Source organism: Sphaerotilus sp., assembly GCF_013299175.1.
Taxonomy (GTDB): domain Bacteria; phylum Pseudomonadota; class Gammaproteobacteria; order Burkholderiales; family Burkholderiaceae_C; genus Sphaerotilus.
On sequence record NZ_JAAFKF010000014.1, the window covers coordinates 1 to 52,238 of the forward strand.

Genomic DNA, 52,238 nt, shown 5'->3' on the forward strand with positions numbered 1-52,238 from the left:
GCACGCCAAAAACAGCCCCAGCCGCAAAGACCACGAGCACCATCAGCACCATCGGGGCGCGGAACTCGAAGCCGAAGAACCATTTGAGTTGCGCTTCGTGCTGGTTGTTCAGCGCGAAGGCAAACAAGATGAAGAAGACAGCGGCTCGGAAGAGCCAGGAGAGGAATCGCATGGCGATGCGATTCTAGTGCTTGGCGCGCTCAGCCTTCGGCACGGTCGGCGCAGGGCTGATCGACCGCTTCGCGCAGGGCCTTGCCCGGCTTGAAATGCGGCACGAGCTTTTCAGGAATGGTGACCGGCTCGCCGGAGCGGGGATTGCGCCCCACCCGCGGCGGCCGGTGGTTGATCGCGAAGCTGCCGAAACCACGGATCTCGATGCGGTGACCTTTTCCGAGCGCGTCCGACATCGCGTCGAGCATCGTCTTGACGGCGAACTCGGCATCGCGGTGCGTGAGCTGGCCAAAGCGATTGGCCAGCAGGGTGACGAGGTCGGAGCGGGTCATGCAGCGAGGACCGTGGGATTCAGCAGGCGTTCATGCGGTCAGTTCAGGCTCAGTTGCCTTGGTCCAGCTTGGCCTTGAGCAGGGCGCCCAGGCTGGTGGTGCCGGCGTTGCCAACGGTCTCGCGGTTGTCCACCGACAGGCGCTGCAGGGCTTCTTGCTGCTCGATGCTGTCCTTGGCCTTGATCGACAACTGGATCGAACGCGTCTTGCGGTCGATGTTGATGATCATGGCGGAGACGTCGTCGCCTTCCTTCAGCAGGTTGCGGGCGTCTTCGACACGCTCGCGGGCCAGCTCGGAAGCACGCAGGTAGCCGGTGACTTCCTCGCTCAACTGGATCTCGGCGCCACGGGCGTCCACCGCCTTCACCTTGCCGACCACGGTCATGCCGCGGTCGTTGATCGAGGTGTAGTTGGTGAACGGGTCGGCGTCGAGCTGCTTGATGCCCAGCGAGATGCGCTCGCGCTCGACATCGATGCCCAGAACGACGGCGTCCACTTCCTGGCCCTTCTTGAAGTTGCGCACGGCAGCTTCGCCAGTCTCGTTCCACGACAGGTCGGACAGGTGTACCAGACCGTCGATGCCGGCGGCCAGACCCACGAACACGCCGAAGTCGGTGATCGACTTGACGGGGCCCTTGACCTTGTCGCCGCGCTTGAAGTTCTGCGCGAACTCGTCCCACGGGTTGGCGCGGCACTGCTTCATGCCCAGCGAGATGCGACGCTTGTCTTCGTCGATCTCCAGGACCATGACTTCCACTTCGTCGCCCAGGGCCACGATCTTGGAAGGTGCGACGTTCTTGTTGGTCCAGTCCATTTCGGAGACGTGGACCAGGCCTTCGATGCCCGGCTCGATTTCCACGAACGCGCCGTAGTCGGCGATGTTCGTGACCTTGCCGAACAGGCGGGTGCTCGACGGGTAGCGACGCGACACGCCGTACCACGGGTCGTCGCCCATCTGCTTCAGGCCCAGCGAGACGCGGTTCTTCTCGGCGTCGAACTTCAGAACCTTGGCGGTCAGTTCCTGACCAACCGTCACCACTTCGCTCGGGTGACGGACACGGCGCCATGCCATGTCGGTGATGTGCAGCAGGCCGTCGATGCCGCCGAGGTCCACGAACGCGCCGTATTCGGTGATGTTCTTGACCACGCCGTTGACGAACGCGCCTTCGCGCAGCGTTTCCAGCAGCTTGGCGCGCTCTTCGCCCATCGAAGCCTCGACCACCGCGCGACGCGACAGCACAACGTTGTTGCGCTTGCGGTCGAGCTTGATGACCTTGAACTCCATCGTCTTGCCCTCGTAGGGGCTCATGTCCTTGACCGGACGCGTGTCGAGCAGCGAGCCCGGCAGGAAGGCGCGGATGCCGTTGACGAGGACCGTCAGGCCGCCCTTGACCTTGCCCGAGACGGTGCCGGTCACGAAGTCGCCGGACTCCAGCGCGGTTTCCAGCGACAGCCACGAGGCCAGGCGCTTGGCCTTGTCGCGCGACAGGATGGTGTCGCCGTAGCCGTTTTCGATGGCGTCGATGGCCACCGACACGAAGTCGCCGATCTGGACTTCGAGTTCGCCCTTGTCGTTCTTGAACTCTTCCAGGGGAACGTAGGCTTCGGACTTCAGGCCGGCGTTGACGACGACGAAGTTGTGCTCGATGCGGACGACTTCGGCCGAGATCACTTCACCAGGGCGCATGTTGGCCTGTTGAAGCGATTCCTCGAACATCGCGGCAAAGGAATCCATGCCGAAATCGGCCATAGCTGCTTGGGACATTGGGGACTGACTTTCTGCACCGGGACACCCCGGCGGCGGGTGCCACTTCCGTGGCGGGGTTAGGTTGCTGAGCCGGTGGCAGCGTCAGTGGGCGGGCGCCGACGTGGCTGCAAACGGTTGTCTCGCGTTCCACCAGACCCCCACTTGCTGCATCGAGGCTTCGATGCCGAGCTGCGAGTTGTCCAGGAGGAGCGCGTCTTCAGCCGGCTTGAGGGGGGCGGTGGCGCGGGTCTTGTCCCGGTCATCGCGTGCTTCCAAGTCGGCTCGAAGGTCTTCGAGACTAGCAGGGATTCCCTTGGAAATCAATTGGTTGAGCCGCCGCTCGGCGCGCGCGGCGGCCGTCGCGGTGAGGAAAACCTTGAGCCGCGCACCGGGGAAGATGACGGTGCCCATGTCGCGTCCGTCGGCCACCAGACCGGGCAATTGCCGGAACCCGACCTGCAGATCGAACAGCGCCACCCGCACCGCCGGCCACACCGAGATCTGTGACGCCATCGTGCCGACCGCCTCCTCGCGCAGCTCGTCGCTCACGTCCTCGCCGGCCAGCAGCACCCGCACGCCCTCGAAGCGCAGGGCCATCGAGCGGGCAATTGCCGCCAGCCCCGCCTCGTCGTTCGCCGACACCCCGGCACGGCTGGCCGCCAGCGCCGTGACGCGGTAGAGCGAGCCGGAATCGAGCGTGTGGTAGCCCAGCCGGTCAGCGACACAGGCGGACAACGTGCCTTTGCCGGAGGCGGTCGGGCCGTCGATGGTCAGCACGGGGATGTCCGCCGGCCGGGCCGCGACCACCGAGAACAGCGCCTCGAAGTAGTCCGGAAAGGTCTTGGCCACGCACTTCGGATCGAGAATGCGCACCGGCACCGCCGCCTCGCCATCGCCCGCCGGATTCAGCCGGTTGAAGGCGGCCAGCGACAGGCACATCGCCATGCGGTGGTCGTCGTAGGTGTGGATCGCGGCCGGCCGGAAGGTCGCCAGCGGCGCGATGCGGATGAAGTCGGCGCCCTCCTCCACCGTGGCGCCCAGCTTGCGCAGCTCGCAGGCCATCGCGGCGATGCGGTCGGTTTCCTTGACGCGCCAGCTCGCGATGTTGCGCAGCGTGCTCGGGCCGTCGGCATAGAGCGCCATCACGGCCAGCGTCATTGCCGCGTCGGGGATGTGGTTGCAGTCGAGGTCGATCGCCTTCAAGGGCCACGCGCCGCGGCGGATCTCCAGCGCGTTCGGCTCGGCCCGGACCACCGCGCCCATTGCCTCGGCGGCCTCGACGAAGCGGATGTCGCCCTGAATCGACGCCGCGCCCACGCCCTCGATCCGCACGGGCGCGTCCACGCCAGCGATGGCGCCCAGCGCAATGAAATACGACGCCGACGACGCATCGCCTTCGACATGCACCTCGCCCGGCGTGACGTAGCGGCTGCCGGCCGGGATGACAAACCGCTCCCAGCCGTGGCGCTCGACGGCGATGCCGAAGCGTTGCAGCAGGTTCAGCGTGATCTCGATGTAGGGCTTGGAGATCAGCTCGCCGACCACCTCGATCGTCACCGCCCGCTCGGTCGCCGCCAGCGGCAGCGCCAGCAGCAGCGCGGTCAGGAACTGGCTCGACACATCGCCCCGCACGCGCACCGGCGTGTCCAGCTTCAGCGCACCACCGGCCACGCGCAGCGGCGGATAGCCTTCAACGCCAAGGCACTCGACCACGCCGCCCAGCCCGCGCAGTGCGTCCACCAGATCGCCGATCGGCCGCTCGTGCATGCGCTTGACGCCACCCAGCGTGAACGCCGTGTCCGCCACCAGCGTCGAGATCACCGACAGCGCAGCGGTCAGCGGGCGCATCGCGGTGCCGGCGTTACCGAGGAACAGCTCGGCCTCGCGCACGACGGGCCGGCCGGAAAAGCCGGTGATGCGGGTGTGGCGGCCATCCTCCTCGATGGTGCAGCCGAGGATGCGCAGCGCGTCCAGCATCACGCGGGTGTCGTCCGAGTCGAGCAGGTCCACCAGCGTCGTTGTGCCCGCGCTCAGGCCGGCCAGCAGCAGCAGGCGGTTGGAGATGCTCTTGGAACCGGGGAGCTGCACGGTGCCGGCAGCGTGACCGAGCGGCGGGAGGTCGAGGAAGGGAATCGAGTACATGGCGCGGAGCGGGAGTCAGCCAGCCGGACAGCAGGCAGGTTCAGCGGGCCGTGGCCGGGCGGGCGTTCATCTGCCAGCCGGCGCGGCCATCGGAGGCGGTGCGGATGAGGTCTTCGAGCGCCTCGGTGTTGCCCGAGCGCATGACGACCTCGAAGGCATCCAGGGCGTGGCGCAGGCGCTGCGACTGCTTGAGGATCTCCTCGCGGTTGCTCAGCAGGATGTCGCGCCAGACGTTCGGGTCACCCGCCGCGATGCGCGTGAAGTCGCGGAAACCGGGGCCGGCCAGCGACAGGAACTCGCGCCCCGCCGGCTGCGACAGCATGGCGTTGAAGTAGGCGAAGGCCAGCAGGTGCGGCAGGTGGCTGACGGCGGCGAACGCGGTGTCGTGGTTCTCCGGCGTCATGCGCAGCACCTGGCAGCCGATCGCGGCCCAGACATCGGTGGCCTTCTGCACCATCACCGGGTCGGTCTGCGGCAGTGGCGTGAGGATGACCTGCTTGCCTTGGTAGAGCTGCACGTCGGCGTGCTCGACCCCAGCGACTTCCTTGCCCGCGATCGGGTGCGCGGGGACGAAGCTGCCGATGCGCTCCTTGAGCACGCGCCGCGCCACATCGACCACGTCGCGCTTGGTGCTGCCCACGTCCATGAACAGCGTGCCCGGCTCGACCATGTGGCGGATCGCCTTGAACGTCGCTTCGCTCGCGGCCACCGGCACGGCGATCAGCACGATGTCCGAGCCGGAGACCGCCAGCAGCGCCGACTCGGCCGCGATGTCGATCACACCCATGCGGCGTGCGCGTTCCACCGTGGACGGCGACTTGCTGTAGCCCACCACGCGCTGCACCAGCCCCGCCCGCTTGAGCGCCAGCGCGAAGCTGCCCCCCATCAGGCCGCAGCCGATCACCCCCAGTTGATTGAACATGGTGTCCGTGCCGTACTCAGTGAACGTCGATCGGGTAGGTGCCGAGCACCTTGAAGAAGGCGCAGGACTCGCGCAGCTCGTGCAGCGCGGTCTGCACCGCCGGCTGGGCGGGGTGGCCCTTCAGGTCGATGAAGAAGTAGTACTCCCACTGCCCGGAGCGCGCCGGGCGCGACTCCAGCCGGCTCATCGACACGCCGTGCTTCTTCAGCGGCGCGAGGATGTCGTACATGGCACCGGGGCGGTTCTCCACCGAAACGACCAGGCTCGTGCAGTCATGGCCGGACGCTTGAGGGGCGGGGTGGCGCAGCGGGTCGGTGACGATGGCGAAGCGGGTGCGGTTGTGGGTGTCGTTCTGGATCGCCGGAGCGACGACGTGGACGCCGTACTCGCTGGCCGCCCGCGCGCTGGCGATGCCGGCGATCGACGGGTCGAGCGACGCCAGCCGCGCCCCTTCGGCGTTGCTCGACACCGGTCGGCGCTCGGCGTGCGGCAGGTGCAGCGACAGCCACTCGTGGCACTGCGCCAGCGCCTGCGGGTGCGCGCAGACTGCGGTGATGCCGTCGAGCGCGTTCTCCTTGCGCAGCAGGTTGTGGCGCACGAACAGGCTGGTCTCGCCGATGATGAACAGCGGCATGGTCAGGAAGATGTCCAGCGAGCGGGCAACCATGCCTTCGGTGGAATTCTCGACCGGCACGACGCCGAAGTCGGCCACGCCCGCCGAGGTGCTGCGGAACACTTCGTCGATGCTCGCGCATGGCACGCGCACGATGGACGAGCCGAAGTAGCCGAGCGCGGCCTCTTCGCTGAAGGTGCCAGCCGGGCCAAGGTAGGCGACGCGGGTGGGCGTCTCCAGCGCGCGGCAGGCCGACATGATCTCGCGCCAGATCGGCGCGACGCTCTCGTTCTTCAGCGGGCCGGGGTTGCCGGACTTCAGGCCGTCGATCACCTGCGCCTCGCGCTCGGGGCGGAAGACGACCGAGCCTTCGTGCTTCTTGATCTCGCCCACCTCCAGCGCCAGCCCGGCGCGGCGGTTGAGCAGCGCGAGCAGCTCGCGGTCGAGGGCATCGATCTTGTCGCGGAGTTCCGGCAGGGTGGGCGTCGTCATGGCGGGTGTCTCGTGGTGTTGTTGTTCAGCCGTTGTTCAGCCGTTCACTGTGGCGGATTCGCGAATTCGCGCAGGTAGGCCACCAGCGCCTGCACGCCGGCCAGCGGCATGGCGTTGTAGATGGACGCACGCATCCCGCCGACGCTCTTGTGGCCCTTGAGCTGCAGCAGGCCGCGCGCTTTCGCCCCGGCCAGGAACGCTTCGTTGCGCGACTCATCCCGCAACTGGAAGGGCACGTTCATGCGCGAGCGGCAGGCCGGGTCGATCCGGTTGACGTAGAAGCCGGCGCCCTCGCCGTCGAGGTAGCCGTAGAGCAGATCGGCCTTCTCGATGGCGCGGCGCTCCATCTCTGCCACACCGCCCTGGCGCTTCAACCACTGGAACACCAGCCCGGCGATGTAGATGCCGTAGGTCGGCGGCGTGTTGTACATCGAGGCGTTGTCGGCGACCGTCTTGTAGTCGAACGCGCTCGGGCAGACCTTCAGCGCGTGGCCGAGCAGGTCGTCGCGGACGATGACGATCGTGACACCCGCCGGGCCGATGTTCTTCTGCGCCCCGGCAAACGCCAGACCGACCTTCGACCAGTCGATCGTGCGCGAGAGGATGTGCGACGAGCAGTCGATCACCAGCGCGGCATCGCTGCCGAGCGCCTTCAGGTCCGGCAGCGCCTGGAACTCGACGCCGTGGATCGTCTCGTTGGTGCAGACATGCACGTAACGCGCCCCCGGCCGCAGCGCCCAGCCGGCCGGGTCGGGCATCGTCAGGTGGCCGCCCTCGGCGTTGCTGGCGATGACCTGGGCATCGCAGTAACGCAGCGCTTCCTTGGCCGACTTCTGTGACCAGGAGCCGGTGATGACGAAATCCGCCTGTTCGCCGCGCGACAAGTTCATCGGCACGATCGCGTTCTCGGCCAGCCCGCCGCCCTGCATGAACAGGATGCGGAAGTTCGCCGGCACCGCCAGCAGCTCGCGCAAGTCGGCTTCCGCAGCTTCGGCGATGGACGTGAACTCTCGCCCACGGTGGCTCATCTCCATCACGCCCATGCCCGAGCCGTGCCAGTCGAGCATCTCGGCCGCGGCTTCGCGCAGGACTTCTTCGGGCAGCGCCGCAGGGCCGGCGGAAAAGTTGTAGGGACGCAGGGACATCAGCACCTCACCAGGCCAGGAACACGGTCACTTCTTCTTGGACGCCGCCGGCGCCGGCGCCGATGCAGCCCCCGGTGCCGGGAGGCCCAGCCGGCCGCTGACGCTGCGGTCCAGCGCCTGCAGCTTCGGCTCGACCAGCGGGCGCGTCTCGGCGACCAGCTTCTCGGACAGGCCCTTCTGGATCTCGGGGGACATCTGCTGGTAGCGGCGCACCACCGGCGACTCCAGCCAGCCCACCAACTGCTTGAGTTCGTCCTCGGTGAACTTCTCCTCCAGCATCGGCCCCATCACGCCCGGCGCCATCTTCAGCGCCTTGTCGCGCAGCAGCGGATTCGTCTCCTCGACGTACTTGCGGATGTCGGCCTGGATGTCCTTGGCCAGCGCCTCGCGCTTGTCGGGCGCGATGCGGGTCTGCAGCACCTGCCCGGCCTGCTGCATCATGGCCATGGCCGGCTGCTCGACGAGGCTGCGGGCGATGCCTTCCACGCCCCCTTGCTGCAACTGCACCACCTTGGCGATCAGCTCTTTCTTGGCCGCGCTGGTCTCGGCCGAAGCCAGCATCGGGGCGGTCATCAGCACACACAGGGCGCCGGTCGTCAGCGCCGCGCGCCACAGGTTGGAGTTCATCAGACGCTTTCCCCGGTGGTGTCACCGGCTTCGGTTTCAGGATTGGCGGGATTGGCCAAATCGGTGTCAGGCATGGTGTCCGCCGCAGCTTCGACCGCCGCGTCGTTCTCGACGATGCGCTGCAGGCCCGAGAGCTTGGAGCCTTCGTCCAGCGCGATCAGCGTCACGCCCTGGGTGGCGCGGCCGAGTTCGCGGATCTCGGACACCCGTGTCCGCACCAGCACGCCGCGGTCGGTGATCAGCATGATCTCGTCGGCACTGCGGACCAGCGTCGCCGCGACCACGCGGCCGTTGCGCTCGGTCTGCTGGATGGCGATCATCCCCTTGGTGCCACGGCCATGGCGGGTGTACTCGACGATCGAGGTGCGCTTGCCGTAGCCGTTCTCGGTGGCGGTGAGCACGCTCTGCGTCTCGTCCTCGGCGACCAGCATCGCGATGACACGCTGGCCCTCTTCCAGCGCCATGCCGCGCACGCCCCGCGCCTGCCGGCCCAGCGGACGCACGTCGTTCTCGTCGAAGCGCACCGCCTTGCCGCCGTCGCTGAACAGCATCACGTCGTGCGCCCCGTCGGTCAGCGCCGCGCCGATCAGGTAGTCGCCCTCGTCCAGATCGACCGCGATGATGCCGGCCTTGCGCGGGTTGCTGAAGTCGTCCAGCGCGGTCTTCTTCACCGTGCCGCGGGCGGTACACATGAAGATGTAGTGGTCGGCCGGGAAACGCCGGTTGTCGCCCGTCAGCGGCAGCACGACGGTGATCTTCTCGCCCGGCTGCAGCGGGAACATGTTGACGATCGGCTTGCCACGGCTGGCGCGCCCGCCCTGCGGCACTTCCCAGACCTTGAGCCAGTACACGCGCCCGCGGTCGCTGAAGCACAGGATCCAGTCGTGCGTGTTGGCGATGAAGAGCTGGTCGACCCAGTCGTCGTCCTTGGTCGCCGTGGCCTGCTTGCCGCGCCCGCCGCGTTTCTGCGCGCGGTACTCGGCGAGCGGCTGGCTCTTGATGTAGCCGGTGTGGCTGAGCGTGACCACCATGTCGGTCGGCGTGATCAGGTCCTCGGTGCCGAGTTCCTGCACGTTGTGCTCGACCACCGAGCGGCGTGCGCCGACCTTGGTCTGGCCGAACTCCAGCTTCAGCGCGGTCAGCTCCTCGCTGATGATGACGGTCACGCGCTCGGGCTTGGCCAGGATGTCGAGCAGGTCGGCGATGACGGCCATCACGTCCCGGTACTCGCCAATGATCTTGTCCTGCTCCAGCCCGGTGAGCCGCTGCAGGCGCATCTGCAGGATCTCGCCGGCCTGGTCGTCCGACAGGCGGTACAGGCCGTCCGACTGCATGCCGTAGTGCGCGGGCAGCCCTTCCGGCCGGTAGGCTTCGCGCCCGCCCAGCGTGCCGGCTTCCTCGGCGCGGGCCAGCATGTCGCGCACGAGCTGCGAATCCCAGCTCTTGTTCATCAACGCGGCCTTGGCGACCGGCGGCGTGGGCGATGCCTTGATGATCTGGATGAAGTCGTCGATGTTGGCCAGCGCGACCGCCAGCCCTTCCAGCACATGCCCGCGCTCGCGCGCCCGGCGCAGCTCGTACACCGTGCGGCGCGTCACCACCTCGCGGCGGTGCTCCAGGAAGATCTCCAGCAGCAGCTTGAGGTTGCACAGGCGCGGCTGACCGTCGATCAGCGCGACCATGTTCATGCCGAAGCTGTCCTGGAGCTGCGTCTGCTTGTACAGGTTGTTCAGCACCACCTCGGGCACTTCGCCGCGCTTCAGATCGATGACGATGCGCATGCCGGACTTGTCCGACTCGTCCTGGATGTGGCTGATGCCGTCGATCTTCTTCTCGTGGACCAGCTCGGCGATGCGCTCCAGCAGCGTCTTCTTGTTCACCTGGTACGGGATCTCGTCCACGATGATCGACTGGCGCTGGCCGCGGTCGATGTCCTCGAAGTGGACCTTGGCGCGCATCACCACGCGGCCCCGGCCCGTTCGATACCCCTCGCGCACGCCGCTGACGCCGTAGATGATGCCGGCGGTCGGGAAGTCCGGCGCCGGGATGATCTCCATCAGCTCGTCGATCGTCGCCTCGGGGTGTTGCAGCAGGTGCAGACACGCGCTCACCACCTCGTTGAGGTTGTGCGGCGGGATGTTGGTGGCCATGCCGACCGCGATGCCGGACGAACCGTTCACCAGCAGGTTGGGCAGGCGGGCCGGCATCACCAGCGGCTCTTTTTCGCTGCCGTCGTAGTTCGGCCCGAAGTCCACCGTCTCCTTGTCCAGATCGGCCAGCATCTCGTGGGCGATCTTGGACAGGCGGATTTCGGTGTACCGCATGGCGGCGGCGTTGTCGCCGTCCACCGAGCCGAAGTTGCCCTGACCATCGACCAGCATGTGCCGCAAGCTGAAGTCCTGCGCCATGCGCACGATCGTGTCGTAGACCGCCGTGTCGCCGTGCGGGTGGTATTTACCGATCACGTCGCCGACGATGCGGGCAGACTTCTTGTAAGGGCGGTTCCAGTCGTTGCTCAGCTCGTGCATCGCGAACAACACGCGGCGATGCACCGGCTTGAGCCCGTCGCGCGCATCCGGAAGCGCCCGACCGACGATCACGCTCATGGCGTAATCCAGGTACGAGCGGCGCATCTCCTCTTCGAGGCTGATGGGCAGGGTTTCTTTGGCGAATTGAGTCATGCGGTCATGGTCCCAGGGCGGACGGTCGAGCCCTGCATTCTACGAGTCGCGCACTGTCGCCGTCGCGCAACAACCTGTCCGGCGGGCGCGACTGCCCCTAACGATCGGCTTGACCTCGTATGGCACAATGAATTTGTCGGTCCCTAGCGCCGCGCTCTCATCGGCAAGCATGGGCCGCCGCTTTTTCTGCATCTTGCAGCCCGATTTGCGGCTTTTCTCGAGAGGAGAACCATGAACAAACTCAACAAGGTTGCACTGCTGTTCGCGTCGGCCGCACTGGCCGCCTGTGCGACCGGTGGCTCGACCTCCGGCGCCATGGACAACTGGCGTGCTGCTGACGGCTCCGTCGTCAAGAACGGCACCAACGAACTCTGCTGGCGCGATGCCAACTGGACTCCGGCAACCGGCGTGCGGCCGTGCGATGGCGTTCCGGTTCCGGCTGCCCCGGCACCCGCTCCGGCGCCTGCGCCCGCCCCGGCACCTGCACCGGCACCGGCACCGGCACCTGTCGCTGCCCCGGTCGCTCCGGCTCCGGTTGTTGTCCCCGTGGCTGCCCCGGCTGCTCCGGTCAGCGAAAAGGTCACGTTCGCCGCCGACGCATTCTTCGACACCAACAAGTCGGTGCTGAAGAAGGAAGCTGGCGCCAAGCTGGACGATCTGGTCAGCAAGGTCAAGGACATCAACCTCGAAGTCATCATCGCCGTCGGCCACACCGACAGCGACGCTTCGGATGCCTACAACCAGAAGCTGTCGGTTCGCCGTGCGGAAGCCGTCAAGAAGTATCTGGTCAGCAAGGGCATCGAGCCGAACCGCGTCTACACCGAAGGCAAGGGCGAGAAGCAGCCTGTCGCCGACAACAAGACGAAGGAAGGCAAGGCCAAGAATCGCCGCGTCGAGATCGAAGTGGTCGGCACGCGCACCAAGAAGTAAGCAGCTTCGGCTCGCTCACTGCGAAACCCCGCCCCGGCGGGGTTTTTTCATGGGCGATCCACTTCCACCACAATGCCGCCATGATGACCAACGCAGACCCCAAGGAACTCGCCAAGTTCAGCGAGCTGGCCCACAAGTGGTGGGATCCGGAGAGCGAATTCCGCCCCCTCCACCAGATCAACCCGCTGCGCCTGGGCTGGATCGAGCAGTGCGCCGGCCCGCTCGACGGCAAGCGCATCGTCGATGTCGGCTGCGGCGGCGGCATCCTCAGCGAAGCCATGGCACGCCAGGGTGCGCGGGTGCTGGGCGTCGATCTGGCTGAACGTTCGCTGAAGGTCGCGCAGTTGCACGCGATGGAAGCCGGCATCGACAACGTGGCCTACCGCGAGGTCGCCGCCGAGGTGCTGGCCGAGGAGCAGCCCGGCCAATTCGACATCGTCACCTGCATGGAGATGGTCGAACACGTCCCCGATCCCGCCGCCATCGTCGCCGCCTGCGCCAAGCTGGTGAAGCCGGGCGGCTGGGTGTTCCTGTCCACGCTGAACCGCAGTCCCAAGTCCTTCCTCTTCGCCATCGTTGGCGCGGAATACCTGCTGCGCATGCTGCCCGCCGGCACGCACGAATACGCCAAGTTCATCCGCCCGAGCGAGCTGGCGACGTGGAGCCGCTCGGCCGGGCTGGACCTGCTGCACACCCGCGGCATGGAATACAACCCGCTCACCAAACGCTACTGGCTCAGCGGCGACACCAGCGTCAACTACCTGCTGGCCTGCCGCAAGGGGACACTGTGACCGCAGCGCAACGCATCCAGGCGGTGTTGTTCGATCTGGACGGCACGCTGATCGACAGTGCGCCCGACCTCGGTGGAGCCGGCAACGACTTGCGCGCGCGGCGCGGCCTGCCCGCCCTGCCGCTGGCTGATTTCCGCCCGATGACAGGGGCTGGCGCCCGCGGGATGCTGGGCGTGGCGCTGCAGATCACGCCCGAACACCCCGAGTTCGAGACGCTGAAGCACGACTACCTGGCGATCTACGAAGCCCGCATGACCCGGTTGACGCGGGTCTTCGAGGACATGGCGCCCGTACTCGATGCACTCGACGCCGCCGGTCTGCCCTGGGGCATCGTGACCAACAAGCACAGCCGCTTTGCCGCTCCCGTGGTCGCAGCCACCGGGCTGGACCGCCGCAGCCGCGTGCTGGTCTGCGGCGACACCACGCCCCACGCCAAGCCGCACCCCGCGCCGTTGTTCGAGGCAGCGCGGCGCATGGGGGTCGATCCGGCGCGCTGCCTCTACGTCGGCGATGACCTGCGGGACGTGCAGGCTGGGCGGGCGGCGGGCATGGGGACGGTCGCCGTGGCCTGGGGCTACCTCGGGCAGGGCGAGCCGATCGACGCCTGGGGCGCCGACCACCAGATCAATTTGCCGGCCGAACTCTTGAAGTTGCCTGGAATGGCCTAAACTATGCGGTTCAGGGGCCGACCTGGTTTCGACGTGGGTTCGGAATTGGAGTAGGGCGTGTCGAGCACCAGTTCGCTCGTAAAACCACTGGAAACAAAGTAACTGCGAACGACTCTACGTACGCTCTCGCCGCTTAACACCGGCGAGCCTCTCAACGGTTGGCCGATGGGCCGGGTCCGCAAGGGCTGAGAGGTAATACACATGGGCTGGTCTCTGGTGGTGTCACACAGCCGGGGACAAGACAAAGTGACTGGTGTTGTCTGAAGGGTGTTCCTGCCCGTCAGCGACATGAGACTCAAATCAGAGAACTACACACGTAGAACTGCCCGAGGATGGCTTGCGGACGGGGGTTCAATTCCCCCCGGCTCCACCACTCACCCAAAAAGCCCCAGCGCCTTCCCGCGCTGGGGCTTTTTCTTTGCCCGCATCCCCCATCCTTTGACATGACCCCCAAAGATTTCATCACCAAGTGGTCGGCCGGCGGCCCTTCCTACAAGCTCACCGAGCGCGCGGGTGCCCAGCTCCACTTCAGCGAACTGTGCCGGCTGCTGGGTGTCGAGGAACCCGGCGATGCCGAACGCTACTGCTTCGAGCGCGGGCTGACCAAGACGGGTGCGGCGCGGCAGGGCTACGCCGATGTCTGGCTGCGCGGGCATTTCGCGTGGGAGTACAAGGCGCCGGGCAAGGATCTGGGCGCGGCCTTGCAGCAGTTGATGGTGTACGCGCTGCCGCTGGAGAGTCCCCCGCTGCTGGTGGTGAGCGACCGGCTGCGCATCGAGGTGCATACCCATTTCACCGGCACGCCGAGCGAATGCCACGTCTTCCGCCTGGAGGATCTGGCGAGCGACGAGGTGCGGGCCAAGCTGAAGTGGCTGTGGCAGGCGCCCGAGCGGTTCCGGCCGCAGCGCACCAGCCGCGACATCACCGAAACCGCCGCGCAGACCTTCGCCGCCACGGCCGACCGGCTGCGCAAGGCGGGGGTGCCGCCCGCCAAGGTCAGCCACTTCCTGACGCAGTGCCTGTTCTGCTTTTTCTCGGAGGACGTGGGGCTGCTGCCGTCGCGCTTGTTCGAGCGGCTGGTGGGCGTGCGGATCGCGCCGGAGCGGCTGCGGGTGCAGTTGCAGGTGCTGCTGACCACCATGCGCGATGGCGGGCTGTTCGGCGTCGAGGACATCCCGTGGTTCAACGGCGGGCTGTTCAAGACGGTGGAGGTGCCGCCGCTGACGCTGGAGGACGTGCAGGCACTGCAGGCCGCCAGCAGCCTGGACTGGAGCGCCATCGATCCGAGCATCTTCGGCACGCTGTTCGAGCGCGGTCTGGACCCGACCAAGCGCAGCCAGCTCGGTGCGCACTACACCGACCCGGCGACGATCCAGCGGTTGATTGACCCGGTGGTGCGCCGGCCGCTGCTGGCGGAGTGGGCGGTACAGCGGGAGCGGATCGCGGTCGGGCTGGCGCGCAGCAAGAAGCTGGGCGACAAGGCGTACCGCGAGGCGCAGGCGGTGTTCATCGGCTTTCTGGAGCGGCTGCGCATCTACCGGGCGCTGGACCCAGCCTGCGGCAGCGGCAATTTCCTTTACTTGACGCTCAAGGCACTCAAGGACATCGAGCACCAGGTGAACCTGGACGCCGAGGCGCTGGGGCTGGAGCGCCAGCAGGACGTGACCGGGCCGCACAACGTGCTGGGCATCGAGGTCAACGAATACGCGGCGGAACTGGCGCGGGTGACGGTGTGGATCGGCGAGCTGCAGTGGCGCATCCAGCATGGGCATGGCTTCAACACGCACCCGGTGCTGGACTCGCTGAACCACATCGAGTGCCGCGACGCGCTGATGAACGCGGACGGCACCGAGACGGCGTGGCCGGCGGCCGAGGCCATCGTGGGCAATCCGCCGTTCGTGGGGGACAAGAAGATGCGGGCCGAGCTGGGGGGTGAGTACACCGAGCGGCTGCGGGCGCTGTACGCGGGGCGGGTGCCGGGTGGGGCGGATCTGGTGTGCTACTGGTTCGAGAAGGCGCGGGCGATGGTCGCGGCCGGGTCGCTGCAACGGGCGGGGTTCGTCTCGACCAACTCGGTGCGGGGTGGCAAGAACCGCGAGGTGCTGGACCGGATCTGCGAGACGACGCGGATCTTCGAGGCATGGGCAGATGAGCCGTGGGTCAACAACGGGGCGGCGGTGCGGGTGTCGCTGACGGCGTTCGGGCACTCGGCATCGGAAAGTTGCCTGAACGGCATCGCTGTTGCTGGAATCGGGCCGGAGCTGTCTCCCATGGCCGATGGCATGAGCCTGTCGTCCGCACAGGTGCTGTCAGAGAACGCAGCCACAGCGTTTCAGGGACCGACCAAGGGCGGTGCGTTCGATGTCCCGGGTGAGACCGCCCGCCAGTGGCTGCGCGCACCGTGCGTCCAAGGCCATAACGCAGCGGTGTTGCGCCCTTGGTTGAACGGGCTGGCCGTCGTGCGCCGTTCGCCGGACATGTGGATCATCGACTTCGGCGACATGGACGAAGACAGCGCCTCCATGCATGACGGGCCATTCGGCTGGGTATTGGAGCGGGTCAAGCCAGAGCGGGACACGAACGCCGAACCCTCAACGAAAAAGAACTACTGGCGGTTCAAACGGTCTGGTGCCGACGGAAAGCAAGCGGTTCGGCATTTGCCAAGGTTCATCGCAACGCCCGAAGTGTCCAAGCATCGAGTCTTCGTCTGGCTGCACAGCAGCTACTCACCGGACAAGAACTTGGTGATCGTTGCAAGGCCGGATGACACAACGTTTGGGGTACTTTCGAGCCGGATGCATGAAGCGTGGTCGCTACAACAAGGCACCAGCCTGGAAGACCGTCCCCGGTACACGTCTTCGACCACGTTCCGCACTTTCCCGTTCCCACCCGGCCTGACCCCCGCCGACACCGCCCACCAGCGCACCGAGCCGCTCGCGGACGGTGCCCTGATCCCCGCCGATCTGGACGCCCCGACCCGCACCCATGCCGAAGCCATCGCCCGCGCCGCCCAGCGCCTCAACGACCTGCGCGAACGCTGGCTGAACCCGCCCGAGTGGTGCGACCGCCTCCCCGAAGTCACGCCGCTGGGCATGGACCACTCGCCCTACCCGGATCGCCTCGTCGCCAAGCCCGGCCACGAAAAGGAGCTGGCCAAGCGCACGCTGACCAACCTCTACAACGAGCGCCCGGCCTGGCTCGCCAAGGCCCATGCGACGCTGGATGCCGCCGTCGCCGCCGCCTACGGCTGGCAGGACGACGCGGCGCTCAGCGAGGACGAGATCTTGCGGCGGCTGCTGGCGCTGAACAAGGATCGTGACATATGACCGCTACCGAGGCGCACGAAGCCCCCTGACCACCCGCCGTCCACAGCCTTGAGGATGCAGCCCTCCCCCCCGAGGGCTACAAGCAGTCTCGATCCCCCGATCAGACTCTCAGGAGCAGAACCATGGCTTACCTCTTCCGCGGTCGCCTGTGTGGCGCCCTTTGCGACGACTGCTTCGAGCCACTGGCAAACGTCCAGATCCGGCTCTACCGCCTGCGCAGCGACCAGGACGCCACCCGGCTCGCCGTCGCCGAGACCAAGGACACCTTCGCCGTCCTCACCGACGAGCAGGTCCGGGCCAAGGCCGGCGCCCTCCTCGCCGAGTGCATGACCGACGAGTCCGGCCACTTCACCGCCAAGCTGGGCGAGGACCAGCGGTACGCGGGCGAAGCGTTCGAGATCGATGTCTACTGCGGCACCGTCCCGCACCGCCGCCCCGAACCACCCCCCAAAGGCCCCGTCCAGTTCACCATCACCACGGTGCAGCCCCAGTGGCGCCAGCGCGAGAACGACCAGATCGCCGCCTGGGACCACTGCCTCACCCGGCGCTTCTGGTGCTTCATCCGCGCCCTGTTCGACGCCTGGGTGATGTGCGGCCGGGTCACGGTCTGCAGCACCGGTCTGGCCGCCGAAGGGCTGACCGTGTACGCCTTCGACCGCGACTGGCTCGCCGATGATCCGATCGGCTCGGGCGTGACCGACGCCGCCGGCAAGTTCCGCATCGACTACGTCGGCGCCGATTTCCGCCGCGGCACCTGGATCAACATCGAGCTGGTCGGCGGACCCGATGTCTACTTTCGCATCGACGGCCCCTCCGGCACCCCGCTGCTGACCGAATCCCCCAGCCAGGGCCGCGCACCCGGGCGCGAGAACGTCGGCCCCTGCTGCTGCGTCGCGCTGTGCGTGAAGGAAGCACCGCCCGTCGAACACGCCTGGTTCACCCGTGTCGGCGACTTCAACATCTACAGCGACATCGACAGCACCACCGGCCTGACCACCACCGCCCAGCCCGCTGGTTTCCCCAACCAGCATGGCGGCCCCGGCTTCGGTTTCTGGCAAAGCCCCCGCCTCGTCGGCGACTGCCCGACCCGCCACCCGGCCACCAGCCAGCCGCTGCGCTACCGTTTCCTGTGGCGCCCGAGCGGCAGCCTCGCGACGCCGTCGCCGATCACCGGCTCGATGGTCGTCGCGCAGAAGGTCGGCACGCGGCCGGTGACATGGAACTACGGCCTGCCCGGCGATCCGGCGACCCACCCGCAGGACGTGTGGATCACGCCCACCGGCGGCTACACCGGCCCGATGCCGGCGCCCTTCCCCGCCGCACCCCCCGGACCACCGCCCGGATCGTGGGGCGCCATGCCGCCGCTGATCCTGCAACCGGACGCTGATGGCTGGGTCACGATGCCGCCGGATGCCACCAACCAGGGCTTCTCCGGGCCGCTGATGCGGGTCGATACGAACGCGCTGGTGCCGGGCGGTGCGGCGCCGGGCACCGGGGCCGGCAACCCGATCCCGGTCGCCGGCCAGCGCAACGGTGCGGACATCTCGATCCTGTTCGAGGCCGCGCCCGTCTCCGGCCCGGGCGCGACGCTCGGCAACCAGCTCGACCGGCTGCACGTCAACAACTGGATCGAGGTCGCCGAGTTCAACCTTGACCAGTTCACCGCACCGGGCGCGACACCCTGCGAGGGCATCACCAACATGGTGGACCTGCGCTACACGGTGGACCACGCGCTGGTGCGTTCGTGGGCGCTGGGGATCTCGACCTCCGCCGTGATCCCCGGCGGCACGCCGACGCTGCCGGGCCTGGGGGTGCCGCCCGTGCCACCAGACCAGTTCAGCTCGGTGCGTGGCGGCCACGGCCAGGTGCATCTGAACACCAGCGGCTGGCCGCAGTGCGCCTACATGGTGACGTTCACGCGCAGCCTGAAACTCACCGATGGCGAGAACGACGATTCGGGGCGCGGTGGCGTGGTGGCCGTGTTCTGCAAGCGTTGACGGTCAGGTTGGGGCATATCAAAGCCACCTTGAATTGCGTCGAACCAAATTAAAGAATGGTTTAATTTGGTTCCCACAATCCAGGTGTGCTTTCAATGCCCCACCCCACTGGTACCTACGCGATTTCAACGACCCTCGGGGAGTCCGTGCGGGCGTTCGTGCCCCACCCCTTGCCGCCGAGGGCTCCAGCCCTGGAGCCTGCGGTCTTCGCCGACCTCCATCGCCAGGCAGAGCTTGCACTTGCGCGCCTGGCGGGCGTGTCGGGGCTGGCTCCGTCGGTGGACTGGCTGCTGTACAGCGCCATCCGCAAGGAAGCCCTGCTCACCTCGCAGATCGAGGGCACGCAGGCCACGCTGACCGACCTGTTCGACGAAGAAGCCGGCTTCAAGGTCAGCAACACCGACGATGTGGAGGAGGTCACCAATTACCTCCGCGCCTTCCGCTGGGTTCAAGCGCAATTGCGTGATCCCAAAGGACTGCCCGTCAGCGTGCGGCTGCTGTGCGATGCCCACCGCTTGCTGCTGGACGGTGCGCGCGGCGCGGGCAAGCAGCCCGGAGAGCTGCGCCGATCGCAGAACTGGATCGGCGGCACGCGGCCAGGCAATGCGGTCTTCGTGCCACCACCGCCAGAGCGGGTGCCGGAACTGCTGGCCGACATGGAGCGGTTCATCCACACACCTGCGACGGATTTGCCGCCCATGGTCAAGGTGGCACTCCTCCACGCGCAGTTCGAAACCATCCACCCCTTCCTGGACGGCAACGGGCGCATCGGCCGCCTGCTGATCGCGGCACTGTTCGAGCACTGGGGATTGCTGTCGGAACCCTTGATGTACCTGAGCGGCTACCTGAAGCAACACCAGGCCGAGTACTACCGCCGCCTGTCCGCCATCCGCACCGACGGCGACTGGGTGTCCTGGGTGGCGTTCTTTCTGGAGGGGGTAGCGACCGCTGCGGGCGATGCGGAACAGAACATCATCGCCGTCGCCAGTCTGGTGGCCACTGACCGCAGAGCCCTGTTGCAATCGCCCAAGGCCGGCCCGGCGAGCTACCGGCTGTTCGAGCTGCTACCGATGATGCCGCGCTTCACCATCGAACGCGTGCGTCAGCAGCTCGACACCAGCTTCCCCACCGCCACCGCGGCCGTACAGGTGCTGGAGAACCTCGGCATCGTGACGGAGATGACGGGGCAGAAAAAGAACCGCAGCTACAGCTACCAGGCCTACGTGGAGCGGCTCTCGCGTTGACAAGGATGCTGACCGAACGAAGCGCCGCACCTCACTTCGTCCCGAAGATCCGATCCCCCGCATCCCCCAGCCCCGGCACGATGTAGCCGTGGTCGTTGAGGTGGCTGTCGAGCGCCGCCAGCGTCAGCGGCACGTCCGGGTGGGCCTCGGTCAGTGTCTTCACCCCCTCGGGCGCGCCGATCATGCAGACCATCTTCAGGCTGGTCGCGCCCGCCTCCTTCAGCCGGTGCAGCGCCGCCACCGCCGAGTGGCCGGTGGCGAGCATCGGGTCCACGACGATCACGGTGCGCTCCTGGATGTCCTCGGGCAGCTTCAGGTAGTACTCGACCGGCTGCAGCGTCGCCGGGTCGCGGTACAGCCCGATGTGGCCGACGCGGGCGCCGGGCAACAGGTCGATCATGCCGTCCAGCATCCCGTTGCCCGCCCGCAGGATCGACACCAGACACAGCTTCTTGCCGCTGATGACGGGAGAGCGTGTGGCCGCCACGGGGGTCTGGATGTCGATCAGCTCCGTCGGCAGATCCCGCGTGACCTCGTAGGCCAGCATCGCCGCAATCTCCCGCACAAGGCGGCGGAAGTTGTCGGTGGTGGTGTCCTGGCTGCGCACATAGGTGAGCTTGTGCTGCAGCAGGGGGTGGTTCACGACATGGACAGCGGCGGACATCGGCGGACTCCTGAGTTTCAGTAGGTGATCGTGCGGACACCTGACGCCGTGCCCAGCAGGCAGACCCGCGCCTTGTGCCGCGCGAAGATGCCGACCGTGACGACGCCGGGCCACTGGTTGACCTCGGTTTCCATCGCCAGCGGGTCGGTGATCTGCAGGCCGCGCACGTCGAGGATGTGGTTGCCGTTGTCGGTCACGACGCCCGCGCGCAGGGTCGCGTCACCGCCGTAGGCTGCCTGGAAGCGCCGGGCAATCTGCGCCGCCGCCATCGGGATCACCTCGACCGGCAGCGGGAAGCGGCCCATCACGTCCACCAGCTTGCTTTCATCGGCGATGCAGATGAAGCGTTCGGCCAGGTCGGCGACGATCTTCTCGCGGGTCAGCGCGGCGCCGCCGCCCTTGACCATGTTCCCGGCCGCGTCGATCTCGTCGGCGCCGTCGATGTAGACGGGGATCGCGTCCACGTCGGCGGCGTCGAACACGGGGATGCCGTGCGCCTGCAGGCGAGCGGTGCTGGCGACGGACGAGGAGACGGCGCCGCGGATCGTGTCCTTGACGGTGGCGAGGGCATCGATGAACTTGTTCACCGTGGAGCCGGTGCCGACACCGACGATGGTGCCGGGTTGCACGTACTGGAGAGCAGCTTGGCCGACGAGGGCCTTGAGTTCGTCTTGGGTCATGGTGGCGCGCGTGATCGGGAAGGGAAATCGGGGTCGTTGAATCAGGGACAATCGCACGATTATGGCCCTCGTTCCCTACGCCCTCACCCGCCCTTTCCTGTTCGGACTCGACCCGGAAGCCGCCCACGAACTCACGCTCGACTCGATCGCGCGGCTGCAGAACACGCCGCTGCAATGCCTCTGGGCGCACCGCCGCGTCAGCGATCCGGTGACGGTGGCGGGGCTGAAGTTCCCGAACCGCATCGGGCTGGCGGCGGGACTGGACAAGAACGGCCGCTGCATCGACGGCCTCGGCGCAATGGGCTTCGGCTTCATCGAGGTCGGCACCGTGACCCCGAAAGGCCAGCCCGGCAACCCGAAGCCGCGCATGTTCCGCCTGCCGGAAGCCAACGCGCTGATCAACCGGCTGGGCTTCAACAACGAGGGGCTGGACAGCTTCCTCGCCAACGTCAAGCGGGCGACCAGCTTCCGGCGGGCGGGTGGCGTCCTCGGGCTGAACATCGGCAAGAACGCCGTGACGCCGATCGAGAATGCAGTCGATGACTACCTGATCGGGCTGGCCGGGGTGTATCCGCACGCCGACTACGTGACCGTCAACATCTCCAGCCCGAACACCAAGAACCTGCGGGCGCTGCAGAGCGACGAGGCGCTGGACGCGCTGCTGTCGGCCTTGCAGGCACGCAAGCTGCGTCTGGCCAAGGAACACGGCCGCACGGTGCCGATGTTCGTGAAGATCGCGCCCGACCTCGACGAGGCGCAGGTCAAGGTGATCGCCGCGACGCTGAAGAACAACGGCATCGACGGCGTGATCGCCACCAACACCACCATCGGCCGCGACGCCGTGAAGGGGCTGAAGCACGCGCAGGAGACGGGCGGCTTGTCCGGCTCGCCCGTGTTCGAGGCGAGCAACGCGGTGATCCGGCAGTTGCGGGCCGAGCTGGGCGGCGCGTATCCGATCATCGGCGTCGGCGGTGTACTCAGCGGGGCGGACGCCAAAGCCAAGCGGGCGGCTGGGGCGGATCTGGTGCAGGTGTACACCGGGCTGATCTACCGCGGCCCGGCGCTGGCCAGCGAGTGCGCCCGCGCCTTGCGCCGCTGAAACAGCCACTGGCTCCGCCGGCTCAGATCCGGCGCTCTTCCACCGCGTGACACGCCACGCGCACGCCATCCGCCTCGATCAGCGCCGGCCGCTCCGCCCGGCAGCGGGCATTGGCGTGCGGACAGCGCGGATTGAACGCACAGCCGGCGGGCGGGTTCAGCGCGTCCGGCACTTCACCCTGCACTGGTGTCCTGGCACGACCGGTCATGTGAATGTCCGGGATCGCGTCCAGCAGCATCCGCGTGTACGGGTGGCGCGGCTGGGCGAACAAGGTCCGCTTGTCCGCCACCTCGACCAGCCGCCCGAGGTACATCACGCCCACCCGGTCGCTCACATGCCGCACCACCGCGAGGTTGTGCGAGATGAAGAGGTAGGTAAGCCCGCGCTCGCGCTGCAGATCCTTCATCAGGTTGAGCACCTGCGCCTGCACCGACACATCGAGCGCCGAGGTCGGCTCGTCGCACACCAGGAACTCGGGGCTGGTCGCCAGCGCACGGGCGATCGACACCCGCTGACGCTGACCGCCTGAGAACTGGTGCGGAAAGCGGTCAAGGTCGGCACCGGCCAATCCCACCTGCGTCAGCAACTCGGCGGCCCGCTCGCGCAGCGCGGCGCGGTCGGTCAGCAAGCCGTGCTCCAGCAGCGGCTCACCGACGATGTCCGCCACCGTCCAGCGCGGGTTCAGGCTCGCATACGGATCCTGGAAAATCATCTGCAGCCGACGCCGCAGCGCCTGCCCTTGCGGCGTGGCGAGCGTGGCGTGCAGCGGCTGGCCGTCGATCCGCACCTCTCCCCGAGTCGGCGCGTGCAGACCCACCAGCAGCCGAGCCACCGTGCTCTTGCCGCAGCCGGATTCGCCCACCAGCGCCAGCGTCTGCCCACGCGGAATCTCGAAACTCACGCCATCGACCGCATGGACCCACTGCCGCGGCCGGCGCTCGATCACCCGGTTCAGCCACGGCGCCGAGACATCGAAGGTCTTCGCCAGATCGTGGACTTCCACGAGCGGCGCTGTCATGCCACCTCCTGCACAGGCGACACCCGCCAGCAGGCGGCGCGGGTCTCGCCCGTCGTCGCCATCAGCTCGGGCCGCTCGCTGCGGCAGCGGTCGATCACACGCTCGCAGCGTGGGTGAAACGCACAGCCGCTCGGCATCGCGTTCAGCCGCGGCATCGCGCCGTCGATCTGCAGCAGCCGCTCGCGGTCCTCGTCCATCGACGGGATCGCGCCCATCAGGCCGACGCTGTACGGATGCGCCGGCCGGTGGATCAGCGCGCCGACCGGCCCGATCTCGGCCACACGCCCGGCGTACATCACCGCCACCCGGTCGCAGGTCTCGGCGATCACGCCCATGTCATGCGTGATCAGCATCACCGCCGCGCCGCGCTCGCGGCAGACGCGCTTCAGCAAGGCGATGATCTGCGCCTGGATCGACACGTCGAGCGCCGTCGTCGGCTCGTCCGCGATGATCAGCCGTGGCTCGGCGGCCAGCGCCAGCGCGATCACCACCCGCTGGCGCATCCCGCCGGAGAACTGGTGCGGGTAGTGCTCCAGCCGCAGCTCGGGCGCGGGGATGCCGGTGTCGGCGAGCAGTTGCACGGCCCGCGCCCGCGCCGCCTGCCGGTCGAAACCGAGGTGTACCTGGATGGTTTCGACGAGCTGCTGCCCGACCGTGAACAGTGGGTTCAGCGAGGTCAGCGGGTCTTGAAACACCATGCCGATCTGCCGGCCGCGAATCTTCCGCATCTCGTCGGGCGGCAGGTGGTCGATGCGGCGCCCGTCGAACCGGATCTCGCCTGCGGCGATGCGGCCGGGCGGATCGAGCAGGCCGATGATGGCCGCGCCGGTCAGCGACTTGCCCGCGCCAGACTCGCCGACCACGCCGAGGATCTCGCCCGCCGCGAGGCTGAACGACACGTCGTCCAAGGCCCGCAGCGCGCCGTGGCGATGCGCAAATTCCACCCGCAGGTGATCGACTTCAAGCAAAGGGGTCAAAGGGGTCACCAGGACATCACCGCAGCCGCGGGTTGAGGACATCGCGCAGCCAGTCGCCCAGCAGGTTCACGCTCAGCGCGATCAGCACCAGCATCGCGCCCGGAAACACCGTGATCCACCACTCGCCGGAGAACAGGAAATCGTTGCCGGTGCGGATCAGCGTGCCCAGGCTCGGCGAGGTCGGCGGCACCCCGACGCCGAGGAAGGACAGCGTCGCCTCGGTGATGATCGCGGTGGCCACCTGCACGGTGGCCAACACCAGCACCGGCCCGAGCACGTTCGGCAGCACATGCCGACGCATGATCCGCAGCGGCGCCACCCCGATCACCCGCGCCGCCTGCACATAGTCCTTCTGCCGCTCCACCAGCGTCGAGCCGCGCACGGTGCGGGCGTACTGCACCCAGCCGGTCAGCGAGATCGCCAGCACCAGCACCGAAAACGCCAGCAGGTCATGCGCGTTCGGCCACAGCGCCTTGCCTACGCCGTCGATCAGCAACGCCACCAGGATCGATGGAAACGACAGCATCACGTCGCAGACCCGCATGATCAGCGCGTCCGTGCGACCGCCGACAAACCCCGCCAGTAGCCCCAGCCCGACCCCGACCACCATCGACAGCAGCACCGACGCCATCCCGACCAGCAGCGAGATGCGGGCGCCATACATCACCGCGGAGAGGATGTCGCGGCCCTGGTCGTCGGTGCCGAGCGGGTACAGCCGCTGCCCTTCGGCCGACCATGCGGGTGGCAGGCGGGAGGACATCAGGTCCAGACTGGCGAGGTCGAAGGGGTTGTGCGGCGCAATCCAGGGCGCCCCGAACGCCGCGATCAAGCAGCCCGCGAACACGACCGCCGCCCCCATCGCCGCAGGAGAACCCGTGAAGCTGTGCCAGACCTCGCTGTCGCGCCAGCCCTCGCGGCGTGCCGTCGCCACCGTCATGGTTTCACGGTCACCCACTTGAAGAACATCATGTTGTCGGCGAGCTGCGTCAGCGCCACCGACTTCTTCATGCCCCAGGCCAGCGCCTGCTGGTGCAGCGGCAGGTGTCCGATGTCATCGGCGTGGATCTTGAAGGCTTCGGCGATCATCGTGCTGCGTTTGGTCTGGTCGGTCTCGCTCTGGATCTTCAGGGTAAGCTCGTCCACCTTCGGGTTGCTGTAGCTGCCCAGGTTGAACTGGCCTTGGCCCTTGTCGGTCGGCGTGGCCATCAGCGAAGTCAGGGCGTTGTGCGCGTCGTAGGTGCCCGGCGTCCAGCCCAGCAGGTAGAAACTGGTGTTGCGGCTGAGGATCTTCTGGAAGTAGGTGGCCTTGCTCTCGGCCAGCAGGTTGATCTTCACGCCCACCTTCGCCAGACCCGACGCCACCGCCTGGCAGATCTCGCCGTCGTTGACGTAGCGGTCGTTCGGGCAGTTCATCGTCAGCTCGAAACCCGACGGATAGCCCGCCTCGGCCAGCAGCTTCTTCGATGCCTCGGGGTCGTGGGGCAACCGCTTGTTCATCTCCGGCACGAACCCCTTGATACCCGGCCCGACCATCAGCGCCGTCGGTGTCGCCGCCCCGCGCATGACCCGGCTGCGGATCGCCTCGATGTCGATGGCCTGGTAGAACGCCTGGCGCACGCGCACGTCCTTGAACGGGTTCTTGCCCTTGACGCTGGAAAACAGCAGCTCGTCGCGCTTCTGGTCCATGCCGAGGAAGATGGTGCGCAGCTCCGGCCCCTGCATCACGGTGAGCGCGGGGTTGCTGTTCAGCCGCGCCACGTCCTGCAGCGGCACCGGCTCCATCACGTCCACCTCGCCCGACATCAGTGCCGCCACGCGGGTCGCGTCGTTGCCGATCGGGGTGAAGACGACTTCATCGACGTTGCTCTCGACCTTGTCCCAGTACGCGAAGTGCCGCGCCAGCACCGTGCGCGCCCCCGGCTGGCGTTCCTTGACGCGGAAGGGTCCGGTGCCATTGGCCTTGAACGACGCGAGGTTCTCGGTGCCCTTGCGGCGATCGACGGGCGTCGTGGCCTTGTTCGTCTCGCACCAGGCGCGGTTCATCATGTAGACCAGCGTCAACACGTCCGGCAGGATCGGGAACGGCGTCAGCGTCTCGATCTCGACCACCAGATCGCTGACCTTGCGCACATCCTTGATGCTGGAGGTGTAGCTCTTCATGTCCGAGCCGTCGCCCGCCACACGCTTGAAGCTGAACACCACGTCGTCGGCGGTGAAGGGCGCACCGTCGTGGAATTTCACGCCAGGCCGCAGCTCGAAGCGCCACACGGTCGGGGCAGTCTGCTTCCAGGCGGTGGCCAGTCCGGGCACGAGACCCAGCTTCTTGTCACGGGCGATCAGCGGCTCGTAAACGTTGCCGGTGAAGGACAGTTGCAGCGACTCGTTGAGCGAGTGCGGGTCCATCGACACCGCGTCACCCTGGTTCGCGACCTTGAGCGTCACGGCCTGGGCCAGTGGCACGCCGGTCAGCAGCAGGCCCGCCAGCAGGAAGGAAGAAACGGGAAACATCGAAGCAGCCATGCAGAAACCCCTTTCAGTGGCCCGCAGGGGACGCCGCCACCCGCAAGCGTGGATCGACTGCCACATACAGCAGATCGACCGCCATGTTGATCAACACGAAAATCAAGGCAATCAGACACAGGTAAGCCGCCATCACCGGGATGTCGGCGAACTGCACGGCCTGGATGAACAGCAGCCCCATGCCGGGCCACTGGAAGACGGTTTCGGTGATGATCGCGAAGGCAATCAACGAGCCGAGTTGCAGGCCGGTGATGGTGATGACCGGCACGAGGGTGTTCTTCAGAGCGTGGCGAAAATGCACCACCCGGTCGCTCAAGCCGCGGGCGCGGGCAAAGCGAATGTAGTCAGTGCGCAACACTTCAAGCATCTCCGCCCGCACCAACCGCAGGATCAGCGTGAGCTGGAAGATCGACAGCGTGATGGCGGGCAGCAGCAGGTGGCGCCAGCCGTCGAACGTGAGCAGGCCGGTCTGCCAGCCGCCGAGGGCCACGAGTTCACCGCGGCCGAAGCTGGGCAGCCAGTGCAGCCAGACAGCGAACACGAGGATGAGCAGGATGCCGATGAGGAAGGTCGGCAGCGACACGCCCAGCAGCGAGAACAGCATCACCGCCTGCGCCGACCCGCGCCCGCGCCGCAGCGCCGCGAACACCCCCAGCGGAATCCCGACCAGCAGCGCGAGCACCGCGGCGACCAGCGCCAGCTCCAGCGTGGCGGGCAGCCGCTCCACGATCAGCGCGGAGACTTTGCGGCCCTGGCGCAGGCTCAGGCCGAACTCGCCTTGCGCGGCCTGGGCGACGAAGCGGGCGAACTGCAGGGGGAAGGGGCGGTCGAGGCCGAGATCAGCACGGAGCTGGGTGCGTTGTTCGGGGGTGGCGTCTTGACCGACCATGGAAACGACCGGATCACCCACATACCGGAACAGCATGAAGGCAATCAAGGCCACGGACAGCATCACCAGCACGCCTTGGGCCAGTCGGCGGAGGAGGAAAACGGTCATCGACGCAGCGTGCCAGCGCGATCACCGAATTGCAAGCAATGAAAGCCCGCGAAAAACCCGACCAGCTCAGCTCAGCGCAAGGTGGCCGGGCCGTAGCAGGCTTCGACCTGGGTCTGGGTGTTGTCGGCGTCGGTCATGAAGGCCATGCCGATCAGGGTGCCAGGGGCTTCACCGAATGCCGCGAGAAAGTCGGCCTGGGCGTCACGCTCGTAGTGCCGCCAGTGGCGCAGGCGCTCGGAGCCGGATTCGACGACGATCTTGCGGATGCGGTCAGAGCGGCCGTTGGTGATGATGGTACCGACGGGGGCACTGGCGTCCCAGACATACATCAGCGTGGCGTAAGGAGGAGCTTCGCCGGTGAGGGTGTGGGCGAGTTCGAACAGCATCTGGTTGCGGGCGGACAGGCGCGAGGTATCGCCGTCGAACGCCAGCACCAGACGGGCCGAGGCGTCATCCCGGTCGGTATCGGCCACTGTCGCTTCGGGGCTGAGGGTGTCCACCCACCAGGAAAACTGCAGGCTGCGCCAGGACTCCGGTTCACGCCGCAGGACGCGGCGCCAGAGGCTGGCCGAGCGGTTGGCCTTGGCCTGGGTGCAGTGCTGACCGGCGCGGAGGGCAGGGGTGTATTCGGTGGTGCGCTTGCCGGGGAGGCGCTGCATCGTCCAGGGCGTGTCGGCAGCGGGCATCGGCGCCGTCGTACAGCCCAGCACGCCCACCAGCACACCGCCCAGGCTTCCAAGGCGGACGATTCGATGGACCAGGGGGGTGTTCAGGCGCATGGACGGGGTCTCCCATGAAAAAAGCCACCCGAAGGTGGCTTTTTGGGACTCGACTGAGGTGCGATGGCGCCTGCCCGCTGTGGGCAGACACCATCCACCAACATCAGAACGAGTGCTTCACACCGAAGTCGAAACCGGTGGAACGGGTCTTCAGGTCGGTCTTGGCGGTCGCCACGTCACCATAGATGAACGTGCGGGGGCTCAGACCGTGCATGTAGCCAACGGCAGCCTTGGTGCTGTTGTTGTCGGCACCGGCGGGATCGTTGCGAGCGAGACCCAGGCGGACGGAGCCAGACGAGCTGACCTTGATCGCCGTGGCCAGGGTGATGCCCTTGGTCACGACGTTGGCCGCCGAGCGGCTCTGGGCCAGGGTCAGGCTCGGGGTCACGACACCGAAGGTGCCCTTGACCGTTGCCACGACCAGGCGCGGATCCACGGTGGTGCCACCGGTGTTGTTCTTGGTCTGGTCGAAGCCGAGGCCGACGTAGATCGGGCCGTTGGCGTACTGGGCATTGAAGCCGACCGACTTGCCGTACAGGCCGCGGTTGGCTTCGCTGCCCGACACAGCCAGCTCGGCGGTGAAGCCGCCCATGTTGGCCGTCTTGAAGCCAATGGTGTTGCCGTTGCGAATGCTGGAAGCGTTGGTCAGACCGCCCAGGCTGTCACCCGACCGGTAGCCAGCCCACGTGTAGGACGAGCTGAACTGGCCGATGGTGTCCCAGCCCCACGGATCGCCCGCCAGGGCCACCCAGAATGCCGGCACGTATTCACGACCCAGATAGACCGAACCAGCCGACGAGGCCAGCGACACGGTCGAACGGGCGTTCCAGAACTGGGCGTTGATTTCGCCGGTGTCCGGGAAGAAACGGTGTTCGAGCTGGAACGCAGCCTTCAGACCACCACCCAGGTCTTCGACGCCACGGAAGCCCAGACGCGAGGAAGCGCCTTGCTGAACGGTGTTCACGCCCGGCTTTGCCGGGGCGCCATTGAGGACGCCGTTGGAGGTACCCTCATTGATGCGAGCAACACCCATATCGATCAGACCGTACAGCGTAACCGACGATTGAGCCGAAGCGGCACCAGCGAATGCGCCCAGAACGGCGAGAGCGAGCAGAGACTTCTTCATGCAAATATCTCCTAGGTTGAACTAGAGGGTCCTGCAGCGCGAGGTGTCGTCTCACGACACTGCCCGGACAGGCCGACCTCCTCATCGGAAGCTGACAGTATTGCACCAGACCGGTTCAACGCTTGCCAAGCGGGACTTCGTGAATAGGTACATTGCGTTGTCATGGTGCAACAAGCATGCGGGGCGAGGCGAGGCGCCTACACTGCCCGCGCATGAGAACGCACACGCCGATCGACCGCCTGCTGTCGGCAGCAGACCAGAGCCTGCGCACCCTCTGGGGCCAAACCCACGCGCAGCGCGCCACACCGCAGCCCGAGGCAGATGCCTGGCCGGTGCCGGCTGGACTCGACGAAAACGAACGGCGCTTGTCGGGTGCGCTGTTGCGGGTAGACCACGTCGGTGAGGTCTGCGCCCAGGCGCTCTACACGGCGCAAGCCTTGGGCACACAAGACGCAGCTCTGCGCACCCACCTCGAAGCCGCCTCCCGCGAAGAAGCCGACCACCTCGCCTGGACCGCCCAGCGCCTGAGGGAACTCGGCGACCGGCAGTCGCTGCTCAACCCGCTCTGGTACGCCGGTGCTTTTGCCATCGGCATGGTGGCAGCGCGGCTCGGCGATCGGGTCAGCCTGGGCTTCGTGATCGAAACCGAGCGCCAGGTCGAAGCCCACCTCGACAGCCACCTGGGACGACTGCCCGCAGCCGATCTGGCGTCTCGCGCCATCGTCCGGCAGATGCGCGACGATGAAATCGCGCACGCCGAGGCAGCGCAGCAGGCCGGCGGCGTGCGCCCGCCCATGCCGGTGCGCTGGCTGATGCGGGCTGCGGCCAAGGTCATGACGACCACGGCACACCGCGTCTGATCCGGTGGGTCAGGCGGCTGTCGCAGCGGTGTCCACCACATCGACCTGCAATTCGATTTCGGCCGTTTTCGCCAGCATCGCCGTGGCCGAGCAGTATTTGTCGTAGGACATCTGCACCGCCCGCCGCACGGCCGGCTCCGACAGCTTCACCCCGCTGACGATGAACTGCATGACGATGCGGGTGAACACCTTCGGCTCGGTCTCGGCACGGTCGGCGTGGACCTTGACCTGGCAGCCCTGCACCTGCTGGCGCCCCCGCTTGAGGATCAGCACCACGTCGTACGCCGTGCAGGCGCCCGCCCCGGCGAGCAGGGTTTCCATCGGCCGGGGGGCTAGATTGCGGCCACCGCCCTCGGGTGCGCCGTCCATCATCAGCAGGTGGCCGCTGCCGGTTTCGGCTGAAAACGCCATGCCGGAAGCCGGCATCCAATTGATCGTGCAGTCCATGACGGGTATCGCTCAGAGTAAATGCAGGGGGAGAAAGGGCCGAATTGTGGCTGGGTTGTGACTTGCAGACGCCTGACAAGACACAAATGAATGCCGCTGCTGCGTTGCAACACGGCATTCGCTTTGGTACACTTTCCAACAAGCAATTGGGAATGCCCCCTAGAACTTTTCCAACATCAGGCACTCCCAAGCAACGGTTGTCTCCTCCACCCTCCTCCATAGGTGGATTGAGCCCGAGGTGAAAACCTCGGGCTTTTTTTCGTCACCCCGTGCCGTCACGTCGAGTTCCATGATGCCCTCCGAGCGCCAGACCCTGCTGACCAGCTACCTCCAACGCATCCTCACGGCCAAGGTCTACGACGTGGCACGCGAGACCGAGCTGGACCCCGCCCGCAGCCTCTCTGCCCGGCTGGGCAACCAGATCCTGCTGAAGCGTGAAGACAACCAGCCCGTGTTCAGCTTCAAGTTGCGCGGCGCCTACAACAAGATGGCGCACCTGACCGCGGAGCAGCTCGCCCGCGGCGTCATCTGTGCCTCCGCCGGCAACCACGCGCAAGGGGTGGCGCTGAGCAGCAAGCGCCTGGGCTGTCGCGCGGTGATCGTGATGCCGGAGACGACACCACAGGTGAAGGTGGATGCCGTGCGGGCACTCGGCGGCGAGGTGGTTCTGGTCGGCGAGAGCTACAACGACGCCTATGACCACGCCATGAAGCTCGGTGCAGCCGAGGGCCTGACCTTCGTCCACCCCTTCGACGATCCGCACGTCATCGCCGGCCAGGGCACCATCGGCATGGAGATCCTGCGCCAGCACCAGGGGCCGATCGACGCGGTGTTCGTCGCCATCGGCGGTGGTGGGCTGATTTCGGGTGTGGCCGCCTACCTCAAGGCGGTACGGCCAGAGATCAAGGTCATCGGCGTGCAGACGGTGGACTCCGACGCGATGCTGCAATCCGTGCGTGCCGGCCACCGGGTGCGGCTGAACGATGTCGGCTTGTTCGCGGATGGCACGGCGGTGAAGTTCGTCGGCGAGGAGACCTTCCGCGTCGCCCGCGCGCTGGTGGACGAGTTCATCGTGGTGGACACCGACGCCGTCTGCGCGGCGATGAAGGACGTGTTCCAGGACACCCGCTCGATCCTGGAGCCGTCCGGCGCGTTGTCCGTGGCGGCCGTCAAGCAGTACGTGGCCCGCGAAGGCTGCACCGGCAAGACGTTTGTCGCGATCACCTGCGGCGCCAACATGAACTTCGACCGCCTGCGCTTCGTCGCGGAGCGGGCCGACGTGGGCGAGGAGCGCGAGGCGCTGTTCGCGGTGACGATTCCCGAGGAGCGCGGCTCGTTCAAGCGGTTCTGCGCGCTGATCGGCCCGCGCAGCGTCACCGAGTTCAACTACCGCATCAGCGGCGAGCGCCAGGCGCACATCTTCGTCGGCCTGAGCACCGCCGGCCGCGGCGAGTCGGCGCTGATCGGCGCGCTGTTCGCCGCCCAGGGCTTTGCCGCCATCGACCTCTCGCACGACGAGCTGGCCAAGGCCCACCTGCGGCACCTCGTCGGCGGGCGCTCGGAGCTGGCGGTGAACGAGCGGCTGTTCCGCTTCGAGTTCCCCGAGCGGCCGGGCGCGCTGACGCGGTTCCTGTCGAGCATGCACCCCGACTGGAACATCAGCCTGTTCCACTACCGCAACCAGGGCGCCGACTACGGCCGCATCCTCGTCGGCATCCAGGTGCCCGAGGCGGACGAAGCCACGTTCGAGCAGTTCCTCGACACGCTGGCCTATCCTTGCGTCGAAGAGACGGACAACCCGGTGTACCGGCTGTTTCTGCGCTGAGCGGAACCCCTCCCCCCAAGCACGGCGCTGACCACGTGCAAGGGCACGCGCACAATCCCGGCCCATGCCCACCGACGCCACGCCCCTGATCGCCTCGACTGACCACCCTGCGCTGCAAGAGGCGCTGCAGTTCAAGCTGCGGCGCCGGGTCAGCACGGCGGGGCACCTGGGCGAATTGCTGCCGCTGGCCCTGCGCATCGGCCTGCTGCAGAACGCACTGCGGCCCCGACTGCGCCAGCCGCAACTGCTGCTGTTCGTCGGCGACCATGGCATCGCCGTCGATCTCAACCCGCCACAGCACCTCAGCACCACCACGCAGGTCCACGACGTGCTGGAGAACCGCGTCCCGCTGCCCCTGTTCGCGCACCAGCAGGGCCTGAGCGTGAGCGTCGTGGACTGCGGTCTGGCCACACCGCTGCCCATCGGCCCCGGTGTGCTGTCGCGCAAGATCGCCCACGGCACACGCAACTGCCGGCTCACCGCCGCGATGTCGCTCGACCAAGTGAACGCGGCCATCCGTGCCGGCATGGAGATCGCGCAGGCCCTGCCGGGCAACGTGCTGGGCTGCGCGGGGCTGGGGGTGGGGGCGTGGGAATCGGCGGCGCTGGTGATCGCACGGGTCACGGGGCGACCGCTGCACGATCTGGTGTTCTCCGGCCCGAAAATGGACCGCGATGCCCTGGAGCACACCCTGGCCGTGCTCCAGACTGCCCTGAACCGGCACGGCCCGATCGACGACCCGGTGCAGGCGCTCGCCACCTTTGGCGGCTTCGAGATGGCGATGATGGTGGGGGCCATGCTCAAGGCCGCCGAGCAGCGCCACCTGATCCTCGTGGACGGCCTGCCCGCCTGCGCGGCGCTGCTCATCGCCACCCACATCGCCGGACCCATCCTCGACTACTGCCTGTTCTGCCGCAGCACCGACCACCATGGACTCGACACCGCCCTGGCCGGCTTCCAGAGCACCGCGCTGCTGGCACTCGGTCTGGAAAGTCTGGATGGCACCGGTATCACCCTGAGCTGGCCGCTGGTGCGCGCGGCGGCTGCACTGCTCACGGACGTGGTCGATCCGGTGGAGCCGCTGCCCCCGACCGGTGAGCCAGCGCAGACCACGCCCTCCGACGACCTCGACCGCGAATACCTGCCACGGATGTGATTACCCCTAGGGGGATTCAAGAACCCCTGCAGTTGACATCCTCCCCGCCCTAAAGGACGGGGATTCCTCCTGCGAGACGCGCATGTCCGCGCGCGGCGATGTTCCTGGCGGCGTTCACGTCGCGGTGGTGTTCCGCTCCGCAATCGCAGCATGTCCATCGCCTCATTCGCAGACCTGTCCTGCCTTTCGGACTGCTGGCGGGAATGCCCCCGCAGCGCGAACAGGTCTGGGTTGTGTAGGCTTCGTTCACCTCTTCAAAGACGATGCCGGCCCCATGGCTCTTGTATTCCAGCATCGTCTTCAGCATTGCCCATCCGGCGTCCAGCGTGGACTTCGCCATCTTGGTCTTCACCATCGCTTTCGCCTGCACGTTCCCGACGAAGATCGCCGCGTTGCGCTCGACCAGCCCGGTGCTGAACTTGTGCATCGCGTCCTTGCGCGTGTTGGCGATCTTCGCGTGGATCGCGCGCACCCGGTCCTTCTTGCGCGCCCGCTGGGCGATCCCTAGCGCGCCCTCGTGCTTGCGGTACAGGCCGGACGCCAGTTCTTCACCGTCCGAGCACGTCGCCGCGGTCTTCAGGCCGAGGTCGATCCCGACCGACCCGGTACCCGCCGACTTCGGCACGTCCACCTTGACGCACACGTTCAGGTACCACCGGCCGCGCGCATCCTGCGAGAACGATCCTGCGCGCAGATCGAACCGGCTCAGCCCGTAGCTGTCCCACAGGCCGAACTTGTGCCCGACAACAGCGATCTGCCCAGCCTTGTACTTCGCGCCGCCCGCCTTGAACGGCACCCAGCCCAGCGAATGCTTCGCCGCCTTCGCGTTCGACACGCGCCAGTTGAGCCTGGCCTTCTTGAACTGCTTGCGCCGGGCGGCGTATTCCTCGCACACCAGTTGCACCGTGGCGCTACCGATCCGCACGCCCTCGCACTTCGAGTACCCGGCCGTGAGCTTCTGCAGGTCGAACCCGCTCAGCCACTTTCCGCGCTCGCGGATCGCCCGCGAACTGGTCTCGTTACAGTAGTTCCACACCTGATTGACCTCGCGCGCCATCAAGGACAGCACGCCCGCGTGCTTGTCCTTGATGCGCAGCTTGAGGGTCTTCACGGCTTCCATCCGACAACTGTATTTCCATACATGTCGCTTGACAAGCCGTTCCGGCTTGAACGCTCGACCCCGGGCTGAACCTCGGGGCTTGTCGCTTCGTCCGGGTCAATGCGGCGCAGACCACCAGTCCAGCGCGCCCTGCCCGGCCACGCGCCCACTGGCGAAGCAGGCGGTGAGCAGATAGCCACCGGTCGGCGCCTCCCAGTCGAGCATCTCACCGGCGCAGAACACGCCGGGCAGCGCCGCGAGCATCAGTCCCGCGTCCATCGCCTCCAGCCGCACGCCGCCTGCGCTGCTGATCGACTCGTCGATCGGGCGCGGGGCGGTCAGGCGCAGCGGCAGGGCCTTGATGCGACCCGCCAGCGCCGCCGGGTCACTGCACAGCACAGTCCACTGCGCGGCGTCCAGACCTTCGCGCAGCAGCGCCGCCTTCACGCCGGTCAGCCCCGCCTGTTCCTTCAGGTGGTTGGGCATCGAGCGGGCACCGCGGCCCTTGGCCAGCGCAGTGGTCAGCGTCGGCAGCTCCTTGGCGGGCAGCAGGTCGAGGTGAATGTCAGCATGGCCGTTCGCGGCGATCTCGTCGCGCAGCAGCGCCGAGGCGGCGTAGACGAGGTTGCCCTCGATGCCTTTCGCGCTGACCACCGCCTCGCCGAGCCGGCTGAAGTGGCGACCGAGGCGGTCGGTGAAGGTCAGGCGCACGCCCTTGAGCGGCGCGCCGGCCTGCTTGCCCTTGAGGTGCTCGCTCCAGGCGATGTCGAAGCCACAGTTGGACGGCACGAGCGGGCGCACGTCCACGCCCTGCCCCGCCAGCCACGGCTGCCACGCGCCGTCCGAGCCGAGCCGCGCCCAGCTCGCGCCGCCGAGCGCCAGCACCACCGCGTCGGCGTGGACGGTTTTCACACCAACGGGCGTGTCGAACTGCAGCGTCCAGCGACCAGCGTCGGTGGCCTCGGCGGGCGCAGCGGTCAGCGCGCCGTTCCAGCGGTGGCGCATGTGCAGCGTCAGGCCCGCCACGCGCAGCCGGTGCAGCCACGCCCGCAGCAGCGGCGCGGCCTTCATCTCGGCCGGGAACACCTTGCCGGAGCTGCCGACGAAGGTGCTGATGCCCAGCTCGCCGGCCCAGGCGCGCAGGCCGTCGGCGTCGAGGCGGTCGAGCCAGGCGGACACCTCGGGCTGGCGTTCGGCGTAGCGGGCGCGGAAGGTGGCGGTCGGCTCGGCGTGGGTGAGGTTCAGGCCGCCCTTGCCGGCGAGCAGGAACTTGCGGCCGACGGAGGGCATGGCGTCGAACAGGGTGACGCGGGCGCCACCGGCGAGGAGGGTTTCGGCGGCCATGAGGCCGGCGGGGCCGCCGCCGATGACGGCGACGTGGAGAGGAGCGGAGAGAGAAGGCATCCGGGAGAGTCTAGCCGCCTCACCTCCTCAGATCGACATCAAGCGCCGAACCCCATCGGCCTCCATGTCCTTCCCACGCCCGTGCTGAAGGATCTCCCCCCGCTCCATCACGAGGTACTGGTCGGCCAGCTCGGCGGCGAAGTCATAGAACTGCTCCACCAGCACGATCGCCATGGTCCCCCGGTCGGCGAGCATGCGGATCACGCGGCCGATGTCCTTGATGATGCTGGGCTGGATGCCTTCGGTCGGCTCGTCCAGGATCAGCAGCTTCGGCCCCGCCGCCAGCGCGCGGGCGATCGCCAACTGCTGCTGCTGCCCGCCCGACAGGTCGCCCCCGCGGCGGTGGATCATCTGCTTGAGCACCGGGAACAGCTCGAACAGCTCGGCGGGAATCGGCTCGCTGGCCTTCTTGTACGCCAGCCCCATCAGCAGGTTGTCCTCGACCGTGAGCCGGCCGAAGATCTCGCGGCCCTGCGGCACGTAACCGAGGCCCTTGCGCACGCGGTCGTAGGGCGTGTCGTTCGAGATGTCCGCACCGTCGAGCGTGACCGAGCCGGTCTTGATCGGCACCACGCCCATCAGGCTCTTCAGCAGCGTGGTCTTGCCCACCCCATTGCGCCCGAGGATGACTGTCACCTCGCCGAGCTTGGCCTCGAAATCCAGCCCGCGCAGGATGTGCGAGCCGCCGTAATACTGGTTCAGACCTTGGACCTTGAGCATGTCGCGGGTTCCTGTTCAACGTCCACGTTCAGCGGCCAAGGTACACCTCGACAACCTTTTCATTGGCCTGCACCTCGGAGAGTTTCCCCTCCGCCAGCACGCTGCCTTCGTGCAGCACGGTGACCGTCTTGCGCCCCTCGGTGAGCTGATCGACGAACTTCATGTCGTGCTCGACCACCACCAGCGAGTGCTGCCCTTCCAGCGACAGGAACAGCTCGGCGGTGCGCTCGGTTTCCTCGTCGGTCATGCCAGCCACCGGCTCGTCGAGCAGCAGCAGCTTCGGGTCTTGCATCAGCAGCATGCCGATCTCCAGCCACTGCTTCTGCCCGTGCGAGAGCAGCCCAGCCGTGCGCTGCGCATCATCTTTGAGGTGGATGAGCGCCAGGATCTCGCCGATGCGGTCGAGTTGCGTGCCGCTCAGGCGGTGGAAGAGGCTCGCGCGGGCGCGGCGGTCGGCCTTCAGCGCCAGCTCCAGGTTCTCGAACACGCTGAGCTGCTCGTAGACGGTGGGCTTCTGGAACTTGCGGCCGATGCCGATCTGGGCGATGTCGTTCTCGCGCAGGCGCAGCAGGTCGATGGTCGAGCCGAACGACGCCTTGCCCGCGTCGGGCCGGGTCTTGCCGGTGATCACGTCCATCATGGTCGTCTTGCCGGCGCCGTTCGGGCCGATGATGCAGCGCAGCTCGCCGACGTTGATCGTGAGGCTGAGCGAGTTCAGCGCCTTGAAGCCGTCGAAGCTCACCGTGATGTCGTCGAGGTAGAGCGCGACGCCGTGGGTGAAATCCGGCTCGCCCCCTTTGAGCAATCGCCCGAACGCCGCAGCCCGGTCCCCCGACTCGCCCTGGCCTTGTGCCGCCAGACGTGCCTCGTGGCGTGCCCGCAGCTCGGACATCGATTCCATCAGGTCGGGCGTCATGCGCGCTTCTCCTTCTTGGCCGCGGCGGAAGAAAACTTGTCGAACAGCCCGACGATGCCGCGCGGCAGGAACAGCGTCACCGCGATGAACAGCGCGCCGAGGAAGTACAGCCAGAACTCGGGGAACACCTGCGTGAACCAGCTCTTGGCGCCGTTGACGAAGAAAGCCCCCAGGATCGGGCCGATCAGCGTCGCCCGGCCGCCCACCGCCGTCCAGATCGCGATCTCGATCGACGCCGCCGCGCTCATCTCGCCCGGGTTGATGATGCCCACCTGCGGCACATACAGCGCGCCCGCCACGCCGCACATCACCGCACTGAAGGTCCAGATGCTGAGCTTGTAGGCCAGCGGGTCGTAGCCGGTGAACATCACGCGGGTCTCGGCGTCGCGGATGGCCTGCAGCACGCGGCCGTACTTGCTGCCGACAATCCAGCGCGCCAGCAGGTAGAAGCCGATCAGCGTCAGGCCCGTCAGCACGAACAGCGTCATGCGGGTCGAGGGCTGGGCGATGGGGATGTTCAGGATGCGCTTGAAGTCGGTGAAGCCGTTGTTGCCGCCGAAACCGGTCTCGTTGCGGAAGAACAGCAGCATCGCGGCGAAGGTCATCGCCTGCGTGATGATCGAGAAGTACACGCCCTTGATCCGCGAACGGAACGCAAAGTAGCCGAACACCAGCGCCAGCAGCCCCGGCACCAGCACGACCAGCGCCATCTGGAACAGGAAGCTGTCCGAGAAGGTCCAGGCCCAGGGCAGCGACTTCCAGTCGAGGAAGACCATGAAGTCCGGCAGGTCGCTCTTGTAGTTGCCGTCGCGGCCGATCTGGCGCATCAGGTACATGCCCATGCCGTAGCCGCCGAGCGCGAAGAACAGGCCGTGGCCGAGCGACAGGATGCCGGTGTAGCCCCAGATCAGGTCCATCGCCAGCGCGCAGATGGCGTAGCACATGATCTTGCCGATCAGCGCGACGGCGTAGTCGCTGAGGTGGAACAGGCTGCCCTCGGGGACCAGCAGGTTCAGGATCGGCACCAGCACGACCACAGTGACGGCCGCCGCCAGCACGCCGGTTTTATGGAAAAAACTCATGCTTCGGCGCTCCGGCCCTTCATGGCGAACAGACCCTGCGGACGCTTCTGGATGAAGACCACGATGCACACCAGCACCATGATCTTGGCCAGCACCGCGCCGGCAAAGCCTTCGAGGAACTTGTTGAGGATGCCCAGCCCGAGACCGGCGTAGACCGTGCCGGCGAGCTGCCCGACGCCACCCGTGACGACCACCATGAAGGCGTCCACGATGTAGCTCTGCCCGAGGTCAGGCCCGACGTTGCCCACCTGGCTCAGCGCACAGCCGGCCAGGCCCGCGATGCCGGCGCCGAGCGAGAAGGCGTAGGTGTCGATGCGGGCCGTGTTGATGCCGACACAGGCCGCCATGCGCCGGTTCTGCGTCACGCCGCGCACGAAGAGGCCGAGCCGCGTCCGGTTGATCATCAGCGTCACGCCGCCGAGCACCAGGAAGGCGAAGGCGATGATGGCGAGCCGGTTGTAGGGGAGGATCAGGTTGGACATCACCTGCACGCCGCCGGAGAGCCAGGACGGGTTCTCGACCGCGACGTTCTGCGCACCGAACAGCGTGCGCACGCCCTGCATCAGCACCAGCGAGATGCCCCAGGTGGCGAGCAGGGTTTCGAGCGGGCGGCCGTAGAGCCAGCGGATCACCGTGCGCTCCAGCACCGCGCCGACCAGCGCCGCCACCGCGAACGAAGCCGGGATCGCCAGCACGATGTACCAGTCGAACAAGCCGGGCAGGAACTGGCGGAACAGGTTCTGCACGAGGTAGGTCGCGTAGGCGCCGATCATCATCAGCTCGCCATGCGCCATGTTGATCACGCCCATCAGGCCATAGGTGATCGCCAGACCGAGGGCCACCAGCAACAGGATCGAGCCGAGGCTGACACCCGTGAACACGACGCCCAGCCGCTCGCCCCAGGCCAGCTTGCCTTCGACGGCGGCCCGTGCGGTCATCAGCGCGCCGCGCACGGCGTTGTCGGTTTCGGCGCCGGGGGCAAGACGTTCCTGGATGAGGCTTTTCACCGCCGGCTCGCTGCTGCCGGCCAGCGACTGCGCGGCGGACAGGCGCTTGGCCGGGTCAGACGCCGTGATCAGGATCGTGGCGCGCATCAGCTCCAGCCGCGACTTCAGGGCGGCATCGGTTTCAGCGGCGTAGGCTTTTTCGATCAGCGGCAGTTGCGCCTCTTCGAGCGATTGCTTGCGCAACTCGTCGAGCGCCTCGGTGCGCACCTTCGCGTCGGGCGACACCAGTTTCAAGGCACCGAGCGCAGCTTCGAGGGCGCCGCGCATCCGGTTGTTGTTGATGACTTCCTCGCCATCGGGGGTCTTGACCTCGCCGTCGAGCAAGGCGCGCAGGAAAGCGGGCAGCGTCGGATCGGCTTCGGCCGCGATACGGTTGAGCGCGGTGATGCGGGCGTCGGTGTCGCCAGTGGTGATGGCGGCGGTCTGGTCGGGCGTCAGCGCGTGGGCGACAGGTGCCAGAAGGGCCATGACCAGCAGGAGGAGTGTTCGCAGGTGGGTCACGGGGGTTGCAAGGTCACAGCGTGCGAAACCCCCCTCCCGGCCTCCCCCCGCTGGGGGGAGGAGAAAGACAGGGGCCGATGAGTCGAGTCGAGTTGACTTGAGACTTGAGACTTGAGTTAAGCCCTCCCCCAGCGGGGGAGGGTTGGGAGGGGGTTCCCCCCCCGCACCCACATCACGAGTTCACTTCTTCTCCGGCACGTTCTTCTTCCCCTTGTTCTCGGCGATGTAGTCGCTCCACGGATCGGCCACGACCGGACCCGGCGTCTTCCACACCACGTTGAACTGGCCATCCGCCTTGATCTCGCCGATGAAGACCGGCTTGTGCAGGTGGTGGTTTTCCTTGTCCATCGTGCTGGTGAAGCCGCCCGGTGCCTTGAAGGTCTGGCCGGCCATCGCGGCGATCACCTTGTCGGTGTCGGTGGACTTGGCCTTCTCGACCGCCTGCGCCCACATGTGGATGCCGAGGTAGGTGGCCTCCATCGGGTCGTTGGTCAGCGGCTTGTCCTTGTGGCCGGCGATGCCCTTGGCCTTGGCGTAGTCGCTCCACTGCTTGATGAAGGCGGTGTTGGTCGGGTTCTTGATCGACATGAAGTAGTTCCATGCCGCCAGGTGGCCCACCAGCGGCTTGGTGTCCACGCCGCGCAGCTCTTCCTCACCCACCGAGAACGCCACCACCGGCACGTCCGTCGCCTTCAGGCCCTGGTTGCCCAGTTCCTTGTAGAAGGGCACGTTCGAGTCGCCGTTGATGGTCGAGATGACGGCGGTCTTCTTGCCTTCGGAGGCGAACTTCTTGATCTTGGCGATGATCGACTGGTAGTCGGAGTGGCCGAACGGGGTGTAGTCCTCGATGATGTCCGCCTCGGCCACGCCCTTGGACTTCAGGAAGGCGCGCAGGATCTTGTTCGTCGTGCGCGGGTAGACGTAGTCGGTGCCCAGCAGCACGAACCGCTTGGCCGAGCCGCCGTCCTTGCTCATCAGGTATTCGACCGCGGGGATGGCCTGCTGGTTCGGCGCCGCGCCCGTGTAGAACACGTTCTTCGACAGCTCTTCACCCTCGTACTGCACCGGGTAGAACAGCAGCGAGTTCTTCTCTTCGAACACCGGCAGCACCGACTTGCGCGACACCGAGGTCCAGCAGCCGAAGGTCACGACCGCCTTGTCCTGGTCGATGAGCTGCTTGGCCTTCTCGGCGAACAGCGGCCAGTTCGACGCCGGATCGACCACGACAGGTTCGAGCTTCTTGCCGAGCACGCCGCCCTTGGCGTTGATCTCGTCGATGGTCATCAGGGCCACGTCCTTCAGGACGGTTTCCGAGATGGCCATCGTGCCGGACAGCGAGTGCAGCACGCCGACCTTGATGGTGTCGGCGGCGTGGGCCAGCAGCGGCAGCGTGGTCACGGCCACGCCGAGGGCGACAGCGCTGAGCTTCTGGGCGAAGGCGCGGCGGGAAGCGGAAACGATCTTCATGACAGGGTGACTCCGGGAGGGGCTGGGGTGCGGGTGGATCGGATGCACGCAGTGTCCCGGCCGGGGTCAGTTCGTGAAATACGCCATATGGCGTAGACGCAGCGCCCGGTCATCAGCCCCCGCCAGAGCCGCCGCCTCCCGAGCCGCCGCCGCCGCATCCACCACCACCGTCGCTGCTGCCCGAGCCCCCGGAACTGCCGTCACCACCGCCGCCGCAGCCGCCGCCGTCCCCCTTGCGCGGCGCGATGGCCGCCTTCAGCGCCGCCAGATCAGCGCCTCCAGCCGCCCCGATCACGCCTGCGGCCACGACCATGGACAGCAGCGGACTGCCCAGCGACACCGACGTTCCCGCCGGCACCAGGCGGGTGAACTCGTCGATCAGTTGCTGTCCACGATCGGTGGGCTGCACCTCCGTGTCGGCATAGGCATGTCGGAGCGTGTACGCCCACCACAGCACGATCAGCAGGGCCGGGAACACCCACCCGATCAGGCCCAGCAGCAGCGCCAGCCCCAGCGCAGCAAGACGAAGCGGACTGCGCCAAGCTGCGGCGCGCCGCGCGGCCACCCGCTGTGCATGGTCCTGCGGCGTCGGCTGCAGACCCGCATCGATCGCCTCCTGGACCAGCTCCGGGTAGGCCAGCGACAGGGGCAGCTTCAGCGACTGGCCGCTGTCGGTGGTCTGCCGCAGTGCGCGCCAGACCCGCCATTCTTCTGGCGTCAGGGCCTCGTGCTCCTCGGGCCTCCGCTGGGACAACACCGGCTGACCCGCCGCGAAGCCCAGCAACCCGCGCTGGTGCAAGCCCGCCAGCGCCGTGGCCGTGACCCGTGGCGCTCCGCCGCGCAGCAGGGCCAGCAGAGCTGGCCGATACCCCCCGGCCAGCAATCCGGCGAGCACTTCGTGGCGCTCGCTCAGACCACCGAGCGGCCGGGGCGATTCGGCAGGGCTGCGGGTCCACAGATCGGCGGGCGGCACCTCACCGAAGACCCGTTCATACGCGACCAGCGTGTCGTGGTACTGCGTCTGGTGGTGGGCATCATGGTCGGCACCACCGGGATTCGGGTCGTGGTGCAGGATGCGTCCGAGCACCTGCCCGCACAGCCGGTCCCAGTAATCCCGCGAGTACAGCAAATGGGCATGCCAGACCGCATCGACCGCCCGCGACGGCGACACCGGCCGCCCCGCCACCTGCGTCAGCAGCAGGAAACGCCGGTACTCCTCGACCACGCGCAGGGTGTGCGTGGCGGACCAGCCTTGTTCCTCGGCCACACGGGCGCTGATCGTGCGCGTCAGGCCAGGGGGATCGAGTTCGAAGGCTTGCAGGCGCGACCAGAGCGCCATGGCGGAAGGATCGGTGAGTCGCATCGCTGTCTCCCTGCCGTCGCCGGCCTGGACATCAGGCCAACCACCAACACCAACGCGACGGCATGGACACAGCGTAAGCACAAGGCTGTCGGCGATCTATCTGGGGCACCCCATAGGCCCGAAGGAAGGCATCACCTGACCTGACCTGACCTCACCTCACCGTCCCAGTTGGGGCACCTTCCCCAGCGCCACCGCCGCCGCTGCATTGCGCGTTTCCACCCCCAGCTTCTCGTAGACATGCTCCAGGTGCTTCTTCACCGTTGCGGGGCTGGCACCGACGATCTCGCCGATGTCGCGGTTGGTCTTGCCCTTGGCGACCCAGTAGAGTGCCTCGGCCTCGCGCGGGGTCAGCCCGAAGGCCAGTGCCAGGGCCTCCAGTGCCGCCGCATCGTCCGCCTCGCGCAGCACCAGCATCCACTCCACCTCGCTGAGCGCCTCGTGCAGCGTGAAGCGCAGGCGCCGGCCGGTGGCGGTTTCCAGCGTCACCGACGGCGAGCCGGGCACCAGCCCCTCGACCGGCCCGAGCCGCGCCACCGTGTGCTGCAGCCAGTCCAGCAGCAGCGTCGGCGCACGGCGGCCGTCGGACTGGAAATGCAGCGCCAGCATCTGCCGCGCCAGCGCCGTCTGCCACACCAGCCGCCCGTCGAGCAGCCGCACCACCAGCGTGGCGTGGCCGAAGGCGTCGAGCGCGTTGCGGGCCTGCGCCTGCTCGCGGGCGGCCAGCGTGTGGGCGTGGATGCGGGCAATGACCTCGCGGGCGCGGATGGGCTTGGTCACGTAGTCGGTGCCGCCGGCGGCGAAGGCGGCGACGACGTGCTCGGTCTCGGTCAGCCCCGTCATGAAAATGATCGGAATGGCGGCGGTGCGCGGGTCGGCGCGCAGGCGACGGGCGACCTCGAAGCCGTCCATGCCCGGCATCACCGCGTCGAGCAGGATGGCATCCGGCCGCGCCCGCACCGCCCGCTCCAGCGCCGTCGCGCCGTCGAGCGCCACCAGCACGGTGTAGCCGGACTCGTCCAGCGCGTCGTGCAGGACGGCCAGGTTGTCGGGCACGTCATCGACGATCAGCACCACGGAGGTGCTGTGGTCGGCGCGGGGGTCGGGTCGGTCAGGCAGTGGGTTCATCGAGGGCCTTGCGGAGAAATCCGCGCATTGCATCCAGTTGGAATTGCCGCGCCAGCGTGCGCAGGCGATCGGAAAAATCACGGCACTCGGGCCGCTCGGCGTCCAGCGCATCCAGCAGCCGCAGCACGCCGCGCACATGCCCGAGCGAGACGGCATCCTGCAGCGCGTGCAGCCGCTCGGCCTCCGGCAACACCGCCGCGGGCTGCTGTGCGGCGGGCGGCGGCGACGCAGGCGGTGCGTCGATCCACGCCAGCGCCAGCCGCCGCCCCAGCCAGTCGAGCAGCTCGCCCACCCGCACCGGCTTGACCAGGAAATCGGCCGGGGTGATGCCGACATCGTTGTCCAGCCCCTTGTCGAAGGCGTTGGCCGAGACGATGGCCGCCGGCACCGCGCCCAACCCGAGCGCCCGCAGCCGGCGCAGCGTCTCCCAGCCGTCGATGCCGGGCATGGCCAGGTCCATGAAGACAGCGTCGGGCATCGGGCCATCCGCCGCACCGGCCTGTCCCGCCTGGAGCGCCGCCATCAGCGCCAGACACGCCTCGCCGCTGGCCGCCTGCCGGATCGTGAAGCCCAGTGGTGCCAGCAGGCTGGCGATCAGGCCGCGGTCCACCTCCTCGTTGTCCACCACCAGCACGCAGCGGCGCGGCCCCGTGTAGCCGGTGCGGCGCCGCTGTGGCGCGACCCGCTCGACCAGCGCCCCGCGCACCTCGGGCAGGAACAGCCGCAGCCGGAAGGTGGTGCCGACGCCGGGCGTGCTCTCCACCGTCAACTCGCCGCCCATCAGGTCGGTGAGCATGCGGCTGATCGTCAGACCGAGACCTGCGCCGCCCGTGACCGCCCCGCCACTGGCCGAGCCGCGCTCGAACGGCTCGAAGATGCGCGCCAGCTCCTCGGGTGTCATGCCGGGGCCGGAGTCGATGACCTCGATGCGCGCCATTTCGTGGCGGTGGTGCAGGCGCAGCACGACCTCGCCCTCGCGGGTGAACTTGACCGCGTTGCCGACGATGTTGATGAGGATCTGCCGCAGCCGCTGCTCGTCGGCGCGCACGCACACCGGCAGCGCCGTGAACTCGCAGCGAAAGCCGATGCCCTTGCCGGCGGCCTGCAGCGCGAACAGCCGGCCGATCTCCTCCATCGCCTCGGCGAAGCGCAGCGGGCGCACGTCCAGCCGCAGCTTGCCGCTCTCGATGCGGGCGATGTCGAGCGTGCCTTCGATGAGCGTGAGCAGGTGGTCGCCGCCACGGCGGATGACGCTGACGGCCTGCCGGCGCGCGGGCGGCATGGACGCGTCGTCCTCCAGCAGTTGCGCGTAACCGAGGATCGAGTTCAGCGGGGTGCGCAGCTCGTGGCTGATGGTGGTGATGTAGCGGCTCTTGGCCTGGTTGGCGGCGTCGGCCTGGCGCTTGGCTTGTTGCAGGGCGCGGTCGGTGGCCTGGTGGGAAGCGATCTCGCGGCGCAGGGCCTCGGTCTGGCGGTTGGCCTCTTCCTGCGCGACCTGCCGGCTCTTGTGCGCCAGCACCAGCCACCACGCCACCACCCCCGCCACCAGCGCCAGCGTCGGCAGCACCAGCGCCCGCCGCGCCACCGCCAGCCCGCCCAGCAGCGGCGTGGCGATCAGCATCAGCAGCAGGTAGTGCGCGAGTCCTTTGTCCAGGTACGGCCACACCACCCGCGGCAGCCCCCAGCGCAGCGCCGCCGACCACTGCACCGACAGGCGCGACTCCGGCCCCTTGCACAGGTCATGGCAGCGCGCATCCAGCGTGCAGCACAGCGAGCAGATCACGCCGCCATACGCGGGGCAATGCGCCATGTCCTCGGCCTCAAAAGCGCCCTCGCAGACGGTGCAACGCTGTGGCGCCGCATAACGCCGGTACGTCCCCGCCGCCTCGTCCGGCACGCCCACCCGCTGCGCGAGGGACCACCGCCCGCCCGTCCACCACGCGATCAGCGGCGACGCCACCAGCGCCGTCACCAGCGCGATCCCCGCCGACCACGCCTGCGCCATGTCGCCGAACACCCCCAGGTGCGCCGCCACCGACACCGCCGACGCAATCCCCATCGCCCCCACGCCGACCGGGTTGATGTCGCACAGGTACGCCCGCCGGAACTCGATCCCCTTCGGACTCAGCCCCAGCGGCTTGTTGATGACCAGATCCGCCACCACCGCCATCACCCAACTGATGGCGAGGTTGGCGTACAGCCCCAGCACATGGCCGAGCGCCTGGAACACGTCCAGCTCCATCAGCATCAGCGCGATGCCGGTGTTGAAGACCACCCAGACGACGCGCCCCGGGTGGCTGTGCGTCACGCGGGAGAAGAAGTTCGACCACGCCAGCGACCCCGCGTAGGCATTGGTCACGTTGATCTTGAGCTGCGAGACGACGACGAAGACCGCCGTGGCCGCCACCGCCCAGCCGTAGTGCGGGAAGACGTATTCGTAGGCGGCCAGGTACATCTGGTTGGGATCGACCGCCCGCTCCACCGGCACCATGTGGCCGATCGCCAGAAACGCCAGCAGCGCCCCGCCCAGCATCTTCAGCACGCCCGGCACCACCCAGCCCGGCCCGCCTGCGACCACCCCCGCCCACCAGCGCCAGCGGTTCTGCGGGGTCTGCTCCGGCATGAAGCGCAGGTAGTCGGCCTGCTCGCCCATCTGCGTGATCAGCGCGATCCCGACCGTCATGGCTGCGCCGAACGCCAGCGGGTCGAACGCCGTCAGCCCGCGCTCGCCGCCGTAGCCGACCAGCCCGTCGAGCACGCCGGGGTTCTCGCGGAACACGAAGACATAGGGCGTCACCAGCATCAGCGCCCACAGCGGCTGCGTCCATACCTGCAGCCGGCTGATCACTGTCACCCCATGGGTCACCAGCGGCAGCACCACGGCGGAGCAGACCACATAGCCCCACGCCAGCGGAATGTCGAACACCAGCTCCAGCGCGTAGGCCATCACCGCCGCTTCGAGCGCAAAGAAGATGAAGGTGAAGCTCGCATAGAGGAGCGAGGTGATGGTCGAGCCGATGTAGCCGAAGCCGGCGCCGCGGGTCAGCAGGTCCATGTCCACGCCGTGGCGCGCCGCGTAGACGCTGATCGGCAGGCCCGCCAGGAAGATCACCAGCCCCGTGGCCAGGATCGCCAGCGCGGCGTTCGTGAAGCCGTAGCGCACCAGCAGCGTGGCCCCCACCGCCTCCAGCACGAGGAACGACGCCGCGCCGCCCAGCGCCGTGTTCGCCACCCGGCCAATGCTCCAGCGCCGGCTGCTGCGCGGGGCGAAGCGCAGCGCGTAGTCCTCCAGGGTCTCGCTGGCGACCCAGGCGTTGTAGTCGCGGCGGATCTTGATGACGCGCTGCTGTGGCTCACCGGACACGGCAGGGGCCGCCTGCGGGTTTGCAGGGGCTGGCCCGAAATCTGCCTGTGCAGGCAAGATCGTTGCATTTCCGGCGGCAGGCGTCGTCGTCATGCCGCTCTCGCACTCAAGAAACGCACCAGCCCCATGGAACTCACCCCCCGCGAGAAAGACAAGCTGCTGATCTTCACCGCCGCCCTGCTGGCCGAGCGGCGCAAGGCCCGTGGCTTGAAACTCAACTACCCCGAGGCCATCGCCCTGATCTCGGCGGCGATCATGGAAGGTGCCCGTGACGGCAAGACGGTGGCCGCGCTGATGAGCGAGGGCAAGACCGTGCTCAGCCGTGCCGACGTGATGGACGGGATCGCCGAGATGATTCCCGAGATCCAGGTCGAGGCCACGTTTCCGGACGGCACCAAGTTGGTGACTGTGCATCAACCCATTGCATGAAACGCACCATGAAGAAGCATCTGCACCACACCGCCCTGTTCGCTGCCCTGTGCGGGCTGGCTGTCGCCGCGCAGGCCCATGAAGGCCACGGCCTGCCCGGCGCCTCGCACTGGCATTCGACCGACGTGATCGGCTACGTGCTGGCGGCGTGCATCGCGGGCGCGCTGTGGTTCACGCGCAAGAAGTGACGGCGAGGTGACACGATGATCCCCGGAGAACTCTTCACCGACGAGGGCGAACACGTCCTCAACCCCGGCCGGCGCACGCTGACCCTGGTGGTCGAGAACGCCAGCGACCGCCCGGTCCAGGTCGGCTCGCACTACCACTTCGCCGAGACCAACGCCGGCCTGCGCTTCGACCGCGCCGCCGCGCACGGCATGCGGCTGAACATCGCCAGCGGGCTGGCGGTGCGTTTCGAGCCGGGCCAGCAGCGCACGGTCGAGCTGGTCGATTTCGCCGGGGACCGGCAGGTGTGGGGCTTCCGCGGCCTCGTGCAGGGAGCACTCTGAGATGGCGACTTCATCCGCGACGTTTCCGCGACGGGCTTATGCCGAGATGTTCGGCCCGACAGTGGGCGACCGGCTGCGGCTGGCCGACACCGACCTGATCCTCGAAGTCGAACAGGATCTGACCTTGCGCGCCGGCGGCTACGGCGAGGAAGTCAAGTTCGGCGGCGGCAAGACCATCCGCGACGGCATGGGGCAGAGCCAGCGCCCGAACGGACCCGGCGCCGGTGATGCGGTCGATTGCGTCATCACGAACGCGGTGATCCTCGACCACTGGGGCATCGTGAAAGCGGACATCGGCCTGCGCGGCCACCGCATCTGCGCCATCGGCAAGGCCGGCAACCCGGACGTGCAGCCCGGCGTGGACATCGTCATCGGCCCCGGCACCGAGGTGATCGCCGCCGAGGGCATGATCGTCACGGCCGGCGCGATCGACAGCCATATCCACTTCATCTGCCCGCAGCAGATCGAGGAGGCGCTGACCTCGGGCGTGACCACGATGCTCGGCGGCGGCACGGGTCCGGCGACGGGCACGTTCGCGACCACCTGCACCCCCGGCCCCGAGAACATCGCCCGGATGCTGCAGGCGGCGGACGCCTTCGCGATGAACATCGGCTTCCTCGGCAAGGGCAACGCGAGCCGGCCGGAAGCCTTGCGCCAGCAGGTCGAGGCCGGCGCGATCGGCCTGAAGCTGCACGAGGACTGGGGCACGACGCCCGCGGCGATCGACTGCTGCCTGAGCGTGGCCGAGGAAACCGACGTGCAGGTGGCGATCCACACCGACACGCTCAACGAGTCCGGCTTCGTCGAGGACACGGTCGCCGCCTTCAAGGGCCGCACCATCCACAGCTTCCACACCGAAGGCGCGGGCGGCGGCCACGCACCGGACATCATGAAGGTGGTCGGCGAGCCGAACGTGCTGCCCTCGTCCACCAACCCGACGCGGCCGTACACGATCAACACGCTCGACGAACACCTCGACATGCTGATGGTGTGCCACCACCTCGATGCATCGCTGGCTGAGGATCTGGCCTTCGCCGAATCGCGCATCCGCCGCGAGACGATCGCCGCCGAGGACATCCTGCACGACCTGGGCGCGATCAGCATGTTCTCGTCCGACTCGCAGGCGATGGGCCGGGTCGGCGAGGTGCTGATCCGCTGCTGGCAGACGGCGCACAAGATGAAGACGCAGCGCGGCAAGCTGCCCGGCGACACCGCCAGGCACGACAACGCCCGCATCAAGCGTTACCTCGCCAAGCTGACGATCAACCCCGCGATCACCCACGGCATCAGCCACGAGGTCGGCTCGGTCGAGGTGGGCAAGTGGGCGGACCTGGTGTTCTGGCGGCCGGCGTTCTTCGGGGTGAAGCCGAGCCTCGTGCTCAAGGGCGGCTTCATCGCGATGGCCGCGATGGGCGACCCGAGTGCGTCGATCCCGACGCCGCAGCCGGTGCATTACCGGCCGATGTTCGGCTCGTATGGCGGGGCGCTGACGCGCACGTCACTGAGCTTCGTCAGCCAGTCGGCGCTCGCGGGCGGGGTGGGCGCGGCGTATGGGCTGCGCAAGACGCTGGCGGCGGTGAAGGGTTGCCGCACCGTGAAGAAAGCCGACATGGTGCATAACCACTACCTGCCGGTGATGGAGATCGACGCGCAGACCTACACCGTGCGGGCGGATGGGCAGTTGCTGACGTGCGAGCCGGCGACTTCATTGCCGATGGCGCAGCGGTACTTCCTGTTCTAGGCGGCGGCGGGCAGCAAGCCGATCAGGAACTCGCGGGCGCGGGCAGCCCCCTTGGAGCGCGCCGAGGGGTGGTGAATCCGGAGGCAGCGGATGCGCTCGTGCAAGTCGAACTCCCAGAGGTGATCGCGCCCGATGCTGGCACTGACGTGATCACGCCCGTTGGTGCAGACTTGGTCCGGCCCGTCGATGGGGAAATACTCGCGCCGGCAGCCGGCCGTGTTCATGCCGTTGGCGAAGATGATGATGTCGGGTTGCAGAACGTCGATCTGCGCCTTGAGCAGGGCTTGCGAATGCCGCTTGATCTCCGGGAAGCGGGGGTGCTTCATCGGGCTGCCCTGCTTCCAATCGAAGCAGAACAGGTTCGAATAGACCAGCCCGTCCGCGCCTGATTTCCTGGTCACGCTTCTGATGAAGTTGTGGAAGGTGTAGCCGCGAGCGTTGCGGCTTTGCAGTTGATTATCCAGAAAGCGCCGCTGCTTGGCCATCGAACGGGCGATGTAATCCTCCATGCTTTCCAGTCCCGCGGGCGGCAATACTGTCCAGCCCGCCGTTTCGCAACCGACGATCATGGTCTTGTTGGCCGCCTTGGCATACCCTTCGCCCACCGTGCTCAGGAATATGCCGGAGAGTCCGTCCGGCGTTCCGCTGTTCTCGATGAGCGACAAATCCATGTCGCCCAGTATTTTTGAATATCGAGCGGCGAGTTCTTCATTGTGCATGGTGAGTTTCTCGGGTCAGAAAATCCTCGACCACCCATTGGTCGATTTTCAGAAAATAATCGTCCAGCGAAGCATGGCCGGCGTGGCGGATCACCATGTCCTCGTGGTCGTGCAGGACCAGATCGATGTCAGCGGCGGCCAACTGGTCAACGGCGGCTTGCGCTTGCTCGCGGCGACGTTTCTCCAGCCGCAGCGGCAGAGTGGCCACGACTTGAACCGACACGCCGCCCTCCCGCGCCATCGTGGCCAGCGCGGGTGTGGCGCCCGTGCCAGTCCCTCCGCCCAGGCCCGTGACCAGCACCAGCCGCTCGGCACCCGATATCAAGTCCATGAGACCGGCCCGCGATTCTGCGGCGGCCCGCTGCCCGAGCGCCGGAACTCCTGCGGGGCGGCCTTGGCATATTTTTGGGCCGAGCAGGAATTTATCGGCAAGCAGACAATTATTCAGCGCAGCTTGGTCTGTATTCAGCGCCAAAACCCGCGCCGGTAGCTGCTGGACAAAATATTCAGCCATCCGGCAACCTGCGCCGCCAATACCAAAAACAAAGGTATGCATCATGCGGCGCCATGATACAGAGGCGACTCAGAAACCAGCGTGCATCAAATCACGGAACCCGGATACCCAACCGGATTCATTCCGCCGCGTTCAAACGACCAGCAGGCATTGCAGCGACCGCCCGCACCGCCGTGCGGCGCAGGGTGTTCAGGCCACCAGAACCTTCAGCAGCCACGCATTCAGATCCTCGATCTCCTCCTGGCACACCGAATGCGCCATGGGGTAGTCGTGCCACTCGACGCTGTGGCCCAGCGCCAGCA

Annotated in this window: 45 protein-coding genes and 1 other RNA gene; 15 read left to right on the top strand and 31 right to left on the bottom strand. The window is 67.5% G+C overall.

Features of this window, described 5'->3' with window-relative positions:
- The 9 genes from QZW52_RS04135 to gyrA all read right to left on the bottom strand — a co-directional run.
- Positions 1 to 172: LapA family protein (locus QZW52_RS04135; protein WP_473964387.1), on the bottom strand; the 172-nt coding region annotated here is incomplete at its 3' end.
- A gap of 28 nt (positions 173 to 200) precedes the next feature.
- On the bottom strand, positions 201 to 503 hold the full coding sequence (locus QZW52_RS04140) for an integration host factor subunit beta (RefSeq protein ID WP_293995649.1): 303 nt from the start codon (positions 501 to 503) through the stop codon (positions 201 to 203).
- Between the two features lie 49 nt (positions 504 to 552).
- Positions 553 to 2,238 carry a 30S ribosomal protein S1 gene (gene rpsA / locus QZW52_RS04145; protein WP_293995650.1) on the bottom strand — a complete coding sequence of 562 codons (1,686 nt, stop codon included), beginning with the start codon at positions 2,236 to 2,238 and terminating at the stop codon, positions 553 to 555.
- A gap of 114 nt (positions 2,239 to 2,352) precedes the next feature.
- Positions 2,353 to 4,392, bottom strand: coding sequence for a bifunctional 3-phosphoshikimate 1-carboxyvinyltransferase/cytidylate kinase (locus tag QZW52_RS04150; protein WP_293995651.1), 2,040 nt, complete (start codon positions 4,390 to 4,392; stop codon positions 2,353 to 2,355).
- Positions 4,393 to 4,432: 40 nt separating this feature from the next.
- The gene (locus QZW52_RS04155; protein WP_293995652.1) at positions 4,433 to 5,314 is read right to left on the bottom strand and encodes a prephenate dehydrogenase; all 882 of its coding nucleotides are present in this window, start codon (positions 5,312 to 5,314) and stop codon (positions 4,433 to 4,435) included.
- A 16-nt stretch (positions 5,315 to 5,330) separates the two neighbouring features.
- Positions 5,331 to 6,419: a prephenate dehydratase gene (gene pheA / locus QZW52_RS04160; protein WP_293995653.1), complete on the bottom strand. Its 1,089-nt coding sequence runs from the start codon at positions 6,417 to 6,419 to the stop codon at positions 5,331 to 5,333.
- A gap of 44 nt (positions 6,420 to 6,463) precedes the next feature.
- Positions 6,464 to 7,564, bottom strand: coding sequence for a 3-phosphoserine/phosphohydroxythreonine transaminase (gene serC / locus QZW52_RS04165; RefSeq protein ID WP_293995654.1), 1,101 nt, complete (start codon positions 7,562 to 7,564; stop codon positions 6,464 to 6,466).
- 27 nt (positions 7,565 to 7,591) lie between these two features.
- Positions 7,592 to 8,191, bottom strand: a complete 600-nt coding sequence (locus QZW52_RS04170) for a DUF2059 domain-containing protein (protein WP_293995655.1) — start codon at positions 8,189 to 8,191, stop codon at positions 7,592 to 7,594.
- Positions 8,191 to 10,872 carry a DNA gyrase subunit A gene (gene gyrA / locus QZW52_RS04175; protein ID WP_293995656.1) on the bottom strand — a complete coding sequence of 894 codons (2,682 nt, stop codon included), beginning with the start codon at positions 10,870 to 10,872 and terminating at the stop codon, positions 8,191 to 8,193. The genes QZW52_RS04170 and gyrA overlap by 1 nt, the downstream gene beginning before the upstream one ends.
- Positions 10,873 to 11,103: 231 nt before the next feature.
- Here gyrA and ompA point away from each other — a divergent pair, with 231 nt between their 5' ends.
- From ompA to QZW52_RS04210, 7 genes are all read left to right on the top strand, one after another.
- Positions 11,104 to 11,802, top strand: coding sequence for an outer membrane protein OmpA (ompA, locus tag QZW52_RS04180; protein WP_293995657.1), 699 nt, complete (start codon positions 11,104 to 11,106; stop codon positions 11,800 to 11,802).
- An 83-nt stretch (positions 11,803 to 11,885) separates the two neighbouring features.
- Entirely contained in the window at positions 11,886 to 12,593 is a 708-nt protein-coding gene (ubiG, locus tag QZW52_RS04185; RefSeq protein WP_293995709.1) for a bifunctional 2-polyprenyl-6-hydroxyphenol methylase/3-demethylubiquinol 3-O-methyltransferase UbiG, read from the top strand.
- Positions 12,590 to 13,261, top strand: coding sequence for a phosphoglycolate phosphatase (gene gph / locus QZW52_RS04190; RefSeq protein ID WP_293995659.1), 672 nt, complete (start codon positions 12,590 to 12,592; stop codon positions 13,259 to 13,261). Before ubiG ends, gph begins: the two co-directional genes overlap by 4 nt.
- A 13-nt stretch (positions 13,262 to 13,274) precedes the next feature.
- Positions 13,275 to 13,634: a transfer-messenger RNA gene (gene ssrA, locus QZW52_RS04195) on the top strand.
- 70 nt (positions 13,635 to 13,704) lie between these two features.
- Complete coding sequence (locus QZW52_RS04200) at positions 13,705 to 16,587, top strand: class I SAM-dependent DNA methyltransferase (protein ID WP_293995661.1); 2,883 nt, start codon at positions 13,705 to 13,707, stop codon at positions 16,585 to 16,587.
- A 122-nt stretch (positions 16,588 to 16,709) separates the two neighbouring features.
- On the top strand, positions 16,710 to 18,584 hold the full coding sequence (locus QZW52_RS04205) for a hypothetical protein (protein ID WP_293995663.1): 1,875 nt from the start codon (positions 16,710 to 16,712) through the stop codon (positions 18,582 to 18,584).
- A gap of 95 nt (positions 18,585 to 18,679) precedes the next feature.
- A complete protein-coding gene (locus QZW52_RS04210; protein WP_293995665.1) occupies positions 18,680 to 19,828 on the top strand; it encodes a Fic family protein in 1,149 nt (382 codons plus the stop codon).
- 31 nt (positions 19,829 to 19,859) lie between these two features.
- Here the strand turns inward: QZW52_RS04210 and upp are convergent, their stop codons facing one another.
- Together upp and rpiA are read right to left on the bottom strand one after the other, a co-directional pair.
- A complete protein-coding gene (gene upp, locus QZW52_RS04215; protein WP_293995667.1) occupies positions 19,860 to 20,492 on the bottom strand; it encodes a uracil phosphoribosyltransferase in 633 nt (210 codons plus the stop codon).
- 17 nt (positions 20,493 to 20,509) lie between these two features.
- A complete protein-coding gene (rpiA, locus tag QZW52_RS04220; protein ID WP_293995668.1) occupies positions 20,510 to 21,172 on the bottom strand; it encodes a ribose-5-phosphate isomerase RpiA in 663 nt (220 codons plus the stop codon).
- A gap of 61 nt (positions 21,173 to 21,233) precedes the next feature.
- On the opposite strand from rpiA, the gene QZW52_RS04225 reads away from it, so the two are divergent.
- On the top strand, positions 21,234 to 22,271 hold the full coding sequence (locus tag QZW52_RS04225) for a quinone-dependent dihydroorotate dehydrogenase (RefSeq protein ID WP_293995669.1): 1,038 nt from the start codon (positions 21,234 to 21,236) through the stop codon (positions 22,269 to 22,271).
- A 22-nt stretch (positions 22,272 to 22,293) separates the two neighbouring features.
- On the opposite strand, the gene QZW52_RS04230 is transcribed toward QZW52_RS04225, so the two are convergent.
- The 7 genes from QZW52_RS04230 to QZW52_RS04260 form a co-directional block, all read right to left on the bottom strand.
- A complete protein-coding gene (locus tag QZW52_RS04230; RefSeq protein WP_293995670.1) occupies positions 22,294 to 23,289 on the bottom strand; it encodes an ABC transporter ATP-binding protein in 996 nt (331 codons plus the stop codon).
- Complete coding sequence (locus tag QZW52_RS04235; RefSeq protein ID WP_293995671.1) at positions 23,286 to 24,308, bottom strand: ABC transporter ATP-binding protein; 1,023 nt, start codon at positions 24,306 to 24,308, stop codon at positions 23,286 to 23,288. The genes QZW52_RS04230 and QZW52_RS04235 overlap by 4 nt, the downstream gene beginning before the upstream one ends.
- Positions 24,283 to 25,203: an ABC transporter permease gene (locus tag QZW52_RS04240; protein ID WP_293995673.1), complete on the bottom strand. Its 921-nt coding sequence runs from the start codon at positions 25,201 to 25,203 to the stop codon at positions 24,283 to 24,285. The genes QZW52_RS04235 and QZW52_RS04240 overlap by 26 nt, the downstream gene beginning before the upstream one ends.
- The gene (locus QZW52_RS04245; RefSeq protein WP_293995711.1) at positions 25,200 to 26,774 is read right to left on the bottom strand and encodes an ABC transporter substrate-binding protein; all 1,575 of its coding nucleotides are present in this window, start codon (positions 26,772 to 26,774) and stop codon (positions 25,200 to 25,202) included. The genes QZW52_RS04240 and QZW52_RS04245 overlap by 4 nt, the downstream gene beginning before the upstream one ends.
- A 25-nt stretch (positions 26,775 to 26,799) precedes the next feature.
- Entirely contained in the window at positions 26,800 to 27,783 is a 984-nt protein-coding gene (locus tag QZW52_RS04250; protein ID WP_293995676.1) for an ABC transporter permease, read from the bottom strand.
- A gap of 71 nt (positions 27,784 to 27,854) precedes the next feature.
- The gene (locus tag QZW52_RS04255; RefSeq protein ID WP_293995678.1) at positions 27,855 to 28,562 is read right to left on the bottom strand and encodes a DUF3047 domain-containing protein; all 708 of its coding nucleotides are present in this window, start codon (positions 28,560 to 28,562) and stop codon (positions 27,855 to 27,857) included.
- 103 nt (positions 28,563 to 28,665) lie between these two features.
- A complete protein-coding gene (locus QZW52_RS04260; protein ID WP_293995680.1) occupies positions 28,666 to 29,688 on the bottom strand; it encodes a porin in 1,023 nt (340 codons plus the stop codon).
- A gap of 212 nt (positions 29,689 to 29,900) precedes the next feature.
- Here QZW52_RS04260 and coq7 point away from each other — a divergent pair, with 212 nt between their 5' ends.
- The gene (coq7, locus tag QZW52_RS04265) at positions 29,901 to 30,548 is read left to right on the top strand and encodes a 2-polyprenyl-3-methyl-6-methoxy-1,4-benzoquinone monooxygenase (RefSeq protein WP_293995682.1); all 648 of its coding nucleotides are present in this window, start codon (positions 29,901 to 29,903) and stop codon (positions 30,546 to 30,548) included.
- 9 nt (positions 30,549 to 30,557) lie between these two features.
- On the opposite strand, the gene QZW52_RS04270 is transcribed toward coq7, so the two are convergent.
- Positions 30,558 to 30,995 carry an OsmC family protein gene (locus tag QZW52_RS04270; RefSeq protein ID WP_293995684.1) on the bottom strand — a complete coding sequence of 146 codons (438 nt, stop codon included), beginning with the start codon at positions 30,993 to 30,995 and terminating at the stop codon, positions 30,558 to 30,560.
- Positions 30,996 to 31,287: 292 nt separating this feature from the next.
- Here QZW52_RS04270 and ilvA point away from each other — a divergent pair, with 292 nt between their 5' ends.
- Positions 31,288 to 32,820, top strand: a complete 1,533-nt coding sequence (gene ilvA / locus QZW52_RS04275) for a threonine ammonia-lyase, biosynthetic (RefSeq protein WP_293995686.1) — start codon at positions 31,288 to 31,290, stop codon at positions 32,818 to 32,820.
- Positions 32,821 to 32,884: 64 nt separating this feature from the next.
- A complete protein-coding gene (locus QZW52_RS04280; protein ID WP_293995687.1) occupies positions 32,885 to 33,976 on the top strand; it encodes a nicotinate-nucleotide--dimethylbenzimidazole phosphoribosyltransferase in 1,092 nt (363 codons plus the stop codon).
- A 49-nt stretch (positions 33,977 to 34,025) separates the two neighbouring features.
- Here the strand turns inward: QZW52_RS04280 and QZW52_RS04285 are convergent, their stop codons facing one another.
- The 10 genes from QZW52_RS04285 to QZW52_RS04330 form a co-directional block, all read right to left on the bottom strand.
- Complete coding sequence (locus tag QZW52_RS04285; protein WP_293995688.1) at positions 34,026 to 35,096, bottom strand: RNA-guided endonuclease InsQ/TnpB family protein; 1,071 nt, start codon at positions 35,094 to 35,096, stop codon at positions 34,026 to 34,028.
- 96 nt (positions 35,097 to 35,192) lie between these two features.
- The gene (locus QZW52_RS04290; RefSeq protein ID WP_293995689.1) at positions 35,193 to 36,479 is read right to left on the bottom strand and encodes a TIGR03862 family flavoprotein; all 1,287 of its coding nucleotides are present in this window, start codon (positions 36,477 to 36,479) and stop codon (positions 35,193 to 35,195) included.
- 27 nt (positions 36,480 to 36,506) lie between these two features.
- Positions 36,507 to 37,199 (bottom strand): urea ABC transporter ATP-binding subunit UrtE, encoded by a 693-nt coding sequence (gene urtE, locus QZW52_RS04295; RefSeq protein WP_293995690.1) that lies wholly within the window; start codon positions 37,197 to 37,199, stop codon positions 36,507 to 36,509.
- A gap of 28 nt (positions 37,200 to 37,227) precedes the next feature.
- A complete protein-coding gene (urtD, locus tag QZW52_RS04300) occupies positions 37,228 to 38,115 on the bottom strand; it encodes an urea ABC transporter ATP-binding protein UrtD (RefSeq protein WP_293995691.1) in 888 nt (295 codons plus the stop codon).
- A complete protein-coding gene (gene urtC, locus QZW52_RS04305) occupies positions 38,112 to 39,197 on the bottom strand; it encodes an urea ABC transporter permease subunit UrtC (protein WP_293995692.1) in 1,086 nt (361 codons plus the stop codon). The genes urtD and urtC overlap by 4 nt, the downstream gene beginning before the upstream one ends.
- Positions 39,194 to 40,672 carry an urea ABC transporter permease subunit UrtB gene (gene urtB / locus QZW52_RS04310; RefSeq protein WP_293995693.1) on the bottom strand — a complete coding sequence of 493 codons (1,479 nt, stop codon included), beginning with the start codon at positions 40,670 to 40,672 and terminating at the stop codon, positions 39,194 to 39,196. The genes urtC and urtB overlap by 4 nt, the downstream gene beginning before the upstream one ends.
- Positions 40,673 to 40,885: 213 nt before the next feature.
- A complete protein-coding gene (gene urtA, locus QZW52_RS04315) occupies positions 40,886 to 42,172 on the bottom strand; it encodes an urea ABC transporter substrate-binding protein (RefSeq protein ID WP_293995694.1) in 1,287 nt (428 codons plus the stop codon).
- Between the two features lie 112 nt (positions 42,173 to 42,284).
- Entirely contained in the window at positions 42,285 to 43,535 is a 1,251-nt protein-coding gene (locus QZW52_RS04320) for a glycine-rich domain-containing protein (RefSeq protein ID WP_293995695.1), read from the bottom strand.
- A gap of 156 nt (positions 43,536 to 43,691) precedes the next feature.
- On the bottom strand, positions 43,692 to 44,660 hold the full coding sequence (locus QZW52_RS04325; RefSeq protein ID WP_293995697.1) for a response regulator transcription factor: 969 nt from the start codon (positions 44,658 to 44,660) through the stop codon (positions 43,692 to 43,694).
- Positions 44,644 to 48,117, bottom strand: coding sequence for a hybrid sensor histidine kinase/response regulator (locus QZW52_RS04330; protein ID WP_293995699.1), 3,474 nt, complete (start codon positions 48,115 to 48,117; stop codon positions 44,644 to 44,646). The genes QZW52_RS04325 and QZW52_RS04330 overlap by 17 nt, the downstream gene beginning before the upstream one ends.
- Positions 48,118 to 48,150: 33 nt before the next feature.
- Here QZW52_RS04330 and ureA point away from each other — a divergent pair, with 33 nt between their 5' ends.
- From ureA to ureC, 4 genes are read left to right on the top strand one after another with little or no spacing between them, the layout of a single operon-like run.
- A complete protein-coding gene (gene ureA / locus QZW52_RS04335; protein ID WP_293995701.1) occupies positions 48,151 to 48,453 on the top strand; it encodes an urease subunit gamma in 303 nt (100 codons plus the stop codon).
- A complete protein-coding gene (locus QZW52_RS04340; RefSeq protein WP_293995703.1) occupies positions 48,450 to 48,641 on the top strand; it encodes a hypothetical protein in 192 nt (63 codons plus the stop codon). The genes ureA and QZW52_RS04340 overlap by 4 nt, the downstream gene beginning before the upstream one ends.
- A gap of 15 nt (positions 48,642 to 48,656) precedes the next feature.
- A complete protein-coding gene (locus QZW52_RS04345; RefSeq protein WP_293995705.1) occupies positions 48,657 to 48,962 on the top strand; it encodes an urease subunit beta in 306 nt (101 codons plus the stop codon).
- 1 nt (position 48,963) lies between these two features.
- A complete protein-coding gene (ureC, locus tag QZW52_RS04350) occupies positions 48,964 to 50,703 on the top strand; it encodes an urease subunit alpha (RefSeq protein ID WP_293995706.1) in 1,740 nt (579 codons plus the stop codon).
- On the opposite strand, the gene QZW52_RS04355 is transcribed toward ureC, so the two are convergent.
- Together QZW52_RS04355 and QZW52_RS04360 are read right to left on the bottom strand one after the other, a co-directional pair.
- Positions 50,700 to 51,422: a hypothetical protein gene (locus QZW52_RS04355; RefSeq protein WP_293995707.1), complete on the bottom strand. Its 723-nt coding sequence runs from the start codon at positions 51,420 to 51,422 to the stop codon at positions 50,700 to 50,702. The genes ureC and QZW52_RS04355 overlap by 4 nt on opposite strands.
- Entirely contained in the window at positions 51,412 to 51,981 is a 570-nt protein-coding gene (locus tag QZW52_RS04360; RefSeq protein WP_293995708.1) for an FtsZ/tubulin family protein, read from the bottom strand. The genes QZW52_RS04355 and QZW52_RS04360 overlap by 11 nt, the downstream gene beginning before the upstream one ends.
- Between the last annotated feature and the right edge of the window lie 257 nt (positions 51,982 to 52,238).

Coding starts and splice junctions, on each gene's coding strand:
- QZW52_RS04140 (WP_293995649.1), bottom strand. CDS start 503: ATGACCCGCTCCGACCTCGTCACCCTGCTGGCCAATCGCTTTGGCCAG.
- rpsA (WP_293995650.1), bottom strand. CDS start 2,238: ATGGATTCCTTTGCCGCGATGTTCGAGGAATCGCTTCAACAGGCCAAC.
- QZW52_RS04150 (WP_293995651.1), bottom strand. CDS start 4,392: ATGTACTCGATTCCCTTCCTCGACCTCCCGCCGCTCGGTCACGCTGCC.
- QZW52_RS04155 (WP_293995652.1), bottom strand. CDS start 5,314: ATGTTCAATCAACTGGGGGTGATCGGCTGCGGCCTGATGGGGGGCAGC.
- pheA (WP_293995653.1), bottom strand. CDS start 6,419: ATGACGACGCCCACCCTGCCGGAACTCCGCGACAAGATCGATGCCCTC.
- serC (WP_293995654.1), bottom strand. CDS start 7,564: ATGTCCCTGCGTCCCTACAACTTTTCCGCCGGCCCTGCGGCGCTGCCC.
- QZW52_RS04170 (WP_293995655.1), bottom strand. CDS start 8,191: ATGAACTCCAACCTGTGGCGCGCGGCGCTGACGACCGGCGCCCTGTGT.
- gyrA (WP_293995656.1), bottom strand. CDS start 10,872: ATGACTCAATTCGCCAAAGAAACCCTGCCCATCAGCCTCGAAGAGGAG.
- ompA (WP_293995657.1), top strand. CDS start 11,104: ATGAACAAACTCAACAAGGTTGCACTGCTGTTCGCGTCGGCCGCACTG.
- ubiG (WP_293995709.1), top strand. CDS start 11,886: ATGACCAACGCAGACCCCAAGGAACTCGCCAAGTTCAGCGAGCTGGCC.
- QZW52_RS04200 (WP_293995661.1), top strand. CDS start 13,705: ATGACCCCCAAAGATTTCATCACCAAGTGGTCGGCCGGCGGCCCTTCC.
- QZW52_RS04205 (WP_293995663.1), top strand. CDS start 16,710: ATGGCTTACCTCTTCCGCGGTCGCCTGTGTGGCGCCCTTTGCGACGAC.
- QZW52_RS04210 (WP_293995665.1), top strand. CDS start 18,680: ATGCCCCACCCCACTGGTACCTACGCGATTTCAACGACCCTCGGGGAG.
- upp (WP_293995667.1), bottom strand. CDS start 20,492: ATGTCCGCCGCTGTCCATGTCGTGAACCACCCCCTGCTGCAGCACAAG.
- rpiA (WP_293995668.1), bottom strand. CDS start 21,172: ATGACCCAAGACGAACTCAAGGCCCTCGTCGGCCAAGCTGCTCTCCAG.
- QZW52_RS04225 (WP_293995669.1), top strand. CDS start 21,234: ATGGCCCTCGTTCCCTACGCCCTCACCCGCCCTTTCCTGTTCGGACTC.
- QZW52_RS04230 (WP_293995670.1), bottom strand. CDS start 23,289: ATGACAGCGCCGCTCGTGGAAGTCCACGATCTGGCGAAGACCTTCGAT.
- QZW52_RS04235 (WP_293995671.1), bottom strand. CDS start 24,308: ATGTCCTCAACCCGCGGCTGCGGTGATGTCCTGGTGACCCCTTTGACC.
- QZW52_RS04240 (WP_293995673.1), bottom strand. CDS start 25,203: ATGACGGTGGCGACGGCACGCCGCGAGGGCTGGCGCGACAGCGAGGTC.
- QZW52_RS04245 (WP_293995711.1), bottom strand. CDS start 26,774: ATGTTTCCCGTTTCTTCCTTCCTGCTGGCGGGCCTGCTGCTGACCGGC.
- QZW52_RS04250 (WP_293995676.1), bottom strand. CDS start 27,783: ATGACCGTTTTCCTCCTCCGCCGACTGGCCCAAGGCGTGCTGGTGATG.
- QZW52_RS04255 (WP_293995678.1), bottom strand. CDS start 28,562: ATGCGCCTGAACACCCCCCTGGTCCATCGAATCGTCCGCCTTGGAAGC.
- QZW52_RS04260 (WP_293995680.1), bottom strand. CDS start 29,688: ATGAAGAAGTCTCTGCTCGCTCTCGCCGTTCTGGGCGCATTCGCTGGT.
- coq7 (WP_293995682.1), top strand. CDS start 29,901: ATGAGAACGCACACGCCGATCGACCGCCTGCTGTCGGCAGCAGACCAG.
- QZW52_RS04270 (WP_293995684.1), bottom strand. CDS start 30,995: ATGGACTGCACGATCAATTGGATGCCGGCTTCCGGCATGGCGTTTTCA.
- ilvA (WP_293995686.1), top strand. CDS start 31,288: ATGCCCTCCGAGCGCCAGACCCTGCTGACCAGCTACCTCCAACGCATC.
- QZW52_RS04280 (WP_293995687.1), top strand. CDS start 32,885: ATGCCCACCGACGCCACGCCCCTGATCGCCTCGACTGACCACCCTGCG.
- QZW52_RS04285 (WP_293995688.1), bottom strand. CDS start 35,096: ATGGAAGCCGTGAAGACCCTCAAGCTGCGCATCAAGGACAAGCACGCG.
- QZW52_RS04290 (WP_293995689.1), bottom strand. CDS start 36,479: ATGCCTTCTCTCTCCGCTCCTCTCCACGTCGCCGTCATCGGCGGCGGC.
- urtE (WP_293995690.1), bottom strand. CDS start 37,199: ATGCTCAAGGTCCAAGGTCTGAACCAGTATTACGGCGGCTCGCACATC.
- urtD (WP_293995691.1), bottom strand. CDS start 38,115: ATGACGCCCGACCTGATGGAATCGATGTCCGAGCTGCGGGCACGCCAC.
- urtC (WP_293995692.1), bottom strand. CDS start 39,197: ATGAGTTTTTTCCATAAAACCGGCGTGCTGGCGGCGGCCGTCACTGTG.
- urtB (WP_293995693.1), bottom strand. CDS start 40,672: ATGGCCCTTCTGGCACCTGTCGCCCACGCGCTGACGCCCGACCAGACC.
- urtA (WP_293995694.1), bottom strand. CDS start 42,172: ATGAAGATCGTTTCCGCTTCCCGCCGCGCCTTCGCCCAGAAGCTCAGC.
- QZW52_RS04320 (WP_293995695.1), bottom strand. CDS start 43,535: ATGCGACTCACCGATCCTTCCGCCATGGCGCTCTGGTCGCGCCTGCAA.
- QZW52_RS04325 (WP_293995697.1), bottom strand. CDS start 44,660: ATGAACCCACTGCCTGACCGACCCGACCCCCGCGCCGACCACAGCACC.
- QZW52_RS04330 (WP_293995699.1), bottom strand. CDS start 48,117: ATGACGACGACGCCTGCCGCCGGAAATGCAACGATCTTGCCTGCACAG.
- ureA (WP_293995701.1), top strand. CDS start 48,151: ATGGAACTCACCCCCCGCGAGAAAGACAAGCTGCTGATCTTCACCGCC.
- QZW52_RS04340 (WP_293995703.1), top strand. CDS start 48,450: ATGAAACGCACCATGAAGAAGCATCTGCACCACACCGCCCTGTTCGCT.
- QZW52_RS04345 (WP_293995705.1), top strand. CDS start 48,657: ATGATCCCCGGAGAACTCTTCACCGACGAGGGCGAACACGTCCTCAAC.
- ureC (WP_293995706.1), top strand. CDS start 48,964: ATGGCGACTTCATCCGCGACGTTTCCGCGACGGGCTTATGCCGAGATG.
- QZW52_RS04355 (WP_293995707.1), bottom strand. CDS start 51,422: ATGCACAATGAAGAACTCGCCGCTCGATATTCAAAAATACTGGGCGAC.
- QZW52_RS04360 (WP_293995708.1), bottom strand. CDS start 51,981: ATGATGCATACCTTTGTTTTTGGTATTGGCGGCGCAGGTTGCCGGATG.